The sequence below is a fragment of the Imperialibacter sp. genome (assembly GCF_040222815.1).
Lineage (GTDB): Bacteria > Bacteroidota > Bacteroidia > Cytophagales > Cyclobacteriaceae > Imperialibacter.
The window spans coordinates 517949-575619 of record NZ_JAVKCH010000015.1; the positions used below are offsets into that span (position 1 = coordinate 517949).

49 protein-coding genes and 2 tRNA genes (1 of these 51 cut by a window edge) are annotated in these 57671 nt (G+C 47.7%); 29 read left to right on the plus strand and 22 right to left on the minus strand.

Features of this window, described 5'->3' with window-relative positions:
• Both RIF36_RS06710 and RIF36_RS06715 read left to right on the plus strand, forming a co-directional pair.
• Positions 1 to 1373: the 3' portion of a sodium:solute symporter family protein gene (locus RIF36_RS06710; RefSeq protein ID WP_350126574.1), read on the plus strand. Its footprint begins 145 nt before the window's first position; the window shows 1373 of its 1518 coding nt (coding positions 146–1518); the start codon falls outside the window, past its left edge; the stop codon is at positions 1371 to 1373.
• Between the two features lie 103 nt (positions 1374 to 1476).
• On the plus strand, positions 1477 to 2700 hold the full coding sequence (locus RIF36_RS06715) for a hypothetical protein (protein WP_350126577.1): 1224 nt from the start codon (positions 1477 to 1479) through the stop codon (positions 2698 to 2700).
• Positions 2701 to 2702: 2 nt separating this feature from the next.
• Here the strand turns inward: RIF36_RS06715 and RIF36_RS06720 are convergent, their stop codons facing one another.
• The gene (locus tag RIF36_RS06720; RefSeq protein ID WP_350126580.1) at positions 2703 to 3380 is read right to left on the minus strand and encodes a GIN domain-containing protein; all 678 of its coding nucleotides are present in this window, start codon (positions 3378 to 3380) and stop codon (positions 2703 to 2705) included.
• Between the two features lie 160 nt (positions 3381 to 3540).
• Here RIF36_RS06720 and RIF36_RS06725 point away from each other — a divergent pair, with 160 nt between their 5' ends.
• A complete protein-coding gene (locus RIF36_RS06725) occupies positions 3541 to 5535 on the plus strand; it encodes a monovalent cation:proton antiporter family protein (RefSeq protein ID WP_350086842.1) in 1995 nt (664 codons plus the stop codon).
• Here RIF36_RS06725 and RIF36_RS06730 read toward each other — a convergent pair whose 3' ends face one another.
• The 6 genes from RIF36_RS06730 to RIF36_RS06755 all read right to left on the minus strand — a co-directional run bounded on the left by RIF36_RS06730 (position 5536) and on the right by RIF36_RS06755 (position 12455).
• Positions 5536 to 6501, minus strand: a complete 966-nt coding sequence (locus RIF36_RS06730) for a calcium/sodium antiporter (RefSeq protein ID WP_350078671.1) — start codon at positions 6499 to 6501, stop codon at positions 5536 to 5538.
• 300 nt (positions 6502 to 6801) lie between these two features.
• Complete coding sequence (locus RIF36_RS06735; RefSeq protein WP_350126582.1) at positions 6802 to 9000, minus strand: TonB-dependent receptor; 2199 nt, start codon at positions 8998 to 9000, stop codon at positions 6802 to 6804.
• A gap of 41 nt (positions 9001 to 9041) precedes the next feature.
• Positions 9042 to 10091, minus strand: coding sequence for an ArsO family NAD(P)H-dependent flavin-containing monooxygenase (locus RIF36_RS06740; protein ID WP_350126585.1), 1050 nt, complete (start codon positions 10089 to 10091; stop codon positions 9042 to 9044).
• A gap of 38 nt (positions 10092 to 10129) precedes the next feature.
• Complete coding sequence (locus RIF36_RS06745; RefSeq protein WP_350126588.1) at positions 10130 to 11044, minus strand: sterol desaturase family protein; 915 nt, start codon at positions 11042 to 11044, stop codon at positions 10130 to 10132.
• A 26-nt stretch (positions 11045 to 11070) separates the two neighbouring features.
• Positions 11071 to 11529, minus strand: coding sequence for a rhodanese-like domain-containing protein (locus RIF36_RS06750; protein ID WP_350126592.1), 459 nt, complete (start codon positions 11527 to 11529; stop codon positions 11071 to 11073).
• Between the two features lie 125 nt (positions 11530 to 11654).
• A complete protein-coding gene (locus RIF36_RS06755; protein ID WP_350126595.1) occupies positions 11655 to 12455 on the minus strand; it encodes a sulfite exporter TauE/SafE family protein in 801 nt (266 codons plus the stop codon).
• 215 nt (positions 12456 to 12670) lie between these two features.
• Here RIF36_RS06755 and RIF36_RS06760 point away from each other — a divergent pair, with 215 nt between their 5' ends.
• The 13 genes from RIF36_RS06760 to RIF36_RS06820 all read left to right on the plus strand — a co-directional run bounded on the left by RIF36_RS06760 (position 12671) and on the right by RIF36_RS06820 (position 23959).
• On the plus strand, positions 12671 to 13564 hold the full coding sequence (locus tag RIF36_RS06760; RefSeq protein WP_350126598.1) for a DUF542 domain-containing protein: 894 nt from the start codon (positions 12671 to 12673) through the stop codon (positions 13562 to 13564).
• 65 nt (positions 13565 to 13629) lie between these two features.
• Positions 13630 to 14223, plus strand: coding sequence for a Crp/Fnr family transcriptional regulator (locus tag RIF36_RS06765; protein ID WP_226940632.1), 594 nt, complete (start codon positions 13630 to 13632; stop codon positions 14221 to 14223).
• A 233-nt stretch (positions 14224 to 14456) separates the two neighbouring features.
• Positions 14457 to 14933, plus strand: coding sequence for a c-type cytochrome (locus RIF36_RS06770; protein WP_350086818.1), 477 nt, complete (start codon positions 14457 to 14459; stop codon positions 14931 to 14933).
• 7 nt (positions 14934 to 14940) lie between these two features.
• The gene (locus tag RIF36_RS06775; protein WP_350078685.1) at positions 14941 to 15507 is read left to right on the plus strand and encodes a fasciclin domain-containing protein; all 567 of its coding nucleotides are present in this window, start codon (positions 14941 to 14943) and stop codon (positions 15505 to 15507) included.
• An 18-nt stretch (positions 15508 to 15525) separates the two neighbouring features.
• Positions 15526 to 17481, plus strand: coding sequence for a Sec-dependent nitrous-oxide reductase (nosZ, locus tag RIF36_RS06780; protein WP_350078687.1), 1956 nt, complete (start codon positions 15526 to 15528; stop codon positions 17479 to 17481).
• Between the two features lie 67 nt (positions 17482 to 17548).
• Entirely contained in the window at positions 17549 to 18607 is a 1059-nt protein-coding gene (locus RIF36_RS06785; RefSeq protein WP_350126602.1) for a nitrous oxide reductase accessory protein NosL, read from the plus strand.
• On the plus strand, positions 18604 to 19869 hold the full coding sequence (locus RIF36_RS06790; RefSeq protein ID WP_350126605.1) for a nitrous oxide reductase family maturation protein NosD: 1266 nt from the start codon (positions 18604 to 18606) through the stop codon (positions 19867 to 19869). The genes RIF36_RS06785 and RIF36_RS06790 overlap by 4 nt, the downstream gene beginning before the upstream one ends.
• On the plus strand, positions 19844 to 20569 hold the full coding sequence (locus RIF36_RS06795; RefSeq protein ID WP_350126608.1) for an ABC transporter ATP-binding protein: 726 nt from the start codon (positions 19844 to 19846) through the stop codon (positions 20567 to 20569). The genes RIF36_RS06790 and RIF36_RS06795 overlap by 26 nt, the downstream gene beginning before the upstream one ends.
• A gap of 10 nt (positions 20570 to 20579) precedes the next feature.
• Positions 20580 to 21362 (plus strand): ABC transporter permease, encoded by a 783-nt coding sequence (locus RIF36_RS06800; RefSeq protein WP_350126611.1) that lies wholly within the window; start codon positions 20580 to 20582, stop codon positions 21360 to 21362.
• Between the two features lies 1 nt (position 21363).
• Positions 21364 to 22425, plus strand: coding sequence for a DUF8744 domain-containing protein (locus RIF36_RS06805; protein WP_350126614.1), 1062 nt, complete (start codon positions 21364 to 21366; stop codon positions 22423 to 22425).
• A complete protein-coding gene (locus RIF36_RS06810) occupies positions 22412 to 23623 on the plus strand; it encodes a hypothetical protein (RefSeq protein ID WP_350126617.1) in 1212 nt (403 codons plus the stop codon). The genes RIF36_RS06805 and RIF36_RS06810 overlap by 14 nt, the downstream gene beginning before the upstream one ends.
• A gap of 125 nt (positions 23624 to 23748) precedes the next feature.
• Positions 23749 to 23824 (plus strand) — tRNA-Gly (locus RIF36_RS06815).
• Positions 23825 to 23873: 49 nt separating this feature from the next.
• Positions 23874 to 23959 (plus strand) — tRNA-Leu (locus tag RIF36_RS06820).
• Between the two features lie 72 nt (positions 23960 to 24031).
• Here RIF36_RS06820 and mutS read toward each other — a convergent pair.
• On the minus strand, positions 24032 to 26650 hold the full coding sequence (gene mutS / locus RIF36_RS06825; protein ID WP_350078700.1) for a DNA mismatch repair protein MutS: 2619 nt from the start codon (positions 26648 to 26650) through the stop codon (positions 24032 to 24034).
• Between the two features lie 72 nt (positions 26651 to 26722).
• Between mutS and RIF36_RS06830 the strand changes: the two genes are divergently transcribed.
• On the plus strand, positions 26723 to 27256 hold the full coding sequence (locus tag RIF36_RS06830) for an RNA methyltransferase (protein ID WP_350078702.1): 534 nt from the start codon (positions 26723 to 26725) through the stop codon (positions 27254 to 27256).
• Here RIF36_RS06830 and RIF36_RS06835 read toward each other — a convergent pair.
• The 5 genes from RIF36_RS06835 to RIF36_RS06855 form a co-directional block, all read right to left on the minus strand.
• Positions 27246 to 29690, minus strand: a complete 2445-nt coding sequence (locus RIF36_RS06835; protein WP_350078704.1) for a TonB-dependent receptor domain-containing protein — start codon at positions 29688 to 29690, stop codon at positions 27246 to 27248. The two genes, RIF36_RS06830 and RIF36_RS06835, sit on opposite strands and share 11 nt — an antisense overlap.
• Positions 29687 to 31033 (minus strand): HTTM domain-containing protein, encoded by a 1347-nt coding sequence (locus tag RIF36_RS06840; RefSeq protein ID WP_350078706.1) that lies wholly within the window; start codon positions 31031 to 31033, stop codon positions 29687 to 29689. Before RIF36_RS06840 ends, RIF36_RS06835 begins: the two co-directional genes overlap by 4 nt.
• 3 nt (positions 31034 to 31036) lie before the next feature.
• Positions 31037 to 32173, minus strand: coding sequence for an imelysin family protein (locus tag RIF36_RS06845; protein WP_350078707.1), 1137 nt, complete (start codon positions 32171 to 32173; stop codon positions 31037 to 31039).
• A gap of 6 nt (positions 32174 to 32179) precedes the next feature.
• Positions 32180 to 33337: a DUF4856 domain-containing protein gene (locus tag RIF36_RS06850; protein WP_350078709.1), complete on the minus strand. Its 1158-nt coding sequence runs from the start codon at positions 33335 to 33337 to the stop codon at positions 32180 to 32182.
• A 114-nt stretch (positions 33338 to 33451) separates the two neighbouring features.
• Entirely contained in the window at positions 33452 to 34477 is a 1026-nt protein-coding gene (locus RIF36_RS06855; RefSeq protein ID WP_350126620.1) for an imelysin family protein, read from the minus strand.
• A gap of 300 nt (positions 34478 to 34777) precedes the next feature.
• Between RIF36_RS06855 and fumC the strand changes: the two genes are divergently transcribed.
• From fumC to map, 3 genes are all read left to right on the plus strand, one after another.
• A complete protein-coding gene (gene fumC / locus RIF36_RS06860; protein WP_339785541.1) occupies positions 34778 to 36178 on the plus strand; it encodes a class II fumarate hydratase in 1401 nt (466 codons plus the stop codon).
• Positions 36179 to 36253: 75 nt separating this feature from the next.
• Positions 36254 to 36859: an Ezrin/radixin/moesin family protein gene (locus RIF36_RS06865; RefSeq protein ID WP_152001598.1), complete on the plus strand. Its 606-nt coding sequence runs from the start codon at positions 36254 to 36256 to the stop codon at positions 36857 to 36859.
• Between the two features lie 168 nt (positions 36860 to 37027).
• Complete coding sequence (map, locus tag RIF36_RS06870) at positions 37028 to 37813, plus strand: type I methionyl aminopeptidase (RefSeq protein ID WP_152001597.1); 786 nt, start codon at positions 37028 to 37030, stop codon at positions 37811 to 37813.
• A 5-nt stretch (positions 37814 to 37818) separates the two neighbouring features.
• On the opposite strand, the gene RIF36_RS06875 is transcribed toward map, so the two are convergent.
• Positions 37819 to 38169, minus strand: a complete 351-nt coding sequence (locus RIF36_RS06875) for a VOC family protein (protein WP_350078714.1) — start codon at positions 38167 to 38169, stop codon at positions 37819 to 37821.
• A complete protein-coding gene (locus tag RIF36_RS06880; RefSeq protein ID WP_350078716.1) occupies positions 38162 to 38410 on the minus strand; it encodes a hypothetical protein in 249 nt (82 codons plus the stop codon). Before RIF36_RS06880 ends, RIF36_RS06875 begins: the two co-directional genes overlap by 8 nt.
• A 364-nt stretch (positions 38411 to 38774) precedes the next feature.
• Between RIF36_RS06880 and RIF36_RS06885 the strand changes: the two genes are divergently transcribed.
• The 4 genes from RIF36_RS06885 (at position 38775) to RIF36_RS06900 (ending at position 43473) form a co-directional block, all read left to right on the plus strand.
• Positions 38775 to 40334, plus strand: a complete 1560-nt coding sequence (locus RIF36_RS06885) for a hypothetical protein (RefSeq protein ID WP_152001595.1) — start codon at positions 38775 to 38777, stop codon at positions 40332 to 40334.
• A 49-nt stretch (positions 40335 to 40383) separates the two neighbouring features.
• Positions 40384 to 42165, plus strand: a complete 1782-nt coding sequence (locus RIF36_RS06890) for a chloride channel protein (RefSeq protein WP_350078718.1) — start codon at positions 40384 to 40386, stop codon at positions 42163 to 42165.
• A 201-nt stretch (positions 42166 to 42366) separates the two neighbouring features.
• Positions 42367 to 42849 (plus strand): TlpA disulfide reductase family protein, encoded by a 483-nt coding sequence (locus RIF36_RS06895; RefSeq protein WP_350078720.1) that lies wholly within the window; start codon positions 42367 to 42369, stop codon positions 42847 to 42849.
• 12 nt (positions 42850 to 42861) lie between these two features.
• The gene (locus RIF36_RS06900) at positions 42862 to 43473 is read left to right on the plus strand and encodes a thioredoxin family protein (protein WP_350126626.1); all 612 of its coding nucleotides are present in this window, start codon (positions 42862 to 42864) and stop codon (positions 43471 to 43473) included.
• Positions 43474 to 43516: 43 nt separating this feature from the next.
• On the opposite strand, the gene RIF36_RS06905 is transcribed toward RIF36_RS06900, so the two are convergent.
• The 4 genes from RIF36_RS06905 to RIF36_RS06920 all read right to left on the minus strand — a co-directional run bounded on the left by RIF36_RS06905 (position 43517) and on the right by RIF36_RS06920 (position 46067).
• Entirely contained in the window at positions 43517 to 44179 is a 663-nt protein-coding gene (locus RIF36_RS06905; protein ID WP_350078724.1) for an energy transducer TonB, read from the minus strand.
• Positions 44180 to 44203: 24 nt separating this feature from the next.
• Positions 44204 to 44389 carry a hypothetical protein gene (locus RIF36_RS06910; RefSeq protein WP_152001590.1) on the minus strand — a complete coding sequence of 62 codons (186 nt, stop codon included), beginning with the start codon at positions 44387 to 44389 and terminating at the stop codon, positions 44204 to 44206.
• Complete coding sequence (locus tag RIF36_RS06915; RefSeq protein WP_350126629.1) at positions 44386 to 44946, minus strand: RNA polymerase sigma factor; 561 nt, start codon at positions 44944 to 44946, stop codon at positions 44386 to 44388. The genes RIF36_RS06910 and RIF36_RS06915 overlap by 4 nt, the downstream gene beginning before the upstream one ends.
• A gap of 77 nt (positions 44947 to 45023) precedes the next feature.
• Positions 45024 to 46067, minus strand: a complete 1044-nt coding sequence (locus tag RIF36_RS06920) for an RluA family pseudouridine synthase (RefSeq protein WP_350078728.1) — start codon at positions 46065 to 46067, stop codon at positions 45024 to 45026.
• Between the two features lie 39 nt (positions 46068 to 46106).
• Here RIF36_RS06920 and RIF36_RS06925 point away from each other — a divergent pair, with 39 nt between their 5' ends.
• The 3 genes from RIF36_RS06925 to RIF36_RS06935 all read left to right on the plus strand — a co-directional run bounded on the left by RIF36_RS06925 (position 46107) and on the right by RIF36_RS06935 (position 50211).
• On the plus strand, positions 46107 to 47012 hold the full coding sequence (locus RIF36_RS06925) for a 1-aminocyclopropane-1-carboxylate deaminase/D-cysteine desulfhydrase (protein WP_350126632.1): 906 nt from the start codon (positions 46107 to 46109) through the stop codon (positions 47010 to 47012).
• Between the two features lie 68 nt (positions 47013 to 47080).
• On the plus strand, positions 47081 to 48709 hold the full coding sequence (locus RIF36_RS06930; protein ID WP_350126635.1) for a hypothetical protein: 1629 nt from the start codon (positions 47081 to 47083) through the stop codon (positions 48707 to 48709).
• Positions 48706 to 50211, plus strand: coding sequence for a DUF5723 family protein (locus tag RIF36_RS06935; protein WP_350078734.1), 1506 nt, complete (start codon positions 48706 to 48708; stop codon positions 50209 to 50211). The genes RIF36_RS06930 and RIF36_RS06935 overlap by 4 nt, the downstream gene beginning before the upstream one ends.
• A gap of 1 nt (position 50212) precedes the next feature.
• Here the strand turns inward: RIF36_RS06935 and RIF36_RS06940 are convergent, their stop codons facing one another.
• From RIF36_RS06940 to RIF36_RS06950, 3 genes are read right to left on the minus strand one after another with little or no spacing between them, the layout of a single operon-like run.
• Entirely contained in the window at positions 50213 to 50818 is a 606-nt protein-coding gene (locus RIF36_RS06940) for a DUF2179 domain-containing protein (RefSeq protein ID WP_152001585.1), read from the minus strand.
• Between the two features lie 12 nt (positions 50819 to 50830).
• The gene (gene radA / locus RIF36_RS06945) at positions 50831 to 52204 is read right to left on the minus strand and encodes a DNA repair protein RadA (protein WP_350126637.1); all 1374 of its coding nucleotides are present in this window, start codon (positions 52202 to 52204) and stop codon (positions 50831 to 50833) included.
• 35 nt (positions 52205 to 52239) lie between these two features.
• A complete protein-coding gene (locus RIF36_RS06950) occupies positions 52240 to 52680 on the minus strand; it encodes an SRPBCC family protein (protein ID WP_350126640.1) in 441 nt (146 codons plus the stop codon).
• Between the two features lie 137 nt (positions 52681 to 52817).
• On the opposite strand from RIF36_RS06950, the gene RIF36_RS06955 reads away from it, so the two are divergent.
• Together RIF36_RS06955 and RIF36_RS06960 are read left to right on the plus strand one after the other, a co-directional pair.
• Entirely contained in the window at positions 52818 to 53201 is a 384-nt protein-coding gene (locus RIF36_RS06955; RefSeq protein WP_350078740.1) for a hypothetical protein, read from the plus strand.
• 60 nt (positions 53202 to 53261) lie between these two features.
• On the plus strand, positions 53262 to 57614 hold the full coding sequence (locus tag RIF36_RS06960) for a CusA/CzcA family heavy metal efflux RND transporter (protein ID WP_350126643.1): 4353 nt from the start codon (positions 53262 to 53264) through the stop codon (positions 57612 to 57614).
• Positions 57615 to 57671: the final 57 nt, after the last annotated feature.

Sequence of the window (57671 nt, forward strand, 5' to 3'; positions counted from 1 at the left end):
GGGTAGTGTCCCTGGCTTTTTTCTCTACATTCATTAGCACCAGCACCTACATCGGTCAGGCTGGTGAGTCTTTCAAATATGGTCTTTCCTGGGCCTATGTGGCGCTCTTTTGGGTAGTGTTCTGCATGATCTCATGGCTGGTGATGGGCCCCAGAATGCGCAGTCAATCCATACTGTTAAAATCGGTGACGGTGCCCGACTATTTTCACCTGCGCTACCAAAGCAATCTTTCCAAGAGCATCAGGGTGCTGTCCTCCTTCATTATTCTTTTTGCCACACTCTGGTACATGACCGGCATTGCCAAAGGCGGTGCCAACTTGCTTAATACCGTGCTGGAGGTCGACTATGGCCTAGGTGCGTTTATCCTGATCTTCTTCACCTGTGGCTACACCATGGCGGGCGGCATGTACGGTGTGATGTGGACAGATGCCATACAGGGCATCCTCATGTTCCTTGTGGCCATTATCATGCTCATTATTCCTTTCTACTTTGCAGGAGGCTACTCACCACTAATGGAGAAGCTCGCCAACCTCGAGCACGTAACGCCCGATGGCACCCCAATTGGCGACGGCATGATGACGTTTGGGGGGGTAGCAAGCATGTACTATATTATTGCGATAGGGCTCACGATAGGCATGAAGCAGGTGTCCGACCCCAAGCTGATTATCCGGTTTTACTCCATCAAGGACAAAGCCAGCATGAAGTTCGCCATGACCTGGACGCCTATTTTCTTGGGTATTTCGCTGATTTGCGTGATGTGTGTGGGGGCTTTGGTGCATGTTATGGTGAGTGATGAAGAGGCTGCTTATCTCATCAACAATACGGATGAAGTTGTTGGCGTAATGTTCAACAAGCTCAATAGCCCAACAGTAAGTGGCATTTGCATGATGGGGCTTTTTGCTGCAGGCATGTCCTCGCTAGCCTCTGTCACGTTTATCGCAGGCACTTCTATCGTTAAAGACATCTGGAATATCTGGAAGCCGATGGAGGAGAAGAAAATTGTCGGCCGCACAAAGTGGGCCATGCTGGGCTATTGTTTAGTGGTGTTCCTCTTCACACTTTATCCTCCGGCGGGCGTGGTAGAAATGTCTTCCTTTGCAGGGTCAGTTTTCGCCGCCAGTTTTTTCCCGACCATCTTTGGAGGCCTTTACCTGCGCTGGGGCACCGACATCGGAGCGCTATCCAGCATGGTGGCTGGCATGGCTGTGAATGTGATCTGGCGCTTCGGAATCCGGTTCAATTTTGAAGGCATGGAACAGGTGCATGAGGTCTTTCCGGCGTTTGTAGTTTCTTTTCTGGTGTACGTGGTGGCTAGTAAATTGACTTCTAATAGGGTACCTGACAAAGAACATTTGAAATTAGTTTTCAGCTAGAGTTTGTCGTAAAGGTATTCATTTACCTCTTCAGATATTTAATGATAAGAACTTTCGTTGAATTAGCCTTGTATTTTCTACTTTTGTCTAACATAGATACAGTATGAGAAATAAGGCTTTTTCAATACTAATTTTAGTAACTACGGTTTTCATCATGGCCGGGTGCGGAAATGATATTGAGTCGCCAGCCAAGCCTACCTGGGACAAAACTTTTGGTGGAGCGGGCGATGACTTTGGAATTGATATTAAGACTACTTCAGTTGGAGAAATTATTATACTTGGACAAAGTCAAAACTTAGCTTCGGATTCGTCATTTGCAAGAGTCATCAAACTTTCCGCAGACGGCAACATCCTGTTTGATCGAACGATTAAGACCAGAAAATTCTCTGTTCCAAATGGATTGATGCTTAATGCCACTGATGAAATTATTGTCTTTGGCAAAACCTATGATATCGAAGGCGAGTCAAACTCCTATATTCTCAACCTGTCGTCTTCTGATGGATCAATTAACTGGGAAAAAGTTCACGACCTGGGAATCGGCGACGAAATAACAGGTATGATAGGAAGCGAGAATGGAAAGTACCTGGCTGTTGGAAATTTGAAAAATGAAGACGGCGGCTTTTCCGGGGTCGGCTTGCAAATGAGTGTCGTTATAGAATTCAGTTCTGCGGGAGACTTGCTGGGTTCCGGACATTATATTGGCTTGTACGGTCCAGGAATGATTTCGAAAGGTATAACAATTGATAAAAATGACAACTACCTCGTTCTGGCTGCAACATACCCTAGCGTCGTAGAGTATGAAAACGATGCGTACAGAGGTTTTTCATGCTTCTACATGCCGAAAGACCCTTTTGGACAAATATATTTCGCATATACTCTCGATTTCGAAATTGAAAACATCACAAATAGTACCGGTTCCTATGTCCAGAAAATGGACGGCTCTGATGTAGCTTTTCTGATGGCTTCAGGTACCAGTGCTGGAGGAGCAAAATCTCAGACCATTCTGCATGAGCTAAACTTATCGTCTTCCGATGATCCAATGAATGCTAGTTTTATTGACATATTCGCCAAAGACCTACTTTTAACTGCCGAAGGAAATTTCATATTAGTTGGCGATCAGGCGTCTACACGAGATCTGGTGGTTAAAAAAGTAGGCCCGGGTTTGATTGAAGAATGGTCTAAGGTATTTGGGGGTAAAAACAGGGACACTGGTAGCGGAATTATCCAGATAGGCGACTACTACTATATCTTAGGCAGCACCGAGTCAGAGGGGGCTGGGCTAAATGATATCTGGATACTTAAGATTGACGCATCAGGGAATTTATAGCGCTAAACCCCAAAATTCACATACTCGACTTCCCGCTGCTGCTGCAAAGCTTCCTCCGACATGATCACGCCACCACTACTTGTGCTCTTGGTAACTTTGGACGGAGAGCCGTTGTAAATAACTCTCCCATTGTTGGTTGCTTCTATTTCCAGCGACTCAGTTGCATGTATGACGACCGAGCCCTCATCCCAAATCCTCACTTCTGCGCTTTTTGACTCAAGCCCTGACCCATACAGTCTGCCCTTCTCGGCCATCACATGAAGGTTTTCCACCTTACCTTCAAGCTTTACAGTGCCCTTGAGTAAATCCAGGCTCAAACTCTCTCTGTTCACGTGATGCATATAGATGATCGACTCATGTGTCGACTCGATACGGGCCAGGTTAGGGGAGCCGAGCTTCAAATTAATCGGGCCAGCCAGAGATTTGCCTTCTTTCGCAGAAATAATCAATGTTTCTCCCAGCAGCTCCCACTTGAGGTTCTCAAAATCAGCCTCAGACACCACTAAAGTGCCATGAGAAGGCTGACTGGCATCCACCTCAATATTGGCCTGAACATCGACAACCAGGGAGGTGTAGTGGCCAAAGTCCTTTTCGTGAGCTACATATTCGTTAGACTGCGCCATAGAGGGCATAACACTCAGAAAGAAAAGGCTGATAAAAAAGGCTGAGAGTAGTTTCATGGTGGTGGTGATTTAACTTCAATATGATCATAACAAACAAAGCGAGTGTCACCCTTGCGTTAATTTATGTCAATTTTTGTCACCAATTGAAACTGAACTATTTCACTCATGCCAACTTCCTTGCCCCAGCTTTTAGTAATTTGCACCCAACAAAACCACTATGCAAATACCGATTCTTACCGAAATAGTCATCATCCTTGGCATTTCCGTGGTGATGATTCTCATCTTCAACCGCTTTAAGCTGCCTTCCATTTTGGGTCTTTTGGCTACGGGCATGGTTGCCGGACCACACGGCATGGGGCTCATTCAGGCCTCGCACGAAGTCGAGATGCTGTCGGAGATTGGTGTGATTTTCCTGCTTTTTGTCATTGGTGTGGAGTTTTCTTTCAAACATTTAACATCCATAAGGAAAACAGTATTTGTCGGCGGAACCGTGCAGGTGGCTGGCACGATTTTGGTCACATTTGGCATTGTTTACATGTTTGGGCTGTCGTTCAAGGAGTCGATTTTTGCAGGCTTCCTTGTATCGTTAAGCTCCACCGCCATCGTGCTGAAGCTGCTACAGGAAAAAGGCGAGATCAATACCCCTCACGGCCGCATTGCCTTGGGCATTCTGATTTTTCAGGACATCATTGTCGTTCCGATGATACTTTTTACGCCTATCATTGCCGGTAAAACCGGAAATATTGGCGAAACCATTCTCATTTTACTGCTCAAAGTAGTTGCGGTAGTCGGTCTGGTGCTAATCATGGCTCGCTATATTGTTCCAAAACTGCTGTTCAGGGTGGCCCAGGCAAAAAGTCGTGAGCTCTTTATTCTGACCATAATCGTTATCTGTTTTGCAACGGCCTGGCTAACCTCCTCTATCGGTCTGTCCCTGGCACTGGGTGCATTCTTTGCCGGCCTCATCATTTCTGAATCAGACTACAGCCATCAGGCCACTGCCAATATTCTGCCATTCAGAGAAATATTTATCAGCTTCTTTTTTGTGTCGATCGGCATGCTGCTCGATCTCAAATTCCTTTTTGACCACCTTAGCGTTGTTTTACTTTTAACTTTTCTAACACTTTTTGGAAAGGCGCTGATTGCTGGCTTTGGGGCGGTCCTGCTCAGGTATCCCTTCCGAACAGTCATTCTTTCCGGCCTCATGCTCTGCCAGGTAGGAGAATTTGCCTTCTTGTTGTCGGCAACAGGCATCGAAAACCAAATCCTTAGCCCATTAACCTATCAGTATTTTCTCAGTGTGTCGCTGATCACCATGGGACTTACGCCATTCATTCTCAGTTATGCTTCCAAAATTACCGATGTGGTGCATAGCAAAACGCCGAACCCGCTGGTAAGAAAGATTCAGGCACTGTCGTCTGATGTTGAAACTGAAGAGCCTGACGAGCATGAACTGAAAGATCATCTGGTAATCATTGGGTACGGCATCAATGGTAAAAATGTAGCAAAAGCAGCAAGAAAGGCCGCTATTCCATACGCCATTGTTGAAATGAACCCGGCCACTGTAAAACAGGAAAAAGAGAGAGGTGAGCCGATAATGTATGGAGACGCCAGCGACGATGTGATTTTAAGGCATGTTCAGATTCAGTCAGCCCGTGTGGTGGTCATCGCCATATCCGATCCTTCTTCTACCAAACGAATAGTCGCTAAGATCAGAGAGTTCTCCAACACAGTGCATATCATTGTTCGCACCCGTTATATCAACGAAATTGAAGAATCCAAAAAGCTTGGGGCTGACGAAGTTATTCCGGAGGAATTTGAAACTTCAATCGAAATTTTTACCCGGGTACTTCGGCACTATCTGGTTCCCCTAAATGAGATAGAGACCTTTACGCAGGAGGTTCGCTCAGGCAGTTATGAAATGCTCCGCAGCCCGCTGATGAGAACCGAACAGGCAGCAAAAAACCTCAGCATTCAGGACCTGGAGATGGCATGTGTTGTATTGGAACGGGAGGATAAATCAATCGTCGGAAAAAGCATTGCAGAATCGAGAATAAAAAGCCGCTACAAGCTCTTCATACTGGCCATCCAAAGAGGGCAAGAACTGCTCACCGACATAGACGGAGACACTGAAATCAAGCTTGACGACAGGCTGTATGTGTTTGGCAAACCTGGTAACATCCTGAAGCTCAATCAGAAGGTAAAGGTTTGACTAACCCCTATAAACAAGGTAAACGATGTAGCCTACATAAAGGAGAACAAACACAATTCCGTTCACCCTGTCAATGGCGTTGCGCCTGCCGGTGGTGAGCGACAAAATCATGAGCGCACTGGCTACTATTAACACCAGAATGTCGGCATTATTAACCAGAGAAAACTGTAGAGGTTTAATAAAAGCGCTGATCCCAAGTATCCAAAGAAGATTAAAAATATTTGAGCCTACTACGTTGCCAACTGCAATGTCCGTATTGCCCTTGTAGGCGGCCATCGCCGAGGTAACCAGCTCTGGCAAAGAGGTGCCAATGGCAACGATAGTTAACCCAATAAAAGTTTGCGACATGCCAAAATACTCCGCCATAGCTACGGCTCCGTCTACCACCCACTTACCTCCCAAAAACAAGCCGAGAATGCCAATGCCAATGTAAAGCACCGACTTTGGCAACAGCATAATTTCCACATGCTCCGTATTTTGTATCTCCTGCTCCTTGTTTTCTCCGGCAATTTTGAAAATATATGCCATAAAAAGTGCGAAGAACACCAATAGTATCAGGCCATCCCAACGACTTATACTTAGCGTTCCCGGGTCGCCAAACAAGGCGGCGTTGGCCAGGTAAGCAACCAGTAATGTGGCGGTCAGTGAAAAAGGTATTTCGGAAAGTACAGTGTTTCTCTGAATGGGTAGCGGGCTAATAATCGAAGAGATTCCGAGAATCAGCAAAATATTGGAAATATTGCTGCCGATGATATTGCCGACAGCAATGTCTGCATTGCCGTCGAGGCTGGCAAAAATGTTGACAATCAGCTCCGGCATGGAAGTGCCGAAAGATACAATCGTGAGCCCAATAATAAAGTCCGAAATATTGAATCGCTTCGCAAGCGAAGAGGCACCTTCGACAAGCAAATCAGCCCCTTTAATTAGTGCTGGAAAACCCAGCACAAAAAGTAAGTACGTTAACATAAGTAATCCAGTTGATGGCTCCCCTGCAGCATATTCCCCACAAAAGAATAATTAAACTAATTCCTCTAATAGTACTAAATACTTGCGTGCGTAATAAAAGTAACCTCCTTGTCAGTTTACAAAAAATTGTTGTGAACCATATCAAAAAACCTCAAATGACCGATTTACGGTTGTTATAGTTGAATTTGAGGTAGTTAGTCCTAAAGATATCATATTGCCATCGAAATACTATGATTGAAAAAAAATTCCTTATTCAAAGAAGTAATATCACTTATCGATGTAATAAATGCCGCTGGGTTTTCAAAAGTGATAGATAAAACCTCCATTTGAAACAAATCCGTCGGTAGGAGCCCAAACCTCAGCAAAAGCAGGGTTGTTGTAAGGGGGAGTTACCATGGACTGATACCTCGATTGGCGGGTGTCAGTAAAATTTTCAAAGTTGAGGAACACACTAAACTTCTCCCATTCCTTCATAGCCATTATGCCCATGATCCAGAAGTCCGGTGTAGATGACCTGTCGTATCGGTACTGGCTTCCCGTATAGTAAAGCTCGTAGCCGATACGAAACGACTCATGTTTTTCGTACATCACCACGAAGCCTGCCGCATGCTTTGGTGTTATTGCCTTCTGTCGGTAGCCAGACCCATCATCAACATTTACCTGAGTGAGAGAGTACTGCAAGAATAGTTTCCAATGATCATATCCAAGCTTCAGATTGCTTTCAAAGCCTTTGCTCACGACAGGCTCTTGCCTGTTGGAAAGGTAATAATTAGTAAAGCCAGCCATCTCGGCCTCATCCAGGAATACTGGCTTGTCGAGCTGAGTGACGAAGAAGAGCTGGTTGGCCGACAGTGTCCAGTCGTCTCCGAGAGCAGTTCGGAAATTGACATCAAAATTTGAGCCCCACGACCTTTCCATTTCGGGCTGCTGATTGAGGGCGTTGTAAGGCAGCACCCTGGTGAAGGCCCTTTGCTCCGCCTCCTCAAGGAATATGGTTGGAAGCTTGTAACCTCTTCCTCCTCCCAGGCGCATGGTCAACTGCTTTGATGGTTTGACCATCCAGGAAAGGCGGGGAAGTAAAACAGCGCCATACTCATTGTTAAAATCCGTACGAAGACCCAACTCCAGGGTGTTTTGCTCAGAAACTTCCCATGTGTCTTGTGCAAACACTCCAGCTGTCAAAAAGCCGTATGACCTGTCCACATCACCTAAGCCAGGCATAAAATTGTCGCCCGGATCCGAAAAATGGTCGGACACCACGTTCATACCCGTAACCAGTTCATGCTTCGCTACCTTAAAATTATAAGCCAACTCAGAAAATGAAGCCAACTGCTCACCATAAAAACTATAAATTGGAGAGTCGATATTCCTGGCAAACAGGTTAAAACTGTTTTTGAGAGACCACTGTGAACCGTTCGAAGTCGTATGCACAAAGTTGATCAACGACCCGAGCCTTCCGGTGTAATTCTCTTCACTAAAACTACGGCCGCTTACGCCTTCATTTTCAATCGCTGCTATGTCTCCTCCTTCTCTGGCCTCATATGAGCTGTTCAACCCGATACTCAGCGTAGTGTGTTCGGAAGGGTAGAAAAATATTTTTGGATTGAGGGCAATGCTCCGAACTCTGGGGATATCTGAAAAATCGTCGTTGTTTGGGTCGTATGGCTGCTGGCGATTGGCAGAAGCATAGAGCGTAAAGCCCCTCTTTTCATTTCGGCCCGACAGAAAAGTATTGAGCGTGGTACCGCCTGCCGTAGTTTGGTTGAGCATAATGCTCCGCTCCGGCTCGCTACCCGGTGTTTTTGAGACCAGGTTTACCAAACCAGCAATAGCACCTCCGCCATAAAGGGTAGAGGCGCTGCCTTTGATGACCTCCACCTGCCGAAGATCGAGAGGGGGAATTTGCATGATGCTCAAGCCGCTGGAAAAGCCACCATACAAAGGGAGTCCGTCCCTGAGAAGCTGCGTGTAACGGCCATCCAGCCCCTGTATTCGAAGGGTTTGGTTGGCTGAGTTGGTAGAAGTCTGCTGCATTTGAATGCCTGAACTTTCTCTCAACAGCATAGCAATGTTTGTGGAGTTCATGGCGGCCTTTTCATCCAGCTCTTCCCCGGAGATTACCTCCATCCTGATGGGGATGTCCTCAATGGTTCTGCTGCTACGGGTAGCTGTAACGATTACCTCCTCAAGCTCTTCTTCTGGTTCCAAATTGAAAACCAATTCGGTCATACCTGCTACTACCTTTTTTCTTTGGGAAGAATAGCCTACAAAGGATGCCAGTAAACTTACTGGCTCGGTACCGGAAATGGTAATTTGGCCCTCTCCATTTAAGTCGGTTATCGTTCCCTGGGTGGTTCCTGCTATTTGGATTGTAGCCCCGACAAGTGGTTCTTGTGTATCGGCATCCAGCACACTGACTTTAAGAATGGACTGTGCGGAAAGTTCAGCGGCGAAAAACAAGACCCCAAAGAAAAAAGCATAAAAGAAAGACAGTTTCATCCGGCAAAGGTAGGTAGGCAGTATTTGCAACAAAACAGTATTTACACGTATTCTTTGATTTCTTCTACGGTAGTTTTAGCCGACCTCCCCACGCCGATAAGCGTAGCCGAGGCGAAGCCTGTCCATTGTCCGTAACCCACCAACCAAAGGCCTCGCACCTCTGCCGACCGGGTACCAACCGTTGCCACTTTCCCCATACTAACATTGAGAACCAAGCCCTTGAGGTGGTTCAACGCAGGCCGAAACCCCGTGCAGAAAATCACACTGTCGACGAGCAGCTCCTGGCCATTCACCAACATAATTCCCAGATCCGTGAAATGATCGATTGGCGGATAAGCCTGCTCCAATACTCCTCTTTTCCTGGCTTCTTTTACCGGGGGAACCATCACCACATCCCCCAGCGACGGCGGAGTGAATTCCCTCCCTGCCTTTTTGGCCTCATACATTTGAGTGGCTGCATCGAAAAGGTAACGTCCGTCTACCTCATCAGGAAGGAACTTCGGCGGCTTTGACGTGGCCCAAAAAGTTTGCGCCACCTTGCTCACTTCAGCAAGTATCTGGGCACCAGAATTGCCCTCGCCTACAATGGCTACCTGTTGGCTTTTGAATGGGTCCGGCCTTTTGTAAGCAGAGGAATGGAAAACCTTCCCTTTGAATCTGTCTCTTCCGGGCAACTCCGGCATCCAGGGATTGGCAAATGACCCGGTGGCGGACACGACCGCCTTCGACTGGTAGGTTCCTTTGCTGGTAACAATATCAAAAAACCTGCCCGCCTTTTTTACATCTTTTACCGTCACTCCTCTTTGTATAGCGAACTTATATTTCTCCTCGTACTTTCTCAGGTAATCAATCGTTTCGTTGCGGGTGGGATAATAGTCGGGGCCGCCCGTCATGAGTACGCCGGGTAGTGAACTCCATTGGGCAGGAGAAAATAATCGGAGTGAATACCAGTAGTGTTGCCAGCTTCCGCCGACGTTGTCGCTGGCGTCAAGAACAACGTAATTTAAGCCGGCCCTATTCAGATAATAAGCCACAGCAAGGCCACTTTGCCCTCCGCCAATCACAATGACGTCGTACACAGTTGGAGTCATCCTGCAAAGAAAGGAATTTGTAAGGAAAAGGAGCGCAGTTACTTCGTGGGCTCTTTGTCAGCACTCACTTTCTCCTTCTTGTGCTCCGGCACTATTCCATGGAGGTTCTGCCCCACAAAGTCGTGCGGAAATTGCTCCACGCCGGGGAAACCCAGTTTAATGTCCCGACCGTCGTAAGGAATATAATCCGTTTTGAACAGATAGTCCCAAATACTCAGCGTAATCCCAAAATTAACCCCATAGCCCCTCTCCCTGGGAAGGTCGTATGAATGATGCCAGATGTGCATCTGAGGATTGTTGAAAAAGTACTTGAAAGGCCCCAACGGCACTTTGATATTGGAGTGGTTGAAATGGCCGACAGCCAGGGTGAAAATATGGATGATAAAGAAGTCTCTCAACCCAATGCCAATCAGTGCCAACGGAATGTACTCAATAGTGCGGTACACCACGTTTTCCATCCAATGGTAGCGAAGGTGTGCGGCAAAGCCCATTTGTTCCACGGAATGATGAACCTTATGAAACTCCCAAAGCCATGGTGACCGGTGCAGCAACCGGTGCACCCACCATTGCACAAAGTCCCGCACCACAAACCCAATCAGCAGGTGCGACCACGTGGGCCACTTCATTACCTCAAAAGCCAAAAGGTTATTTATGCCAATCGCAGCAAGGGCATCATTAAATAGATTGACGACCGAGTTCGATACAGCATTGTAAATGATGAGCGAAAAGAGGAAGAAGTTAAAGAACATGTAAAAGAAATCCAGCCAGAAGTCCTTTCTGAAGCTGGGCTGATCCTTGCGCCAGGGCTTCACCCATTCGAGGATGAAGAAAAAGGCGGATACCAGCAGCAGCCAGTAAAAATAATTGTGCCAGCTGGGGTGTAAAATCTCGTCGACCAGATAGTTCCAGTAACCGGTATACGAGCCAACAATGATGTTCCAATACTTTTCCACGTTCTCTTAGCTGATTTAACTAACTACTACTGCTTTTCGGTGGCAAGCCCGCTGGCGTTCCAGGAGATTATTCCCCCCTCCAACTCATAAATTTGTTTGAAACCCAAGTCTTGAAATACTTTGACGGCCCTTGCGCTTCTGCCTCCAACCTTGCAATAAACTGCCACAGGCTTATTGGGATCAAGTTTGGCAGCCATTTCTTCAAAATTGGTGGTGTTGTAATCGATGTTTATCGCATTGGGTATTTTACCACCAGCCACTTCTCCAGCTGTTCTTACATCAACCAACTGAACTTCTACTTCCTTCACTTTCTCGGCAAAGTCTGGCGCATTAAGCTGAACAATCTTTGCGGGTGTCTGAACTGCTGGCTTGGTAACCACTTCCGAGGCAGCCTCCTTCTCTGTGGAAGACGAGCTGCATGCTGTGCCTATGGCTGAAACAAAAAGAAAAGCTAGCGATGCAACGATGTTTGTACTGGTTTTCATATCTCTTGTTTAAAATTGATCTGTTTTATTGGTAACACATGTAAATGTAACAAAGTTGAGATTTTCGAAGAGGCTTCTACCGAAGTTAGCAGCAGTAGCTTCTCCAGTCTCGCCAGGGTGTATCTTCAGAATACAAGTTCTTTGGTAAGGATAAAAACAGCCATAACGAGCACGAAATAGCCAAAACCCTTTTTTAAAGCTGCCCCTGATATGAACCGGGAAAGGTACTCTCCCACAAACAGCCCCCCGATAGATAAGCTCGTAAATATGAGCATAAATTGCCAGTCGATTGGCTGTGTTCCCAGGTCACCAGTGAATCCGATCAGCGATTTGGCGGCAATGATCAGCAACGAAGTGCCGACTGCCAACTTCATTGGGATATGGGCCAGCAGCACCAGTGCCGGAATGATAAGAAAGCCGCCGCCTGCCCCTACCAGGCCTGTTAACGCCCCCACCACCAGGCCTTCCACAGCAATCATCGGGTAAATGAAGGATAGCTCCTCTTCTGTCGTCTTGTTTTCCTTTTTGTCTCTGATCATCGACCAGGCCGCCACCAGCATAATGACGGCAAACAGCACCATTATTGCCAAGTCCTTTGTTACCGGAAATTCCCCCAAAGAGAAAACCGGATCCGGTATGGCGGGAATGACGAATTTTCTGGTGACAAAGACAGAAATGAAAGAAGGAACGGCGAATATGACAGCCGTTTTAAGACTTACCAACCCTTTCCTAAGAAAGTTGACCGACCCTACCAGGGCAGTGCTGCCGACCACAAACAAAGAATAGGCTGTCGCCAACACCGGGTCGATGTGAATCATGTACACCAGCACCGGCACGGTTAAAATGGAGCCCCCTCCTCCAATTAGCCCCAGGCTAACCCCTATAAGTATTGATGCTGCAAACCCTAAAATTTCGATAACCGGCATACTGTGTGACTCTTACTGTGACATTGTCTGAACACAAAAGTCCGAATATCAAAGGCCGCTATCAGTGACTTTGATCACTCAGTCAGAAATTATGATGCACCAGGCAAATCACATCAAAAAAAAGTGACAATCTTACTCCCGTATGACTCAAGTCATAAAATAGTAGCCTTTGATGTCACCACATTTGACCATCAATAGTCAAAATCCAAAAACTTATGGAATCTCCCATACGCATCGATGTTTCCCTTTTGCCCCCTGCAACCCGCCACGATACCATTTTCAAAGCCTATGAAAGCCTTGATGAAGGGCAGTCGCTGGTGCTTGCCGTCGACCACGATCCTCAGCCACTTTTTTACGAATTCAGCCACAAGTATCCTAAAAGCTTTGGCTGGGACTATCTTGACAAAGGGCCTGAAAAATGGCGGGTACTCATAACCCGCCAGCAGTCGATCACCGACAGAATAGTGGCTGACCTGGTCATGGAAGACCTCAGCCTGGGCAAAGTCTTCGACACCTATGGCATAGATTTTTGTTGTCACGGCGATATTTCTCTCGAAGAGGCCTGTCGTCGGCAAAAATTAGATATCAACGAAGTACTTGTGGCCATGAAAAAAAAGAGCGGCCCAGGTGCTTTTTGGCAGCCACATTTTGAGGAATGGTCGGTGTCTTTACTCATTCAGTACATCCTTGAAAATCACCATAGCTGGGAAAGGCATACACTTTCCGACATCGAAGACCTCGCTATCAAAGTGGCGGATCACCATGGAGCGGACTTTCCGAATCTAAAAAAGGTGAAAGAGATGGTAGACCACCTTAAATACGCCGTCATCGATCACTTCTTTGAGGAAGAGAATGAGCTCTTTCCAATGATTTTAAAGGGCTCAAAAAGTGTTGAGTTGCTCAAAGAAATCGAGAAGATGAAGGTGGAGCACGCCGAAGTGGGTGCCATACTCACGGATCTCACCCTGTTTACCAACAATTTCCAGCCTCCCCAGCAAGCATGTGGTTCATTTCGGCTGCTCTACTCAAAGCTGGGAGAGTTCAAACAGGATATTCTCCAGCATATTCATTTGGAAAACACGCTGCTCGTCGCCAAAGCTGTAGCATGACTATAATTCATAGCTGGTAAGGTTGTGTTTAAAATACAAAGCACAAATCTTACTAAATTGGCGCCATGTCAATGATTCCTGAAGAGTTGCTTACGACGTTTGGTGCGAGAAAAATTAAGCTCAACAAAGACGAGTTTCTGTTTGCAAAAGACACCGAGGCACATTTTTATTATCAGGTCTCGATGGGCACAGTCAAAATGGTTAACTACAACTACGATGGCCAGGAGTTTATTCTGGGCATGTTTAAGGCTGGGCAAAGCTTTGGTGAACCTCCCCTTTTCGGTCACTTTCCGTACCCGGCCAATGCTGTGGCTGTGGAAGATTGTGAAATATGCAAGCTGCCCAGGGACAACTTCTTCAGGCTTTTGGAAGCCAATTTTGATATCCATCGCAAATTCAACTACGAGCTTTCCAACAGGCTGCGCTACAAGGGAATGATTTTATCAGAGGTGTCTTCCTACCCGCCGGAGCATCGCATTCTTACGCTCGTCAACTATTTGAAGGCGATGATGCCCAATCAGGACCTTTTCACTGTGCCGTACACAAGGCAGCAGCTGGCCGACATGACAGGGCTGCGGGTAGAAACGGTGATCCGCACCATCAAAAAAATGGAGCAGGAGGGCAAGATTAAGCTCAAAAGCCACAAAATAGTTGTCTAATACCATTTGCACTGAAAGCCTCTGCTACAGTAGGTTCAGCCAGCTACATTTACATTTCTCAATGGCCAATATCTCTCGCTTTTTCAGCCTTACCCTTCAATGAAACCCCACCTAACTATCAATTTTTCAGGTAGTTAAAATTTTATCGAAAATCATACTGCTATATGATTTAGATCATAAAACCGGTGGGCAGGCTCAGTCTACCTTTACACTATCAAACAAAATAGTGTATCATGAAAAAGTATTTTTTGAAAGCGTTCATATTCGCATTGCCCCTATCGATCATCCTCGTTAGCTGCGGAGAAACCAAAAAGAAAGACATCTCAGATTTCCAGGCAAAGCCAACAGAACAAGAAACCGCCAAAGCCTCAAATCCTCTGGAGAATAAAGGAATAGGGCCGGTAAAAAGCATCACGTTGGGAGAAGTTGACCAGGCACTTGCCGATGCAGGCAAGGCCATTTTCGACGCCAACTGTACTGCCTGCCACAAGGTCGACAAAAAATTCATTGGCCCATCCCCAAAAGACATCCTTAGCCGAAGATCTCCCGAATGGGTAATGAACATGATTCTCAACCCTGAGGTGATGATTCAGGAGGATCCGATTGGTAAGCAATTGCTGGCAGAAGCCAACGGAGCACCTATGGCCAACCAAAACCTCACAGAGGAACAAGCCAGGCAGGTACTTGAGTACTTCCGAACCCTTAAATAATCATTATATGAAAACACCCTTGAAATTTCTAGCCTTTGGCCTGATCACGCTCGCCGTGGCGAGCTGTTCGACGCCAACCAATAAGACCGAAGAGGCCGGTGCAGTGGTGGACGCAACGCCAAAAGGACAAGCTTCGGTGGTCGACGATGAATCTGCCAAGAACATCCTGCAAATAGCCGCTTCATCGCCCGACCACACCACACTTGTGGCGGCTGTCACCGCTGCTCAAATAGAGCATGTGCTGGTTAACGCAGGCCCACTTACCGTTTTTGCCCCCAATAATGCTGCCTTTGAAAAATTGCCAGCCGGCACTGTCGAAAATCTGCTAAAACCAGAGAACAAAGCCCAGTTGGCTACCATTTTGACGAGGCATGCAGCGCCAGGTTCCTACGATGTGGAAGCTCTGAAAAAAATGGTGGCTAAAGGCCGCACACTGTACATGGCCACCGGAGATTATCTGGAAGTAACCGTGGACGGAGGCGACGTGCTGATCAACGGGTGTAAAATCATTGGAACAATAAATACGTCAAACGGAATAATCAATGTGGTGGATCAGGTGATCCTGCCAAAATAACCTATGAATGTAAAAACTATGAAAAAGCAACATTTTATAAATAAGCTGTTTGCTCTGGTCGTTTTGGCCGGGGTTGTTACTTCGTGTGGCAGCAGCGAGAATTCCAAAGGAGCGCTGGGCAGCGACGTTGCCTCTCAGGCATATGTTACACCAGGCGAACACGATGACTTTTACGCCTTTATGTCAGGCGGATTCAGTGGACAAATATCTGTTTACGGGTTGCCTTCGGGCCGTTTGTTCAGGGTGATTCCTGTGTTTTCGCAGGATCCTGAAAAAGGATATGGCTACAACGAGGAAACCAAGCCTATGCTCGAAACTTCGTTTGGCTTTGTGCCCTGGGACGATGCCCACCACCCCGAACTATCTCAAACAAACGGTGTTCCCGATGGTCGGTGGATCTTTATCAACGGCAACAACACACCACGTATCGCACGAATCGATCTTAAAACATTCGAAACCGCTGAGATCATAGAAATACCAAACAGCGGTGGCAACCACAGTTCTCCATTCACAACAGAGAACTCAGAATATATTGTGGCCGGCACCCGATTCAGTGTGCCTTTTCCACAAAAAGACGTAGCCATCGACACTTACAAAGAAAACTTCAAAGGCACCCTCAGCTTTATCAGCGTTGCCGAAGATGGTGACATGGACGTGGCCTTTCAAGTGCTGCTGCCAGGCTATGACTACGACCTTGCTCATGCGGGCAAAGGCAAATCGCACGGCTGGATGTTCTTTACTTCTTACAACACGGAAGAGGAGCATACACTTTTGGAAGTCAACGCTTCACAAAGAGACAAAGATTACATAGCCGCTATCAACTGGAAGAAAGCTGAAGAGTATATGGCTCAGGGCAAATTTAAAGAAATGCCTGCCAGCTATGTGGATAACCACTATGACGAAAGCAAGCAAATGGCCTTCTCAGAAACAAGGAACACTGTAAAAGTGCTGATCCCTTCAGAGTGCCCTGGTCTGGTGTATTTTCTTCCCACGCCAAAATCACCTCACGGCGTAGACGTTGACCCCACCGGAGAATTCATTGTAGGCAATGGCAAGCTTTCCAGCGACATGAGTATTCACTCCTTTGATAAAATGATCAAGGCGATTGAAGGTGAGAAATTCGAAACTACTATCGACGGCATTCCTGTGCTTCAATACGAAGAAGTGTTGAGCGGCATTGTGGCTCAACCAGGTCTCGGCCCACTGCACACCGAGTTCGACGGTAAAGGCAACGCCTATACATCGTTTTTCATCTCATCGGAAATTGTAAAGTGGAACCTGGAAACAAAGGAAGTGCTTGACAGAGTGCCAGCCTACTACTCTATCGGTCACTTGATGATCCCCGGTGGCGACTCCAAAAAACCCTGGGGTAAGTATGTGGTGGCTCTTAACAAGATCACAAAAGACCGGTTTCTGCCAACTGGCCCTGAGTTGACACAATCAGCTCAACTTTACGATATCTCGGGCGAAAAGATGAAACTGATTCTTGATTTCCCGACGATAGGTGAGCCGCACTATGCGCAGGGCATTGCCGCCGAGCTCATTGCACCCAATTCGCTTAAGTACTATAAGCTGGAAGACAATAACCACCCGCAAGCTATCAAGTCGCCCAACGACTCGAGGATTGAGAGAGATGGTAATATTGTCAGGGTTTATATGGGAGCCATCAGAAGCCACTTCACTGTCGACAACCTGGAGGGTATCAAAGTAGGTGATAAGGTGTATTTTCATATCACCAACCTGGAGCAAGACTGGGACGTGCCTCACGGCTTTAGCGTGATGGGTGCCAATAACGCAGAATTGTTGATCATGCCAGGCCAAACCGAAACACTGCTCTGGGAACCACAACGGGAAGGGGTTTATCCTTTCTACTGCACCGACTTCTGCTCCGCACTTCACCAGGAGATGCAGGGCTATGCCCGGGTGTCGGCTAAAGGCGCCACCACCGAGCTCAAGTGGAGCTTAGACGAATAAATTCATGCCTTTTTGGCTGCTCTTCCCGATTCACGGGAAGAGCGGCTGCGAGGGCTAACCTCTTTCAATGATGAAAGCTCAATACAATTACCTTTTCTTGCTGGCCATACTTTTGCCACTTGCACTGTTTGCTTTTCCTTTATGGAAAATCACGCTGGAAGCGCCGCAATACCCTGACGGTATTTCTATGTATATCTGGATCAATCAGATAACAGGGGACTCGCCCAGCACATTGCAAAATATCAACATCCTTAATCACTACGTGGGCATGCAATTCATAGTGCCCGACTCAATTCCTGAGCTGAAATATTTCCCCTGGATTGTAGGTGGCATGTCGCTTTTGGGGCTGCTGTTCTTCCTGGTAAAAAATAAATCACTCTACCTCACCTGGGCCATGATTATGATTGTCCTTGGAGGCCTCGGTGTTTACGACTTCTACCTCTGGGAATACGACTACGGCCACAACCTCGACCCCAAAGCACCCATCAAAGTACCCGGCATGGCTTATCAGCCACCAGTAATTGGCTCAAAAATGCTGCTCAATTTTAAGGCAGACTCCTGGCCATCAACAGGTGGCTACTTCCTTGGAGCAGGCATAGCACTTGCGCTGCTGGCATTTTGGCTGGAAAAGAAGAAAACCCGCAAAACAGCAGTGCTGGAAAAGGCTATGGCAATGGTCGCTTTGATCACGGTCTTTGGCCTCTCCTCTTGCTCGATAACGCCCCGGCCGCTTGCTCTGGGCAGCGACCATTGTCACCACTGCAAAATGAAGATCGTGCAGCCGCAATATGGAGCTGAGCTAGTCTCCAGCACCGGCAAGATTTATACCTTCGACGCTGTGGAGTGCTTCGTGCAGTATAAAGATGAAAATAATATAAGCGCTGATAAAATAGCGTTTGAAATGGTGGTGCCCTACGACCAGCCAGGCACACTTATGGATGCGACCAAATGCGTTTTCATCAGAAGCGCCAAGCTACCAAGCCCAATGGGCATGTATATCACAGCCCTGAGCTCCGAGTCCAAAATTGAGCCCATTGTTGACGGTTACGATGGAGAAATATATACTTGGGAGAACCTTCAATCGGGCATAGACAACCTGCCTGGCCTTACCGCTCAGCTCCCATGAGGATTCGTATTCGCTTCATCATCCCATTTTTTGTTGTCGCCACCTTTCAGGTCTTAGGTGCAGTACCTGACACCCTGGAGGTGGGAAAAAAATACGCTTCAATCAAGCAGGCGCTGGCCACAGCAGCATCAGGAGACGTAATAAAGGTGCTTCCCGGTGTGTACTTTGAAAACGAGGTGATCATTGACAAGCCATGCACCCTGCTGGGTGTGGGCTACCCCGTTCTCGATGCCGGTCTTAAGAACGATGCGATCATTATCAGGGCGGATTCCGTCAGTATCATAGGCTTGCATATCCGAAACGTGGCCACCAACTATGTGAGAGACCTGGCAGCCGTTCACGTGGAAGAGTCCCGGCACTTCAACATTCAGGACAACAAACTTGAAAACACCTTCTTTGGCATTTACCTGCAAAAGAGCCGGGACGGAAGAGTCGCCGGAAACTCCATCATCGGGCAGGCAGTGGTTGAAGCCAGCTCAGGCAATGCCATCCACCTTTGGTATTGCAAAAATGTAGAGGTAAGCAACAACGAAGCCCGCCACCACAGGGATGGTATCTATCTGGAGTTTTCCGACAGCATCCGCATAGTGCGCAATGTGAGCCAGGACAATCTGCGATATGGCCTCCACTTTATGTTCTCCAACTACAACGACTACCTCGAAAACACCTTTCAGTCCAACGGTGCCGGAGTAGCGGTTATGTTTTCCTCTCAGATTGTGATGAAGCGAAACAGGTTTATCGACAACTGGGGTAGTGCTTCTTATGGCATACTGCTCAAGGAAATTAAAGACGGGCTAATCAGCAACAACCTTTTTCAGGGCAACACCATCGGTATCTATGGAGAAAGCTCAGATAGAATGACCATCAGCCAAAACGATTTTACTGAGAACGGATATGCGCTACGAATACTCGGGAGCTGCAGAGACAACATTATTACCGAGAACAATTTTATAGACAATACCTTTGACGTAGGCACCAACGCCACGAGACAGTACAACCAATACACAAGAAACTACTGGTCGGAGTACACTGGTTACGACCACGACAAAAATGGCCTGGGCGACGTGCCCTACCGGCCTGTGAAGCTTTTCTCGTTTGTAGTAGAAAAGGTGCCACAAGCCATTGTGCTCCTCCGAAGTCTTTTTGTTGATCTGATGAACTTCACTGAAAAAGTAACGCCGGTGTTCACGCCGCAAGACCTGTTCGACGATCAGCCACTTATGAAACCTCATCCCCATGATCAATATTCAACATCTTCATAAGTCCTTCGGCAAACTGGAAGTGCTGATGGACGTCCAACTGGAAATTCTTCCCGGAAAGGTAACGGCTGTTTTAGGGCCCAATGGCTCCGGAAAAACCACACTCATGAAAAGCATTCTGGGTATGACCCTACCTGATAAAGGAACTATCGAGGTAAGAGGTGAATCTACCCGCCATGCATGGAACTACAGGAAACACTTGAGCTATGTGCCACAAATTGCACAGTTTCCCTCCAACCTCACAGTGCAGGAGCTGCTACAGATGATCAAAGAAGTGCGGCAGGAGCCCGCCAACGAGGATCCGTTGGTCGACCGGCTTTCTCTTCAGCCGTTTCTCGACAAAAAGCTCGGGACGCTCAGTGGTGGCACCCGGCAAAAAGTGAACCTGGTACTTGCCCTCATGTTCGATGCGCCCATCGTGCTGATGGACGAGCCCACCGCCGGGCTTGACCCCGTGGCCTTGCTCGAACTGAAGAGGCTGATCCAGGAAATGCGCAAGGCAGGAAAGTGCATCGTGGTCACCACGCATATCATGCCCCTCGTGGAGGAACTGGCCGACGAAATCGTGTTCCTGCTAGATGGCAAGGTATACTTCCAGGGAACCCTGAGCGAGTTATTTTCACTTACTGAAAAAAACACACTGGAAGAAGCCATCGCTCATTTTCTCATTCAACGGAAGGACAGAACGTCCGTCAACGCCTAACAAAAACGCCATGTGGAAAATATTCAAATACAGCTTTTTTGACCTCCTCCGCAGCCGGTGGACCTACTTCTATTTCCTGTTTTTCATGATTGTTACAGCCGGTCTCCTGCATTTGAGCGGACAGGTGGCAGCAGCCATCACGAGCTTGCTCAATATTGTGGTGGTGCTTATTCCACTCATCAGCACGCTTTACGGCATTGTGTACTTCTACAACTCCTCAGAGTTTACGGAGCTGCTACTGGCCCAACCTGTGAGGCGGCGCTCGATTTTCCTGGGACAATACCTGGGCCTCTTCACGTCGCTCGCCGCCAGCTTCCTGCTTGGTATATTGATTCCAGCTATATTTTTGGGCCACTTTGAGGTCAGGCTCTGGATTGATTTGATCTACCTGCTTGGCATCGGCACGCTGCTCACAGCCATATTTACGGCCATCGCCTTTCTCATTGCCCTCAGGCAAACCAACCGCATGAAAGGTTTTGCCTTAGCCATCCTTACCTGGTTATTCCTGGCCGTGCTGTACGACGGCTTGTTTATCATCTTTCTGCTCTTTTTTGAAGACTACCCACTGGAAAAATTCTCCCTGATCGCTACCGTGCTCAATCCTATCGATCTGTCACGCACATCCCTGCTGCTGAAATTGGATATGGCAGCGCTGATGGGGTACACCGGAGCAGTATTCAATAAATTTTTCGGCACGTCCATGGGTATGCTGGTATCCATCTCAGCTTTGGTTCTATGGGTGGTAGGGCCCTTGCTCAGTTTTCTGAGAGTGGCTGCCCGCAAAGATTTTTAACATGAAATCAAAGCTCCCCTTCTTTGCGTTGGCGCTTGTCGGCCTGCTGTCGGGAATTTGGGCTGGCCTGATCAGAATTGGTTTCGACCTGCCTCCTGTTGACCTGGCCACACTACATGGCCCGCTAATGGTGGGTGGTTTTGTGGGAACCTTAATTGGGGTGGAAAGAAGCATACTTTCGGGCAATGGTAAATGGTGGCTCATTCCAGCACTGTCAGGTGCGGCCATCATCGCCTGGATCGCAGGTTTCCATCAGGTGGCTCCCTACTTTCTGATTGCCGCCTCAGCTCTGCTGGTTTTACTGCAAGCCATTCTCCTCCTGTCGTCCAGCCCCACATGGGTCACTTTTGTCCAGTTCTGCGGTGCCATGTGTTTTGCCGGCGGCAACATTCGCCTGTTGTTCAATCCGCTTATGCCGGCCATTGTCCCCTTCTGGATGGGCTTTGTACTTTGCTTTATTTTAGCAACCCGGCTCTCAGAAAACCCCGCCAAAAACGTCCTCATGGGGAGCCTGATAAAGGTGGGGCTGGTCGTTTTTCTTGTCAGCCTGATCGTTCCATTTCATCTGGGTGGCTACTACCTCACAGGCGGCGGCCTGGTGGCCATAGCGCTTGGCATGATTTACATAGAGGTGCAAACCGATCAGGGAATGGGCTGGAGCTACAAAAGGTACTCGTTCGCCGCCATCATGCTCGGCTGGTTTTGGCTGCTTGTGTCAGGCATTGGCATTATGCTGTGGAAAGAGCACATTTACGGCTACGATGCCACCACACATTCGTTCTTCGTCGGCTTCCTTTTCTCCATGGTGTTCATTCACGCTTTAGCCAAGGCTTCCTACCTTGCAGGCCTGAGCAGCCCTCCTTTCCACCCTGTGCTTTTTGTCTGGCTTATCCTCCTGTCTGCCTCCCTGTTGCTAAGGGTCTTCGCAGCGGACATTTTGCACATCACAGCGTTAAAAAAGTGGAGCGGCCTCCTCAATGGCGTCAGCATACTGGGTTTTCTGTTGACCCTTATTAGTCTTACATTGATCAGCAAACATCGTTCTAATCATGAGTCGGTTTGATCCAGGCAAGTGGGCCCGTTTGCCTTTGTTGTATCTTGTGATCCTCTCTGCCCTGGGGCTGCTACTTCGCTGGCAAATGGTAAGTCCATTGCCCATCACCTATAGGTATTTGGTACATGCCCACTCCCACACTGCCTTCATGGGGTGGGTATACAATGCACTGTTCCTTCTCGTTCTCCAACATTTTGTGGGCAAAGAAAATAATGGCAAGCTATTCCGGGGCTACTTTATCGCCCTGCAAATTGGCGTGGTAGGCATGCTTTTCAGCTTTCCATTCCAAGGCTATGGGGCGTTGGCTATAGCCTTCAGCACGCTGCACATGGCGGTGACCATCGCCACTGCCGTATCAATATTCAAACTCATCAAGGACGACAGCACTTTAGCGGCCACCTTCTTACGGTGGGCCCTGGTTTATCAACTCATTTCTGGTGTCGGGCCGCTGATGCTGGGCCCGCTTTCGGCCATGGGGTTAAAAGACAGCCCGTTCTATTCCCTGGCCATCTACTTTTTTATGCACTTCCAGTTCAATGGCTGGTTTGTGCTCGCCTGCCTGGCCATTCTCTTCAGGCTGCTGGAAAGAAGCGGCTGGAGCCTCGCTGACACTGAGAGGAAATGGCTGAAATACACCTTGCTGTACACTGTTGGGCCAGCCTATGTCATGAGCGCCTTGTGGACTGATGTGGGCGACTGGAAATATCTGCTGGCGATAGTCACAGGCACCTTACAGCTGGGGGGAGCCCTGCTATTGTTTAGGTGTGTCTGGAAAAGCGTTAAAATAAAATTGCGGGTTCCGTGGGCCAGGCAGTGCCTTCAGTTCGGCATTACACTACTGACCGTGAAATACTTTCTGCAATTGGCAGGCAGCATTCCCGGTATCGATAGCTGGGTGATGGCAAACAATGGGATCATCATTGCCTTCATCCATTTGATTTTTATTGGCGTGGTTAGCTTTATACTGCTGGGTTTCTACATTTTAGGGGGCTGGATGCGCCTCACTGCCACGTCAAAAACCGGAATATTGGTCTTCTTTGCCGGTTTTGCCATCACCGAAATAGCACTTGTTGCACTACCCTCTTTTTCTTTGGTGGGGCTTTCTGCTCAATTTCCCTATTTTGAAACACTGGTAGTGGCAGCCGCCATTCTGTTAATTGGCAGTGTGTTAATGGCATTGGAAGTCAAGCGGTTACAGGATCAGTAGGCAATATTTTAAAAGTTGTCTGATAGCAGCTGAATAAAATGTGTGAAAAATTTCACTCAGAATATTGCAGAATCATTCCCGCTCATTATTTTTGCAATCCGTTTCCGAAAGGAGCCGGGTTAAAAGCGAAAGTAGCTCAGTTGGTAGAGCACGACCTTGCCAAGGTCGGGGTCGCGGGTTCGAATCCCGTCTTTCGCTCCAAGTCTAAAGAGTGTGAGTGTCAACATAACGCTCACACTTTTTTGTTTACGCCGGGATGGTGGAACTGGTAGACACGCAGGACTTAAAATCCTGTGACCCTTAAAGGTCGTGCGGGTTCGATCCCCGCTCCTGGTACTTGATCATCAAGCAATTACGCCGAGTTTTATAGCTCGGCGTTTTTTTTGTGTTTTAGGCAATCTGAGAACTCTACTTCCCTTTCAACGTCGTTATCACCTCATTCAGCTTGAGCAAAGCCTCCACCGGCGAAATAGTGTTAATGTCAATTTTGCCTAGCAGCTCCCGCACTTTCTCAAACTTAGGGTCGGCCTCGAACAGCGCCAGCTGAAAGTTGGACTTCGGCATCGACTCCAATATGTCGGCCGTTTCATCTCTGATCTTGTCTTTCTCCAGGTTGTGCATGATCTCGTTGGAGCGGATCACTACAGTGTTAGGCATGCCGGCCATTTGCGCCACATGGATACCAAAGCTGTGGTGGCTGCCGCCCTCCTGTAGCTTTCTCAGGAAGATCACCCGGTTGTCCAGCTCTTTTACCGACACATTGAAGTTCTTCACCCTGGGCAAGTCGTTGGCCAGCTGGTTGAGCTCGTGGTAGTGGGTAGCAAACAACGTTTTCGCTTTGAACTTTGGGTGGTTGTGCAAATACTCTACAATCGACCAGGCAATGGAAATACCGTCGTAGGTGCTGGTACCCCGGCCAATTTCGTCCATCAGTATCAGGCTGTCACCACTCAGGTTGTTCAGAATGCTGGCTGTTTCGGTCATCTCCACCATAAAGGTCGATTCGCCCCGGCTCAGGTTGTCAGAAGCACCCACCCTTGTGAAAACTTTATCCACCAAGCCCACATGGGCGTAAGTTGCCGGCACAAAGCAGCCCATCTGTGCCATGAGCACCACCAGCGCTGTTTGCCTGAGCAGGGCCGACTTACCAGCCATGTTCGGCCCGGTAATCACCATCACCTGCTGTGACTGGTCGTCAAGGTACACGTCGTTGGGTACATAAATCTCTCCAACGGGCAGCTGGCTCTCAATCACCGGGTGTCGGCCCTCTTTGATGTCGATAATCCGGTCGTCGCTGATGACCGGTTTGGCGTAGCGGTTCTTTTTTGAAATGGTGGCGAATGATGCCAGGCAGTCGATGCGGGCCAGCACCCGGGCATTCTGCTGAATGGCCTCCACATAGTCGCAGGCAAACTGCACCAGCTCCAGGTACAGCCGCTGCTCTATTACCGACATTTTTTCCTCGGCCGTCAGAATTTTGTCTTCGTATTCTTTGAGCTCCGGTGTGATGTAGCGTTCTGCATTCACCAGTGTCTGTTTGCGGATCCACTCGGTAGGCACCTTGTCTTTGTGCGCATGTGTCACCTCCAGGTAGTAACCGAACACCTTGTTAAAGGCTATTTTCAGGGAGCTGATTCCGGTGTTTTCAATTTCCCGTTGCTGGATCTTAAGCAACACATCCTTCCCGTGAAAGGCAATGTTTCGCAGCTCGTCCAGTTCCTCGTGTACACCTTCTTTTATCACGTGCCCCTGAGTGATGGAAAGTGGCGGCTCGTCTTTTAACTCCTTTTCTATTTTCTCAAGCAAAAGTTCGCAAGGGTTAAGCACGTCGCCCAACCTTTTGAGTGAAGGCGACTCCGATTCCAGCAACAGTTCCTTTAGCGGTGCAATATGATTCAGCGCTCTCTTGAGCTGCATAAACTCCCGTGGGTTCACCCGGCCGACGGCCACCTTGGAAATCAGCCTTTCCAGATCGCCGATGTTCTTCAGTATGTCCCTTGTCTTCTGCTGTAGCTCCTCGTTTTCATACAACTCCTCTACCACCTGGAGCCTTGCTTCTATTTCGCTCTTGTCTTTCAAAGGCAGCACCAACCACTTTCGCAAAAGCCTGGCTCCCATGGGCGTCAGCGTTTGATCCATTACATGAAACAGCGCCACACCATCGGGCTGCTGTGGGTTGATCAGCTCCAGGTTGCGAATGGTGAACTTGTCGAGCCACACAAACTTCTCATCTTCAATCCTACTGATAGAGGAAATATGACTGACTTCTCTGTGCTCGGTGTCCTCCAGGTATTGCAGCACTGCTCCCGCAGCGGAAACAGCCAGCGCCAGGCCATCGATACCAAAGCCTTTCAGGTTTTTGGTTTTAAGGTGTTTGGTGAGCTTCTCGAAAGAATAGTCAGGGCCATACACCCATTCGTCCAGCGCAAACGTGGTATTGTAATCTCTGTACTTTTCTTTGAAAATCGCTTTTTGGTTTTTGGGGTAAATCACCTCAGAGGGGTCGAAGCCCTGCATCAACTTTTCTACCTGCAAGTGTGTACCTTCCGAGGCCATAAATTCGCCGGTGGAGAGGTCAAGAAACGCTACTCCCGCTTTCTCTTTATCAAAGTACAATGAAGCCAGAAAGTTATTGCTCCGGCGGTCAAGCACGTTGTCGTTAAACGAAAGCCCGGGTGTTACCAGCTCGGTCACGCCCCGCTTCACGATGCCCTTCACCATTTTCGGGTCTTCCAGCTGGTCACAAATGGCCACTCTGTGTCCAGCTCTTACCAGCTTGGGCAAATAGTTATCGAGGGAATGGTGAGGGAACCCGGCGAGCTCAATATGAGAGGCCGAGCCATTGGCCCGTTTGGTAAGCACAATGTCGAGGATTTGGCTGGCTGTTACGGCGTCTTCACGAAAGGTCTCGTAGAAATCGCCTACTCTGAAAAGTAAAAGTGCACCGGGGTATTTCGCTTTGATGGCATTGTATTGCTTCATCAGCGGAGTTTCCGCTACCTCATTTGTACTCGCTTTTTTGGCCATGCGCTCTTTCCTGAAAAAGTTTACTTTTGCCGATACGCCGGGGACATCTTTTCCCTGAAAAAATATTTCTTCATGAGAAAAATCAGTAACGACGAACTCAATCGGCTGTCAGTAGATGACTTCAAAACTACTAAAAAATTTCCGATAGCTGTGGTGCTCGACAACGTTAGAAGCATGCACAATGTAGGTGCTGCTTTCAGAACGGGAGATGCTTTCGCAGTGGAAAAAATACTGCTTTGTGGCATTACGGCAACACCCCCTCACAGAGAGATTCATAAGACGGCCCTGGGGTCGACTGATACCGTTGAATGGAAGTATTTCCCAACAACAACCGAAGCTATCCAATCGCTGAAAAAAGAGAAATATAAAGTTTTTGTGGTCGAGCAAACTGACGAAAAAATCTTTCTGCACGACTTCCAACCAGCCACTAACGAAAAATATGCCTTCGTTTTCGGGCACGAGGTGTTCGGAGTGTCAGACGAGGCAGTGGCTTTGGCGGATGCCGCTATTGAAATTCCTCAATTCGGCACCAAACACTCGCTCAATATCACGGTTAGCCTCGGCGTAGTTATTTGGGATGTGGTGAGCAAAATGCTCAAAGCTTAATGCCCACAGAAAAGTAAAAACTGCGACCATCGGAGGGGATAATCCCGGGACCCGGATACCCGGCGGCTCTGCGGGTAAAGTACATATTGTTAGTCAGGTTATTTATTCCTGATTCAAAGTAGATTTTGCTGAGGGCATATCTGGCTGAAAAATCGGCGACAAAGTAGGCTGGAATGATGCCTTCGACCGCCGTGGGCACAGGGGGGGTACTGTCGGCATTGGAAGCGTCGGAAAACTGCTGGGAAAGGTAGGTGTACTGCACCGACAACTGCAGGGGCCCTCCTCTGTAGGTAACCCCAGTACGGTAGCTCACTCTGGGAACCAGCTCCACCTGGTTGCCTTCAATTCCAGGCTCTCCACTTTGCAGGTACTCCGAGCGGATAATCGCCAGATTATTAAAGAAAGCAAGCTGCCATTTGTCCTGCGCCGGAGCTATTAGTTTGTGGATATTCAGCTCAACCAGTGACTCAAGCCCGACAATACCAGCATCTGCAATGTTGGTTCGGTACCGAAAGGTTCTGTTAATCAGGTTATTGAATCGAGGGTCGGGCTCTGTGCGTAGCACAGTACCTATTCTATTATTATAGCCCAGGTAAAAGCCACTTATGTCGTAGCTCATCAGCTGCCCCCACACCCCTCTGGCTCCGATATCTACGTTGTAGCCCGTTTCATCCGTCAGGTCTTCGTCGACCGAGAGCGAGGGATTATTGACCCTGATATCATTGAAGTTAATTGCCCGGTAGTTTTGAGAAAAGTTGCCATAAAGCTCAAGTTGTGGCGAAGGCTTAAGGCTCAGGCCAATCCCGCCAAAGAGGAAAGTTCTTTCGTTGGTCTTATCTTCATACACGGTCGAATCATAAATCACATTGCCTGCAAGATCTGTTCTTGTGTCCCTGTAATAACCGTTTGCACCTGTCCGGATGTGTTCGAGCCGTAAGCCCGGAGTGACGCTGAATTTATCCGTGAGGGTAAAAATATTTTCTGCAAATGCAGCGGTGTTGAAGCTGGGCAGGTCAAAATCTGATCCCTCCAGTTGCTCGGGGTTCAGGTAGGTGAAATCTGCTTCTTTTCCCGACGGCCCCCAACCCTGCTGCCTAACTGTAAATCCATTGTATATTCTTCCCCCCACGAGTAGCGCCGAGTACTGTCTGCCTACTTTATAATTCCAGATCAGGCGGGTTTCGTTGCCGAAATTTCGAAAAGCATCGCTTAAAAAGTCCCTGTTTTGTGTCTCATCGTCTGGTCGGTCGATCCGGCCCAGGTTACCCAGGGCCTCCCTGCCTGCCACAAGTCCGAAAAACCTGGAGTTGAGCCGCAGGGTCGAGGTAAATGAATGATTGAGCTGTGCAGACATGAGGTTCCAGTTCACCTTGAACCAGTTGCGCTCTCTCTTCGATTGTCTGGGGTCGGCATAAAATTCATTGTCGGTGAGGCCACCCGGCTGTTGGGCAAGGTAGTACAAATGCGTGTAGTCCGCTTCCAGCGAGGTGCTGGCCGACAGCTGGTAGGTCATCCTTCCGTAGGTGGTAGTAGAATTGAAAGCAGAATTGCAGCGCCAGCATTGACCCGAGGCGGTTCGGTTATAGGCATAGTAATTAAGCTTGCCAACCTGCCCGCCAGCCGACAAAAAGCTGTTGTAAAAGCCCAGGCTGTTGTATGTCTGTTCCGTTTCGACGGCAAGCTTGCGATCCGTTGGCCCTTTTTTCATCACGAAATTGACCAGTCCACCGAATTGGGTTCCATATTGCAGCGACGCTGCGCCTCTCACAATCTCTATACGATCCACAGCCTGAATAGCTGGCGAATAGTAGCTTTCGGGGTAGCCGAGCGCATCTGCCGCTATGTCGTATCCATTCTGTCGGGTATTAAAATTCGAGTTCCGGTTTGGGCTAAGGCCCCTCGTGGCTACGCCTATTTGCAACCCGGCACAATCGCTTTCCCACACATTTGCCCCGGGGATTCGGCTAAATATCTGCCGGGCATTGTTAGCCGCTTTATTTGCCACTATCTCTCCCAGCTGGATAACCTCTGTTTTCTTGGCTTCGTAGATGCTGGTCCCTTCCACACCCCTCAGCGTTTTCATGCTGAAGATTTCATCTGATGATCCATCGATCACCAACTCATTCAGTTCCTTCTCGAGCTCATTCAGCCGCAGCAAAATGGGCGACACCACCGGTTCTTTTAATCTGTACCTCAGCGTTTCATAGCCATAGAGGTAGGCAGTCAGCTCCCGGGTTCCAGACGGCACCCCTGACAACGAAAAATACCCATTGATGTCGGAAAGGGTAAAAAGTGGTGAACCCTCCACAAAAACCCTGACACCAGGCAGCGACGAACCTGCTATGTCCTCTACCCGGCCTTGCACGGTCTGCTGCGCCACAACGCTTGCCGTCGGGAGCAATGCTATCAACAAAATGATGAGGCTATTTTTCATTCGGCGGGAAGTATCCAGGTTTTTGGAAGAAACGATTCTTGTTGATGCACCAGGTTAACAGTTGGGTCAACAAATGGACGGCTGCGTCGCCCGTTGAGTGTCACCCACGACTCAGCCCGGATTTCGGGGTCGGTCAGGCCCTGGTTCTTCAGCTCAACGGCCAGGAAATGGGCAAATTGCAGGATCATATCCGGCTGAGTGGCCACCATTTTTTCCTGCTGCGGGGTCAGGTAGTCGTGGTTGGCTATCTGACCCATGCGACCAGTGGCGGGGTCATTAACGTGAAAGGAGACATACCCCGCCTTTTCCATCAGCATCACCCGCCAGCTGAAGCGATAGCCCTCTTCTCTCCAAAAGAGCGGTGCAGGGTACAACAAATACCTCCAGGGCATAAGAAGTTGCCAGCAAACAAAGGTTACCATAAACCACTTGTAAACTGGCGCCAAACGGTAATTGTCCTGCCTTTCACTTCCTTCAGAGGGCCATTTTATGCGGAATATCCGGGAAATCTTGTTCAGCACGTTTTCATGAAATGCAGGTGGAAAGAAGATCAGTGTGCTCAGAATCATAATAAACGGAAACATGCCAATGGCCGGAAACAGCAGGGCCGTAAGGGCATGGAAAAAGATCACAAAAAAATAGGCAACAGGCCGGGTGCGTGAGTTAAGCAGAAAAAAAACGATGAAAAGGTCGTAAGCCGCACCGCCCCAGCTCATGGCATAGGCCACCCATTCTTCTTCGAGCAAGGGGCCAATCAGAGGAAGGTGCGATTTGGCTGGCAGCCATATCTTCAATGGCATGGCCTGCAAAAGCCAGTCGCCGTTGAGTTTGGCAATGCCTGCAAACACATATACTACTGCCAGCTGGAATTTCAGCAGGTTAACAGACCATACCGGAACAATTAGCTTTGTTGATGAAGGCTTGCGCCAGGCATCAACAGAGAAGTGCCGGCCCGCCGGCATAAAAATCATGAGAAAGCTGACAAGGCTGACAAAGTAGTAGTGATTCAGGTAGTTGGTTTTGTCGATCAGCTCTATGTAGGTAAACGACAGAAAAAAAAGCGCCGCTGCCAACCGGTAACGCCAGCCCACCATCACCATCAGGGAAGTAACAAGCACAAGTCCGAAGACGAAGTACATGCCAATACCCGAAAGTGGTTTTACCCACTCAAATCCATAAAAGGGGAAAAAGACCCTGGGTTGGATATACAATTCGGCCACCCACCCCTTTAGCATAAACCTTATGGTGCTGATGGCCATCATCCCGCCAAACACTATTCGGAAAACCACCAAGGGGGCTATCGGCACTTTGCCTGAAAATATATTGCCAACCCAGGGTTTCATATGTCAGTCTCCATCGTTGTCCTGATAGGAAATCACCACGCCAAGGGCCGACGCCATGTCTGTCTTGAGAAGTACGGCTAGCTGCTGCATCTGTGCAAAAACCTGCTGCACACGACTGTTATCCGTTCTAATCTGCTCATCCAGCGGATTTTCAATCTGATCTATGAACCCAAGCACCGCATCAAACTGCGCATTGATGGCTTCGTCGAGTGGCAGCTCCGATCCCGAGGTTGTCGCCGCCTTTCTTGCCTTCAGGTAATCGTCGAAACCCAGCCCCTTCACGCCCTCTCTTGTTTGCCCCAGGAACAACTTTTTGTAAGCGTCCACATTTGCGAGGGCCAGCTCCAGCGAATAGCCGGCATAATATGCTTCAGTTGCTTCGGGAATGGTAATACCCAGCGACCTAATACCAGCCGGAATGCCAATCTTGGCATCTCTCGTATTTCTCTCAAAACTCAAATTGAGCGCATTCACCAGCTTGCCCAGTGAACTGCCCGCATCGGCACCCAGGGCACCGTCGCTGGTAAACTCCCCCAGGTAATTACCACCGTCAGGTGACCAGGCAGTATACACTTCGGCGGCGGTAGCAATAATCAGCTCAGCTACGTTCTGCAGGTAGGTTGCCCGTTGTGGTTGATCTGCAAAGCCCTGAATCACTTCCCCGGACGTGACGTCCTTCCCATAAAGCAAATACTCCAATGCAGCAAAGCCCTTGGCATCGTTATTAGCCAAAGTGCCAAGGTTGTAGCTGCCGTTTTCTATGTTCCGCTCAATTTTTGACCTATCCGCCGGAAAAATATTCAGGTTTGAAACCAGCCCACTCTCCTCGGCAGGCCCAAATTGATAAGGGCTACAATATTGCCAGGCTATTCTCGCTTCAAACAATGCTGTTTTAGCCTCCTCAAGTGTGCTGCTTTCAGGCGATGCGATGAAGGACGAGATCTTGTCACGAAGTATACCGCTCTTCTGCTCCAACTCCTGGTAGGCAGGCACTATTAAGGAGCTTCCCACATGCTCCAGGAACCCTTTCTGGTCAAAATTATCTCCGGCATTCGGGCCGTTGTCATCTTCTCCGCAGGATGTAACCATCATGCCTGCCAGCATCAGAACAACAGGTGCCCATTTTTTATATTCTCCCAATCTCACTTAGAGTTGATCCTTTACAGGTTCGAGTTCTTGATAAGTAGTGACCAGCGTATTCCTGGCTTCGTTCAGCCCTGCCACTGTGGCCTTCCAGAAATCCCCTCCTTCACCCAAGTTGGATGTGAGTATGTCGTTGATCTGTGCCTGTGTTAGCTTCTTTTTTGGACTGTACTGGATCGCCTTTACAAACTGGTATGCTTCAGAAAGATGATGGAAGGCGTTGCCGATGTCTCCATCATTGAAATTTCCAATAGCTTGGTTGATGTAGTGAACTGTAACGGCGGCAGTTACCAGCTCATGACCAGCATAAATAATTTCACGTTGTTGATCCCTTGTAACATAATCTTTGTTTACAATAGCGGTTCGTCCCTTCAGGTAGGCATTCATCAGCAAAGCGTTAGTGCCCAGCAGCGCATCCATATTGTTGGTGTAATGGCCCCAAAATCTCCTTTCACTGGCTTCCAGAACAGGTTCACCTGCAGGAAAGTCGACGGGCACGCCGAAATAACCAAAGGCTTCGTCCCAATGGTGCTCCATAGCAGTGTAGTTTTTCCCATCTACCAGCGCCTCATTGTCAACACCATCGCCCACTTTGGCATCGGTGAGGTAAGCGTTAAATATCTGGTTATAAAAAGTAGAACCCATAAGTCCCTTTTCTACAAACTGAGTGAATTCCCACCCCAGCTCATTTACTAGAATATAGCTGTCTGTTGTGCCTCTTTGCAGTCTGCCAGCAACTCCCTCGCCGGCCACTGTGCCGTTGGCTGCCACATCGGAGCTTGCCACTTCTGTCGCTTCAAAAAGCTCTTTTATATTTTGCACCTCCGAAACAAATGTTTTGTCCTCCAGCTTCTTGGATGACGCATTCAGCTCAGCTGACAGGAAAGGTGAATTTGTGTTAGCAAACATATCATTCAGTACGCTTGCTTCAACCGCCTCACCCTTGTCGCCTTTTGAAATATATGCCTTTATCTCAGCCACCATGTTCAACCTGTCGGTCTGCCCGCTATAATCTACCGTGCTGAGCCCGTTCCGCTCAAATGTATATGCTGTCGGCACCTCAGCGATTTGTGCCTCCGCATCATCGTCGTTTCCGCATCCACTCAGCAATCCAAATGACCCCAGCAGCAACAGTACCCTGAATCTTTCGTGCAATCTCATTGTTTTGAATTATTTAGATTAATTATAAACAATGGCAAAATTATCTTTATTTAGATTTAATACAAATAAAGAAATAGGAAAATATACAGAAAAACTGCTGTCTTTGGATGGCGGTCAGTAAGTAATCTCCACTCTTAAAGCAGGAGCCATTTCTTTCTTGATCAGATAAGACAATCCGATCAACTGATTGTTGAGTTGTTGCACAGTCGGCAGGTTGCTCTCTATTTGATTTGAGAGTGGGTCAGTCATTGACTGTAGAGTGGAAGAAACAGAGCCAAGGCCTGAAGCCACAGCCTCGGACAGCGGCTGGTCGGAGGCAGAAAGCTTAGCCCCTTTGATGTTGAGGTATTCATCAAAGCCCAATCCATCTACTCCATTTCTCGAAGTCCCGGTAAAAATCAATCGATATGCCTCGATGTTTGCTTTGAGCAGCTCAAGAGAATAGCCCCCGTAGTAGGCCTCTGTTGCTTCAGGGGCAGCCAAGCCACCGCTATAGTCGCCCATTGGAATACCTACTTTGGCTTTGGTCACTGTCAGCTCAAGGCTTTTAGCAAGACCGTTGACGAGATCGGAAACAGAACTTCCTTCTTTCACTCCCAGGGCGTCGTCGTCAGCAAAAAAGACGTAGTAAACACCCCCTATGGCCGGATCCCAGGAGCGATAAACTAAATTTGATGCCAGCGAAATCTGACCGGCAACACCAAGCAGATAGCCGTTTAAAGTCGTTTTGCTTGCAATCGTTGAAAGCAATTTTTCATCTGTAACGAACTTGTTATTGAGCAGGTAGTCAAGGGCAGGAAATCCCTTGGCATGGCTGTTTTCCGGAAGATTTAAGTCGATATTCGAGCTATCCAGGTTAGCTTCAATTTGGGAAATATCAGCGGGAAATGAGTTTATATCTGCCCCCAGGTCACGCAGTTCTGAAGGGCCAAACTCAAACGGCAGGCAATACTGCCACGATAGCCACGCTTCTTTGAGGCTTTGCCTTGCCATAAGCAAGTTGTTCTTGGTGGGCTGTTTGATCAAGCGATCCAGGGCCGTGTCGAGGGCCATGCTCTTTTCAGTCAGGTCCTTGTAAGACGGAATGATCAAATTCTTCCCAATGTTTTCAACAAACCCCTTCTGGTCAAAAAATCTCACCAGTGTTGGGTCAGGGCCCTTTTCAAAGCACGAAACACAGGAGATTAAAAAAAACACTCCCAAAAAACAGTTCCTCATTTTACTCTTCATTGCCTGCTCATTATATGCTGTTGACCCTATTCCGGGAGAGAACGTTGCAAGTTATTTTACTCTTGCCAAAAATCTATTCACAAAGCGTAAAAACCTGAAAGCGATTCTCTTTGCATCTCCTGCCACATATAATAGCGTAGCTATAAGAAAATAGGTGTCAATTCGGCTTGGTTTTTACTAATTTAGCCCTCAGAATTAACTAACAGTACAATGAGTATAAGAATAGAGAAAGATACAATGGGCCCGGTGGAGGTGCCTGCTGAAAAATATTGGGGCGCTCAGACACAACGATCAAGAGACAATTTCAAAATCGGCGGAGACAGTGCCCGTATGCCTATTGAAATAATCAGGGCGTTTGCCGTACTCAAAAAAGCTGCTGCTCAGGCCAACAATGAACTTGGCGTATTGCCAAAAGACAAGCTCGACCTCATTTCCAAGGCTTGTGACGAGGTGCTGGAAGGGAAATTAGATGATCAGTTTCCGCTGGTGATCTGGCAAACCGGCTCAGGCACCCAGTCGAACATGAATGTGAATGAAGTGGTGGCCAACAGGGCGCACGTTATTAACGGTGGCAAGCTGCTCGACGAAAAGAAAATCATCCACCCCAACGACGACGTCAATAAGTCGCAGTCGTCCAACGACACCTTCCCCACCGCCATGCACATTGCCGGCTACAAAATGGTGGTTGAGGTCACGATTCCCAAAGTTCAGAAACTGCGGGATACACTCGCTGCCAAGGCAGCCACCTTTAAAGATGTGGTAAAAATTGGCCGGACGCATTTTATGGACGCTACCCCGCTTACGCTTGGTCAGGAGTTTTCTGGTTATGTGTCGCAGCTGGATCATGCACTCAAGGCACTGAAAAACACCCTTCCTCATTTATCGGAGCTGGCTCTTGGTGGCACTGCGGTGGGCACAGGCCTCAATACCCCAAAAGGATACGACGTGCTGGTGGCGAAAAAAATCGCTGCTATATCAGGCCATCCTTTTGTTACAGCCGAAAACAAGTTTGAGTCACTGGCTGCTCACGATGCCATCGTTGAATCGTCGGGCGCACTCAAGCAGCTCGCTGTGAGTCTGATGAAAATTGCCAACGACATCCGGATGCTTTCCTCAGGCCCCCGCAGTGGTATCGGGGAAATTCTCATCCCTGAAAACGAACCCGGCTCGTCCATCATGCCTGGCAAAGTGAATCCTACTCAGTGTGAAGCACTGACGATGGTATGCGCTCAAGCCATTGGTAATGACGCAGCCATTACCGTAGGAGGCATGAACGGCCATTTTGAACTGAATGTATTCAAGCCGGTTATGATTGCGAATTTTCTTCAATCAGCCCGCCTTTTAGGCGATGCCTGCGAGTCTTTCAACGACCATTGCGCCATTGGCATCGAGCCTAATCATCCTGAAATAAAAGACAAGCTGGAAAAGTCATTAATGCTCGTAACAGCGCTGAATACGCATATTGGGTATGAAAATGCAGCTAAAATCGCCAAGAAGGCGCACAAGGAAGGAACCACCCTCCGGCAGGCCGCTATTGAGCTAGGACTTCTTACCAATGAACAATTCGATGAGTGGGTAGTGCCTAAAAATATGGTTGGCAGCTTGAAATAGTGCAAATTGAAATTTGACATTATCAAACATATTTTTGTACATTGCTAACGAGTTATATTAAAATTTCAATTTAAGATGAAAAAACTCTTCAAATTTTTACCAATTATCTTTGGTCTTGCTGTAGCCCTGCCTACTCAGGCACAGATGTCGAAGAAAGAAAAAAAGGAATGGAAGAAAAGGACTAAGTCCCTGGAGCCAGAACAATATAAAACGCTATTAGAGGAAAACCAGTCGCTGAAGAGCCAGGTAAGTACATTAAAGAATCAAACAGCTGACTTTGACAGCAAACTGGCCGACAAAGATTCTCAGATTAGCGAGTATCAGGAAACCATCAGCTCTCTTCGCTCCGACTTGTCAGCAACGAGAAAACAACTTCAGGATGCCAATGCTGCACCTGCGACGCCTGCCGGTATCAACGCCAATGTTGGTGTTGTGTTCAAAGTGCAGGTGGGCGCCTTCAAAAACAAGGATCTCACCAAGTTTGCCAAAGACAATGAGAACTTCAGTGCGGAAACAGATGGTGACGTGAACAAGTACACACTGGGCGTTTTCAAAGACTACTATGAAGCCGATGCATTCAAAAAGTATTTGAGAGAAATGGGCGTGAAGGATGCCTGGATTGTGTCTTTCAAAGATGGACAAAGAGTGCCTATCAAAGATGTGCTGGAAGGCATCATATAAAAAATTCTATTTAATTGAAAAGGCGGCCACAAGGTCGCCTTTTTTGTTTTGCCCCGGCACAACGAGTTGAGCTACCTTTTGAGGATTATTTAGCTTATCTTTGTGGTCTTTTTGAAAGGCGGGGCCTATATCCGGCACCATATTGATTACTGAGAGATTCTGATTTATATGATTCAATACAAGACCGCAGAGGAAATTGAGCTAATGAGGATAAGTGCCCAGCTAGTTTCACGCACACTGGGTATGCTGGCAAAAGAAGTACAACCGGGTGTCACACCTCTGCATCTCGACAAGCTTGCAGAAGAATTTATCAGGGATCACGGAGCTATTCCGGGGTTTCTTGGGCTTTACGATTTTCCTAACTCCTTGTGCATGTCGCTCAACGAGCAGGTTGTGCATGGCATTCCATCAGGCAAGCCACTAGCGGAAGGCGATATCATCTCGATTGACTGCGGGGTACTAAAAAATGGCTACTACGGGGATCAGGCCTATACTTTTATGGTGGGAGAGGTGTCAGACGAAATCAAAAAGCTTCTTAGGGTGACCAAAGAATGCCTCACATTGGGCATTGAGCAGGCCACGGCCTCCAACAGAATTGGTGACATTAGTTTTGCTATTCAAGCGCATGCCGAAGCCAATGGTTATGGCGTGGTGAGGGAGCTTGTAGGGCATGGCCTGGGCAAGAAAATGCATGAGTCTCCCGAAGTGCCCAATTACGGAAGAAGAGGCAGTGGACCAAAAATCAAAGAAGGTCTCGTAATAGCCATCGAACCCATGATCAACATGGGAACAAGAAGGGTAAAGCAGCTGAGAGACGGCTGGACAATTATTACTGCCGACAACAGACCCTCGGCCCATTACGAGCATGATGTAGCCATTGTTGATGGCAAGCCAGATGTTCTTACCACCTTTGATTTCGTAGAAGAAGCGCTGGGCGTGCTCCAGAGCAACTAGTGTCCCTACCAAAGCCCTGGGGGCACAATCTCTATCACATGCCCGTCGGGGTCTTCAAAGTAGAAAGAGTAAATCCCTTCTTTCCACTTCTGCTCGTGCGTTATTTCGACACCCTTTTTTAGCAGTGCAGCCTTCCATCCGTCATAGGTCGGCGCTGGCACTTCAAATGCAATGTGTTGCTTGCCCTCCGCATAATGTGGCGGCAACACCTTTTCATTGCGTGTGGCCGATGCATCGAAACAAAGCAACACTGTGTCGCCCACCTCAAAAAAAACATGACGGCCGGGCACCATTGCGATGACCGGCAGGCTCAGACATTCGTGATAGAACTTCCGGGTAGCCTCTAGGTCAGACACATAAAGACATGTTTCTTTTATCCTTGTTATCTTCATTTACATCTATCTCTTGAAAAAACTCACTAAAGAGTTTACGTTCAATAAGTTTGGTCTGTTCACCGTTTCCCCATTTCACGGAAATTTCGTACATTCCATTATACTTTCTTCCCTGGTAAACCGAGCCCTGCTCATATCCGTTTAAACCAACAAATGGTTTTGGCGCCTTAACGCACTCAAATCTAATTTTAAATTTATCAGTCAACACCGTGCTATTTATTTGGGGGGCAAATATAGCCTTATCTCAAGTTTTGCTGTTACATTTCTGACAATAATTGTTAACATTTATTTTTTGTACTTTTCCAATATGCTGTTTCTCTATTCCATGTGTTCAGGTCATCCGATAGTTGGCAGAAAACCATGTTGGGATATCCATTCTCCCATTTACCAAACCCCCTGTAAATTAATTCTTAGCATAAAACCCTTGAATCCGTTATAATTTATTTAATTTAATCTCTAGAAGGGTTTGTCCTATGGCTATTTAGCTGCTTTGGGGTAAAATTCGACACTTGAATCAGTATACTCTATTGTTTTCACAAATTGTACTCTTTACGTATTAGCACATTATAATGGAAGAACTAGTTAAGCTCATTGAAATTGCAAAAAAGAAAGGTCAGCGAAGCATACAGCTCGTTAACCAGAATTTTCGAAAGAAGGAAATCTCAAAAGACAATCAACTTTATGAGGGGATTATAACAGGAGAGTTTCTCAACGATGATGATGCAGCCACCAAAATGTTTGACACTGATCCTGGCAACAGAAATTACAGAAACGCCAAGACAAAGTTAAAACAGCGGCTTCTCAATCATCTTTACTTTCTCGACTACGACAAGGACATCTACACGTTGCACAACAAGATGTCCTACGAATGTCTTCATACGCTGCATCAAACGAAGATTCTTTTCATGGAGGGATCTTCAGAAATTGGCATTCGGCTTATCCCTCAATTAGTAAGGGCCACTACCGAGTTTGAATTCCACGAGATAAAAATCGAAGCGCTCATTATTCTGAGGAACGAATATGCGCACATGGGAAAGCTTACGCCCTACCTTGAAACTCAGGCCGAAATTGATGTGGTTACCAACACACTCAAAATAACCCGGCAGTGCGAGGAGCTTTACTTTAGTACGCTGGTTAACATCAATAAGTCGGTAAGTGCCCAGCAGCGGGTTATTGATGCTATTCCGAAGACTATCAAGCAAATAGAAGAGGCTGCCAAGCAGCTTAAAAGCAATCGACTTGACGTGCTGTCGTACAAGCTAAAGTTGCTGTACAACCAGCTTACCTGGAAGTTCAAAGAGAACCTCACCATTTGTACCGAAATAGAGAAAAAGTACCTCAACAAGCACAACCATGAGGTGGAGGTTGATTTGAGCAAAAATCAAATTTCTCTGATAAAAATCTATTGCTTCTACAACACGGGGGATGTTGAGAACGGAAAGGCGTATGCCACCAAGGCACTCAGCCTCTTCAAAAACGGCAGCCCTGAGTGGTTTGATTTCATGGAGTACTACTTCCTGCTACTAATGAAAGGGGAGATGTACAAAGACGCCGGAAAAGCTTTCAGAGCCATCAGAACCAACAAGAACTACGTGCATCTTGACGAGGTGGACAAAAATCGCTGGCTGATCTACAGAGCCTTCCTTGTTTTCGTCAACGACGAAAAGCTACTCAAATGGGGCTTTGACCTCGAGGAGTTCCTTAACAAAGTGCCTGACTACTCCAAAGACATGAATAACTACGCCGTCGGCACATTGGTTATTCAATTCTTATATCTGTTGAGAGATGCGGAAGTAATCAAGCTCAAGGCCGTGCTTCAAGAGCTTGAGAAATACAACTCCGAGCATTTGGACAAGAGAACAAACTACAGGAACAGCATCTTCATCAGGTTGATTTCTATGGTAACTGAAAATGAGTTTAGTCACGATGCCATCAAAGACAGAGGCAAGGTATACTTCTCGAAACTGAAGAGGACAAAAATCCCTTGTGAGATCAAGGTTGACCTGGAAGTGATTCCTTATGAAATCCTATGGAGTTATATCCTGAAGATTTTGTCGAGCAATAAGTTTTATGTTCACTATCGTTTCTACGACATTCACTTCAAGCAGATGGCGGAACAAGCGAAGTAAGTGATATCGAAGGTCAACATCTCTTATATTTTGTAGTACATTTGACGATATGAGAGGAAATGATGTGCTTCTGAAATTTCTCATTTGGAGGCTCAGAAACATCAGCGATAAGAACTTCATTCTGATCCTGGCGGGGATTGTCGGGGCCATTGCAGGGATTGCTGCGGTGGTGTTGAAGAGCAGCGTTCATTTCATTCAACGACTGCTTGAGAGAAATTTTTATCTGTATGATATCAATTTCTCTTATCTGGTGTATCCGTTGATTGGAATTGTTATCACGCTGGTCATTTCCAAATACGTCCTCAAAGAGAAGCTCGGCCACGGTATTACCCACGTCCTCTACTCGATATCCAAAAATTCGAGTATCATCAAAAGGTCGAAAATGTACTCCCGCATGATCACCAGTGCCATTACTGTTGGCTTTGGTGGTTCTGTGGGGCTGGAGGCTCCTATAGTGGTCACAGGCTCGGCCATCGGCTCCAATATTGCCCAGCTTGTTCATCTCAACTACAAAAAGAGGACGCTTTTAATAGGGTGCGGAACAGCTGGTGCCATCTCGGCTATATTCAACTCGCCTGTTGCTGGCGTTATATTCGCCATCGAAGTAATCCTGGCCGACGTCACCATTTCGTTGTTCATTCCGATTTTGATTGCCTCGGTAACCGGCTCTCTCGTGTCAAAAACGCTGTTGGGAAACGACATTCTTTTCTCATTTCAGTTAAAAGACTCCTTTACGGCGGCCGATACCCCCTACTACATTTTGCTTGGTGTCGCATGCGGTTTAGTCTCCTTATACTTTACCCGACTCACCTATTTTGTTGAGGGCAAGTTGTCCGGCATTAACAATGACTTTAACAGGGCGCTTATGGGTGGTGCCGCCCTTGCGCTTATCATTCTGATTCTTCCTCCAATATATGGTGAGGGCTATGAAACTATTAAGTCGCTTCTCAATGGAAACGAAGATGAAGTGCTCCAGAGGAGCTTATTTTATGGCCTCAGAGAGAACGGGCTTATCATCATCTTCTTCTTGTTTGCGGTCATGCTCCTCAAGCCAATCGCCTCGGCCACCACTATTGGCGCTGGCGGCAGCGGTGGTATCTTCGCTCCTTCCCTCTTCCTGGGTGGGGTTACTGGCTACTTTTACGCCCGCACCATTACGCAGGTATTTCCATTTACCAACCTCAGCCTGAGCAATTTTACACTAGTGGGCATGTGCGGCGTTATGAGCGGCGTGTTACATGCGCCCCTTACTGCCATCTTCCTTATCGCCGAAATCACAAGCGGGTATACATTGTTCGTTCCATTGATGCTGGTCTCCGCTATATCATACAGCACTATTTCCTACTTCGAAAAGTATTCCATTTACACCAAGCACCTTGTGGAGAAGGGCGACCTGATACCCAACGACAAGGACAGGCTGGTACTTAGCCAGATACTGCTTGAGAAAATAGTAGAAACCGATCTTTTAACCATTCACCCAAATGCCACGCTGGATGACCTCGTGAAGTTAGTCAGGAAGTCGAGACGCAATATTTTCCCTGTGGTAAATGATCTTGGTGAGCTTGAGGGAATCATCACTTTGGACGATGTGAGAGAGATCATGTTCAACGAAGAAGCCCGAAAAAGCATCATTGTAAGAACCTGGATGACGCCACCACCGGCGTTTGTGTCTTCCAATGAAAAAATGCAAAGCGTGATGAACAAGTTTGAGATTTCGCAGGCATGGAATCTTCCTGTGATCGATGACGGAAAGTACATCGGCTTCGTCTCTAAATCCAGCATTTTCAGCGCCTACCGCAGCAAGCTCATCCGCCAAAACCAGGAGGAGTAACCACATTTGTGGAAAACGGGCGGACTTATCCACGGGGTTTCCATTTGGAGTTCTTTTATATTCCATTGATAATCAAACTCTTGCGACAAAGGCAGTAGGCGGGTGTGGATAACTCTTGCTAAATGTGGATATCTGTGGGATTTACACCCTAATCGCCTCGTTGACAAAAACATTACTGACATATAATTCGTAAATTGGGGTATGCGACGCACAGTAGTTTTGTTATTTTTTCTATTCGGTGCCGGTGCAACCATTGCTCAAGAAGTAGAGGTAATCAAGTATCCGCAGTTGGACGCCATTATAAATGCGAAAGAGGATGGAGTCAAAGTCATTAACTTTTGGGCTACCTGGTGTAAACCTTGTGTAGAAGAAATAGGCTATTTTGAAGCTGCTAACACCCAATTCAGAGACAAAGGAGTTTCCGTTACTCTGGTCAGCTTTGACTTTGGCAAGGATGTTGAAAAGAAGGTGCAAAAGTTCATTGATAAAAATGACCTTCGCTCAAGAGTGCTAGTGCTGGACGAAACCGACTATAATTCGTTTATAGATAAGGTCTCTCCTTCGTGGTCGGGGGCCATTCCGGCGACACTCATTGTGAACTCAAAAACCGGCAAAAAGCAGTTCTATGAAAAGACGTTTAAGGAAGGGGAACTGTCTGAGGTTATTGAAGCTTTTATAAACTAAACCCTACTTACAATGAAAAAGACAATCAGTTTGATAGTGTTGCTGGCCATTGTTCAGGTCAGTGCCGCACCTTTTGATGGGGGATACGAGGTAGGAGATATAGCCAGGGACTTTCAGCTTAAAAATGTGGATGGTGCCTCAGTAAGCCTGTCAGACTACAAAGAGGCTAAAGGCTTTATTGTGGTTTTTACTTGCAATACTTGCCCCTATGCCAAGTTGTATGAGCAAAGGATCATTGCTCTTGACAAAAAATACAAGGGGGCTGGCTATCCTGTCATTGCCATTCAACCCAACGACGGCTCGCTGTCACCCGGCGATTCGTTTGAAGCGATGCAGGCCAATAGCAAAAAGAAAGGTTTCAGCTTCCCTTACCTGCTTGATGAAACCCAGGAAATTGCCCGTGCTTACGGTGCTGCCCGAACACCACATGTTTTCCTACTGAACAAGGAAAGTGGCAAGTTGAGGGTCGCTTATATCGGTGCCATTGACAACAACCACCAAGATTCGAATAAGGCGGATAAAAAGTATGTAGAAGATGCCGTAGATGCGCTGATAGCCAGCAGAAAAGTCCCTGTAACCTTCACCAAGGCCATTGGCTGTACGATTAAATGGAGCGGCACTTGACCGTAATAAGAAAGGCTGGGGTTTCCAGCCTTTCTTATGTTCTTTAATGAAGCTTGTAAATAATTGGCAGCACCATCCTTACTTTGACGGGACGGCCACCTTGCCTGCCGGGCTTCCACGCAGGCGCTTTGGAAAGCACCCTCAGCGACTCGCTATCGAAGTCTTCGTTGATGCCCTTAATCACCTTTAAGTCCGTCAGGTTGCCCTGCTCATCTACAATGAACTGAACATAGACCTTCCCCTGAATATCGTTTCTGATGCCGCTTTTTGGGTACCTGATATTCTTGCCAAGGAATGCCATGAAGTCAGCCATGCCCCCTACCGGATCGGGCATTACCTCGGCATAGTCTACAAACTCTGGGGCAACCTCATCGATCGGCTCCGGCATTAGTTCAGAGAGGTCGATCTCTTCCACTTCAACCGGGTCAATAATCAGCTCAACTTCCGGAACATCAATTTCATTATCAACTTCTTTGATCTCAGGCATAACAACCTTTGGCTTAGGTGGATCCGGAACTTTTGTCAGAGGCACATCCACAACCTCAATCACCTGTGCGGCAATTTCTGCGACAGTAATCGGCGGCTCATACGCCGTGCGCCACTCAAAAGCCGTGACTACCAGCGCCAGGGCCACCATAAATCCAATGGACAGGTGCAGGCCGTAACGGCGCTGTACATCTGCCCGGGGGTTTTTCTTTGCTTCCATTTTTGTAGTGTTTAAAGTTTACGGTTATCGAAATAGAAAAAAGAGTGCTACGCTTACTGCTACCAGAAAAAGCAAATAGAATAATCTGGTCATCACCTGTTTGATCCGTTCCTTCTTGTACCGACGGCTCAGCTGGTCGAAGTTTTTGTACCTCGACGTCCGCTTTTCGTGAAAAGCCCCCCTCCGTATCCGTATATCGTACTTCTTCATCGCCCCGACACTTTTTCTTTTAACTTTTGCAATGCCCTGTAATACCTCATCTTCACTGTACTCTCATTCTTTTCGAGGATGAAAGCGATCTCATAAAATGCCTTCCCTTCAAAGAACTTGAGCTCCAGAATGGCCACTTCGTCCTCATCGAGCAGGTCGATAAGGCTGATCACTTTTTCAGCCTCCATTTTCACCTCCACCTCGCTCTCCAGAATCTCCCTCAGGTTCGTCTCGTCAATGCTGATCACCATCCGCTTCTTTGTTCGGTGATAGTGGGCCAGCACCTCGTTTCTGGCTATTTTCATCAAGTAGGCCTGATAGGGCACACCGTTGTACTGAAACTTTTTTATCGCCAGCATGGCCTTGAGAAACACTTCCGAAACAAGGTCGGCTGCCAATTCATCGTCGTCCGTTTTGCGCAAAACAAACCGGAAAATCGAGTCGTATTGTTGGTTATAAATCTTGCCGAAATGGTCAATATTTTTCTTCGAAAGAAGGAGGAGCTCTTCTTCGTTGTAGTCCGACTGTGCATTTTCTATGTGAGTCTCCTCTTTCAAAAGAACCAACTTTCCTATTAAAATCAGGAGATCAGCAGAAAAGTCACAATAGAAGCAGAAAAAGTTTTTGTGAGCTGCTAATTATACTGCAGGTAGTGCTCCCATTTGTCGATTACAGAAGTGAAATCTTCCGGAAGTTCGGACTCAAATTGCACAAACTCTTTGGTGGCGGGATGAATAAACCCAAGCGACTTGGCATGCAGGGCCTGCCTGGGTATCAACTTGAAACAATTGTCGACAAATTGTTTGTACTTGGTGAAAATTGTGCCTTTTACTACCCTGTCGCCGCCATAAGTAGCGTCGTTGAAAATCGGATGCCCGATGTACTTCATGTGTGCCCTGATCTGGTGAGTGCGGCCCGTTTCCAGGTTGCACTTGATCAAAGCTACATACCTCAAATCCTTCAGCATTTCATAATGCGTAACAGCATTTCTGCCGAAGTCGCCATCAGGAAAAGCTGTTGTAACCCGGCGGTCCTTCAGGCTTCTTCCGAGAAAGACATCAACAGTACCTTTTTCCTGCTCAGGCACACCCCACACCAGGGCATAGTAGGTTCGCTCAATGGAGTGGTCGAAAAACTGCCTGGCCAGAGAGTTCATGGCCAACTCCGTCTTTGCTATTACCAGCAGGCCACTGGTGTCTTTATCGATCCTGTGCACTAAACCAGGCCTGCCTTCATTGCCTTTCATTTCCGGCAGCTGCTGAAAATGGTAGGTAAGGGCATTGACCAGTGTGCCCGACCAATTATTAAATGCCGGATGAACCACCATGCCAGCGGGCTTATTCACCACAAGCAGGTGCTCATCTTCGTAGACAATATTAAGCGGAATGTTTTCGGGCACCACCTCAGTGTCTCTGGGCGGCTCAGGCAATGAAACCGTGATCACGTCGTCCGGATGAATCTTATAGTTCGGCTTTACAGCCTTGTCATTAACCTGAACAAACTCATCCCTGATCGCATCTTGTACCCTGTTGCGGGTGGTATTGGGAAGCCTGTCGGTTAAGAACTTATCTATTCGCACAGGGCTCTGCTTTTTATCCACCACAATCCGGTGGTGTTCAAAAAGCGCCCCTTCTTCTTCGTCCAAAAAATCTTCTCCCAAATCAATTTCTTCGCTCATGGTGCAAAAATACACAGAAGTTCTGCCAATTTTGAATCAATGATTTATCCCGCAGCGCAGCCTGTTCCAGAGATTGAAGTGAAGGCTCCTTTTATTGAAAAGGCTGGCGTGAAACTTATTGTACGAAGAGAAGATTTAAACCATCCTCACATTTCGGGAAATAAGTACTGGAAACTAAAATATAACCTCCTGGAAGCCGACAAACTCGGCCATCACACGGTGCTGACCTTCGGTGGAGCGTTCTCTAACCACATTGCCGCCACTGCTGCCGCTTGCAAGGCCGTTGGGCTGAAGTCGATTGGCATCATTCGAGGTGAGGATGCCGACCTGAGCAACCCCACCCTGGCGCAAGCGCTCAAAAACGGAATGGTCTTGCACCGGATATCAAGAACCAAATACAGAGAGAAGGAATTGCCTTCATTTGCTGATGAAATGAGGACGCTATTCGGTGATTTTTTTCTCATTCCCGAGGGTGGCACCAACCACCTGGCCATTCAAGGAGCCTCAGAGATGGTCAATCGAATAGACACTCCGTATGACTATCTGGCTTTACCGGTGGGAACCGGTGGCACGATGGCTGGCTGCATAGACTGCCTGAAGGGAAAGAGGCAAATAATCGGCTTCTCAGCCTTAAAAGGCAACTTTCTTACTGAAGAAATAATAGCGCTTCAAAGGCAACACAGCCTAAGCGCTTTTGGCAATTGGGACATGATAAACAATTACCATTTTGGTGGATATGGAAAGGTTAAAGATGATTTGATTGTATTTGTAAAGGCCTTCGAAGATGAATTTGCCATTCCTTTGGAGCCTGTCTACACAGGGAAAATGATGTTTGGCCTGCTTGAGATGATTAAAAATGCTTACTTTCGTAAAGGCTCGGTCATTTATACAATACATACCGGAGGGCTACAAGGCAGGGCCGGCTTTAGGAGAATACTTGCATAACGGAACAAATCGGTGTTTCTGTGTGACGACTTCTCCAGACTATTATTTTTTTTATACTATCGACCTTAATGACTTTTTTGGAGAAAAGTCCATTGTCCTGGTTAATAAAAGGAGCATTGGCCATTCTTATTTCTGGCTGCGGGATAAATGACCTGGAATTTGGCAATCTGGACATCCCCGACTACGAGCCGACGCTTGCCGTTCCGTTGGGAGTGTCGAGGTACACCATGCGGGAGCTGGTAGGCGACCTTCAGGACAATGCTTTGACCATTGAAGAGGGTGAGGATCTGTTCATGACCATCGTGTATATGGACACCTCCTACAACGACGAACGGGAAGCTTTTCTCTATTTTCCACCCATCAATAAAAGTGATATAGTATTTCCTTTTGTGTCTTCGGCTCCTGGCGGACAGACCGAGGTGATCGAATTTGAAAAGGTGATCACCTTCTCTTTCGATGCCTTTTTTGGCGAAAAGGTCGATTCCATTTTCTTTAACAGCGGAAATCTGGCGCTGGAAATCAACTCCCGCTTCCGGAGTGACGTCATGCTGGAATTCGGCTTTCCTTCTATGTTTGAGACAGCCAACAATTCACCGGTTAGCATTTCGGATACTTTAAGCTTTGGCACAACAGTGCCGGTAACATCGATCACAAGAATGCCGCTGGGAGGCAAAAAGTTTCTTTTCCGAAGAAGGGAAGAGGCCAACGATTTTGACGTTATCATCAAAGGAAAAGTAGTCGTGAAGCCAGGTCAATCGGTCGATTTTTCAGACTTCTTTCGCTTTTCAATTGACTTCTCAGAAGCAACTTACTCTCATGTGCATGGCTACTTCGACCAAAAAGAGGGCCTCTTGCAGGACAGAACGATAGAGCTTAAGTTTTTTGAAACGTTTGGAGATTATGGGCTCGACTTTAAAGATCCCAAAATTATTCTCAAAGTTGATAACTCATTTGGGTTTCCGTCGGGCCTGTTGATGAACAACCTTTCCGCAAGTAACAATGACAGCACTTCCATTGCGCTGACCGGGTCAATAACCGAGTCGCTGCAATTTGTAAATTACCCAAAGCTCGATTCTATAGGAAAAACCAGCCACTCAGAGTTCGTCATCAACGCCCAAAACTCGAACATCAGGGAGCTTTTTGGCATCACGCCGGTCAAATTCAACTTGCCTTTAACAGTCATCTCCAACCCCGATGTTTTTGAAAAGGACTACCTGAATTTCATGACAGACAGCAGCAGGTTCAGGACCATCACTGTGGTGGAGCTGCCCTTCGAAGTGAGGATGCAGGAGTTCACCACCAACCTTAAATTTGGCACAGACGAAATCGATCTGAAAAATCTTCAGGAAGCAGTTTTGAGGTTTTACACCGAAAACGAAATGCCGTTTGAGGGGCGGCTTGCCGTCAATTTTGCCGACAAAAATGACACTATCCTTTTCACCGTGCCTGAAGAGCTGGTACTGACGGCGCCGCAAGTTGACGCATCGGGGCGCACCTTGGAGTCAAAAAAGCTGCTGTCAGAAATTGACCTGGGAATAGAGGGCACCGAGGCACTAAAGAACGCCGACCATCTCAATGTGGCCATTATCATCAATACGTTTAATGCTGCTGAAGAGGAGTACGTCAGGCTGTATGCCGACTATGCACTTGATATCAATATCTCCGTTTTGGGCCGCTTGAAAATAAAAATCCAATGAGGTGCTGGCTAGCAACCATATCAATCATTATTTGCTGTTGCGCAACTGTGAGGGCGCAAAATGGATTGGGGCTATACACACTGGGTGATGCTGTGCCCCAAAATAGCCGGTTGAATCCTGCCAATGAAATAAAAGGCAAGCTGGTGTTGGGCCTGCCGGTCATTTCTGAAATGGGACTGCATGTTAACAACAGCTTCGGTTATAATCAGGCACTCACCAAACTGGAAAATGACTCTGTGAAACTGGACGTTGACAAGGTCATCTCTCACCTAAAAAAGAAGAATGCCCTGCTATTTGAAACAAGTATCCCCCTGCTCTATGTGGGCATCAAGCCGGAAAAGTCTTCTTTTGGCTATAGCTTGTTTGTCAACGAACGAATTAATGTGCGGGGCCAGTACACCAAAAATTTGGTGAGGACAGCCTGGGAAGGCACCAACTCACTTGTAGGCCAGCCGCTCGATATAGGCAAGTCGGCGTTCAGCGCTTCATACTTCAGAGAGTATGGAGTTGGAGTGAATACTTTCCTGATGAATGATGACTTGAAAATTGGCGCCAGAATAAAGCTGATCCAGGGGATATACAACGTGAAAACACTTTGGGGAATGGATGCCAGAGTGGATCTTGAGCCGGAAACCTACAGCTACGGTTTTCTATTTAAAAGGGCTGGACTAAATGCCGCTGGAGTAAATGAAGATCCCTCCGTTGGCTACCTGCTTTCAAACCCAAACAAAGGAGCGGCCATTGACCTCGGTGCCACGTGGAATCATCAAAACCTGTATAGTGTGTCGGCATCCATCGCCGACCTCGGTTATGTGCACTGGAAGGAGTTTAGCCAGAATTTCATTCTCAGCGATACTTCATTTGCTTTTCAGGGTGTCAATTTCACGGCTGATGGCGATATTGAAAGCACCATTGACTCACTAAAGAATGCCTTCACACCAAAGGAAACGGCCAATCCATATTCGGCGATGTTAAGTGCCAAATCAATAGTAAGCGGATCGCTGCTGCTTGGCCCTGTTGACAGAGTTACTGTTACAATGATGAATCAACTTCTTGTGGGCAAAGTAAAATCGGCCTTCGCTGTGTCTTATGTGAAGCAGTTAACGCCAGGTATTATAGCTTCTGGCAGCGTGGTGAAACTGCCGCAGCAATGGCCCAGGCCAGGGCTCGCTTTGTCGATGGCCGGGGGCCCTGTTCAGTATTATATCGCCTCCGACAATCTGATTGGGTTTGCCAATGTAGGTAACATGAACACACTGGACTTTAAAATGGGGGTTAACCTTATCATCGGAAGTGGCAAAGCGAAGAATGAAACTGATTTACCGCCAGCGTATCGATCCAAGCCAAAGTTCTCAAGCAACGATGAGGGGGTGGACTACCCCACCGACCCAAGACTGAAACCGCCTACGGTGATTCGCAAAAAGGATATCTATACCATCATTACCAAAAAGAAGCAGCCAAAAAGCTGGAAGAACTGGTTCAAGAAGAAGTCGGATAACTAACCTAGCTCCTGTTGATCCCTCTGAGCCGCCCCAGCACTCCCTGGTAGGCAGCAGGCTGATCGAACACGTCATCGTCGCTTACTTTTTTTACACTCTCCACAGTGTAGTAAGCCTGGGGATTGTATTTTTTGATGATGTTGATATAGGTTGGCAGCTCGTCCCTTTTCACAACGGTAAAAAGCACATTGACCTTGCCATCATTGCTTTCCGCATCGAGGTTAGAGTAGCGGTAGCCCTTCTCCTTTAAAAAGGCTGTGAGCTGCTCAGCCGGATTTTGGGTAATTACCCTTACTACTACCCTGCCAAGGGCAAGCTTTTCTTCGATGACCATGCCCAGGAAGGTTCCCGTGGCAAAACCTCCTGCATAGGCAAAATAAGAATAGAAGGCGTCGATATTGGTGATGATTTGCCGGATGGCAAGCAACCAGATAAAGGCTTCAAAAAAACCAAGAAGTGGTGCAAGCAACTTCTTACCATGCATGACAAAGATAATCCGCACTGTGTTAATGGACACATCGCACACTCTGGCGAGAAATATCAGCGCAGGGATAACTACGTAGGTGAACACCGACTCACTGATCCCCAAACCTTCGAAAAACTCTTTCATTGCCTGTTTTAGTTAGCCAAACAAATCGGAAATCACTTCGTGGATTCTTCCAAACTGCCTGACGGCTATTTTAAACTTTTTTCCTTCTATTGCCCGCTGAGCAAACTTAGAAACATAAATGGCCTCAAAGCCCAGTTTTTCGGCCTCCATGATCCTCCCATCAATCCTGTTCACTGCTCTGATCTCACCCCCCAATCCCACTTCCGCAGCAAAGCAAACTTTTGAGGACACAGGAATTTCCTCCAGAGATGAGATCATGGCCATGCAGATGGCAAGGTCGGCGGCAGGATCATCCAGTTTCAAACCTCCGGCTACATTCAGGAAAACGTCTTGCGTTCCAAGCCGAAAGCCTCCTCTTTTTTCGAGCACCGCCAGCAGCATGCTTAACCTCTTATTGTCGAAGCCGGTAGACGTTCTTTGCGGATTGCCGTAGGTGGCCGGGCTTACCAAACTCTGAATCTCGATGAGCAAAGGGCGGTTGCCTTCCAGGGTAGCGGCAATGGCCACGCCACTCACGTCGCCGTCCTTTTGCGAAATAAGAATTTCGGATGGGTTTTTCACTTCTCTGAGGCCTTCTCCCTGCATTTCGTAAATGCCGAGCTCCGAAGCAGCACCGAAGCGGTTTTTTGTTGTGCGCAAAATGCGATATACCAAATGGCGGTCGCCTTCGAACTGCAATACCGTGTCAACCATGTGCTCCAGGACTTTTGGGCCGGCAATAGCGCCCTCTTTGTTGATGTGACCAATGAGAAAAACAGGCGTGTTGGTTTCCTTGGCGAACTTCATCAGTTCTGCTGTGCATTCCCTTATCTGAGAAATACTGCCGGCAGCTGATTCTACCTTATCGGAGTAGAGTGTTTGGATGGAGTCGATGATCAAAAGCTGAGGCTCCAGCTCTTCGATTTGCCGGAACACATTGGCAATGCCTACCTCAGACAGCACAAAGCAGTTGTTGTTTTTGATGCCTATTCTCTCCGCCCGCATTTTGATCTGCTGCTCACTTTCTTCTCCCGATACGTAGAGCACCTTGAGGTTGGGTAACTGTAGCGCTATTTGCAGCAACAGTGTCGACTTGCCGATGCCTGGCTCTCCGCCAATCAGCACCAGACTGCCGGGAACAATACCGCCCCCAAGCACCCTGTTGAGCTCTTCGTCGGCTGTTTTGATCCGCTGCATGGCCACAGACTCCACCTGGTCAATCGCCTGAGGCTTAAACGCACGGGCAGGGCCACTGGCTTTTTTCCATGAAGGAGACGAAGCGTGCTCCTTTTCTATTACTTCTTCAACGTAGGTGTTCCATTCCCCGCAAGAGGGGCATTTACCAGTCCACTTCGGTGATTGTGCACCACAATTCTGACAAAAAAAAGCTGATTTTACTTTGGCCACGATGGCCCAAAATTAGAATAAAAATAAGAGAAGACTTACTTACTGAATACTTTTCGGTAAATGGGTTTCCGGTAGAGGAATTGAAGATAGAGAATCGGGTAAAGTAGCCAATTGGTGAGCAACGCAGGTGTGGTGAATTCGATGTCGTCGGTGATGCTTGTGCCTCCTTCGGCATTGGCTTCATTGAGGTGGTGGTGCTTCCAGCTTTTCAGAAAAAAAGGCAGCCGAACACCTTCGTCAACAAAGGAAAACACAGCACCATTTGAGAGATCATGTGTAATGAGGCTTTCCCAGATCTGCGTAAAAAAGATAAAGTTTAGCTCAAGCCCCACTTTATCTCCCTTTTTGCAACCATCGAAGCGCAGGAGCTTCACAGGCGGAAAAGGCGGATTTAACTTTAAAAAAAGCTTGTCGGTAAATCCTTCTCTTACTGTCTGCAAATCAGCTTTTACCCGGGTTCTGATTTTTATTTTCATTTCTATTAATAAAACTACCTGTTTAGTAAATCAAAAAGAGAGGTATTTGTTTTAGAATAGTGGAAACCAACTCTTTAGATACATTCCAAATTGATGAATGGCCATTGTAAGAGTTCATCAAATTGTACATTTGAATTGTGAAAAGTCTGCTTTCATTGGTTTTTGTGGGGTACTTCATCGTTGGAAGTGTTTTGCCCCGATCCAATTTCAAAGAATTGGAGAAGGTGCCCTCTATGATTGCACACTATGAGCACCACAAAAATGCTTTCGACAAAGATCTTACCTTTCCTGAGTTCCTGGTGCTTCACTTTAGTTTGAGTTCCGACCACAGCGAGCCTTCACACGAAACAGAGTTGCCTCTACACAATGGGGTGGTGGCGTCTTTTCTCTTCACTATCCCCCAAGCACCAGATTTGCAAGCTTCAGTGCAGGAGTATGCGGTAAAACACTTCAAGCCTTTTTCTATCAATTACCAGTTTCAATACACCTCCAACTGGTTTCAGCCTCCCCAAAGCGCCTGATAATCTTATTGGTTATCTGATTTCTCATGCCCCCACAGGGCGCTTTAAATCTATTTATAAATGGTCGATTCAATCATTCGATTCAGCATACGCAATAAGCTGATCGTTGTGCTGTTTTCATTAGCCATTATAGGCGTTGGCCTGTTTTCGCTAAGTCAAATTCCCCTCGGGGCCGTGCCTGACATCACCAACAATCAGGTGCAGGTGATAACAGTGTCACGAAACCTCGCCACCCAGGACGTGGAGCAATTCATTACGTACCCGGTAGAGCTGGAAATGGCCAACCTGCCGGGTGTGCAGGAAATCCGCTCGATTTCCAAGTTTGGGCTTTCCGTCGTCACCATTGTGTTCGACGAAGACCTGGGCACTTATTTGCCTCGTCAGCTTATTGCAGAAAAAATCAAGAAGGCCCAGGAGTCCATCCCAGCGGGTTTCGGCACTCCGGAAATGGGCCCCATTACTACCGGCCTTGGCGAAATTTACCAATATGTCCTGGATGTGAAGCCCGGTTATGAGGGCAAATATTCCACCACAGAACTTCGCACAATTCAGGACTGGATCGTCAAACGCTATTTGTCGGGGATACCGGGCGTGGTAGAAGTAAATACCTGGGGTGGCTTTCTTAAACAATACGAAGTCGCCGTGGATCCTACGTTGCTGAATGCAACGGGCGTTACGATCACAGAAGTATTTGACGCACTTGAAGCAAGCAACGACGTGACTGGAGGTGCCTATATAGAAAAGGCCTCCCAGAGTTACTTCATTAGAGGAGAGGGTCAGATCAAGTCTCTGGAGGAGCTTGGCAGTGTGGTGATTGGCAACAGAGATGGCATTCCCATCCTCATCAGGCAAGTTGGGGAAGTCAGGTTTGGTACCGCCGTTCGCTTTGGTGCCATTACCGCCAACGGCCAGGGAGAAAAAGTAATGGGCCAGGTGATGATGCTCAAGGGTGCCAACAGCAACCAGGTGATCAGCGCCGTGAAAGAAAGGGTGCACGAAGTCCAGGATTTGCTTCCAGAGGGCGTCTATATCAACCCATTTCTGGAACGAACGGAGCTGATTGACAAAACGACTGCGACCGTTGCCGAAAACCTCATCCTCGGAGCGCTGATTGTCATTTTTGTACTTGTTCTTTTGCTGGGCAACTTCCGCTCCGGAATGATCGTGGCGTCTGTTATTCCACTGAGCCTTTTGTTCGGTATCACACTTATGAACTACTTCGGTGTGTCGGCCAACCTCATGAGCCTCGGCGCCATCGACTTCGGTATCATTATCGACGGCGCAGTGATTATTGTGGAATACACTGTGCTTCAAATAACTTCCCGCTCAACCAGCCTCCTTGCGCTCACCGACGCAGAAAAAACTGCCGAAACAAATGAAATCACTGCTAACAGCGCTTCTACGATGATGAGGTCCGCCATTTTCGGGCAAATTATTATTCTCATCGTTTTCATCCCTATTCTTTCTCTTTCAGGCATTGAAGGAAAAATGTTCAAACCTATGGCATTGTCGTTCAGCTTTGCTCTCATAGGTGCCATGATCCTCTGTTTAACCTATGTGCCTGCCATGTCGGCCTTCTTCCTGAAGCCAAAAAAGCCGAAAGTCAAAGAAGGAGGCATTTCCAGTAGCATCATCAACGCCTTGCAGCGTGTGTACACGCCAACAATATCATTCGCCTTGCGCTTCAAGGCTTTGGTTATTGGGATAGCCGCAGCCATGCTGATTGTCAGCATAGTTTTGTTTATGAGGCTGGGTGGCGAATTCATCCCCACGCTGGATGAAGGCGACTACGTGGTGCAGCCCATCCTTAAGCCGGGTACGTCTCTGTCCGAAACTGTCGACATCAGCACCAAGCTGGAAAGAATCCTGCTGCAGAACTTCCCGGAAGTCAGCCAGGTGATTACCAGAATAGGTGCCGCCGAAGTCCCTACAGACCCTATGTCGATGGAAATGACGGATGTAGTTATCAGGTTGAAGCCCAAGTCAGAATGGGTTTCCGCAGCATCGAAAGATGAGCTTGCAGACAAAATGAAGGCTGCAATGCTGGTGCTGCCGGGTATCGGTTTTGAATTCACTCAGCCCATCGAAATGCGGTTCAATGAGCTGATTACAGGTGTAAGGGCTGATGTGGCCATTAAAATCTTTGGCGAGAACCTGGATACGCTCTTCAACCTGGGAAACGGGATAAAGAACCTGGTTCAAAATGTGGAAGGTGCTGCTGACGTGAGCGTGGAGCAAATTGCCGGACTGCCGCAAATGTCGGTACGGTACGACCGAAACAAGCTGGCCTCTTATGGACTCATGGTAAAAGACGTGAACAGGGTGATCAGGATGGCCTTTGCCGGGGAGGCCGCCGGGGTTGTTTTCGAAGGAGAGAAGCGCTTCGACCTGGTGGTGAGAACGGGCGTGAAGAACAGAAAAGACATGCAGGATTTAAGCAACCTGTTTGTGTCGTTGCCAGGGGGAGGACAGGTTCCTCTGCGGGAAGTGGCCAGCATCACCTACGAAGCAGGCCCAGCGCAGATTTCGAGGGATGATACCCGCAGAAGGATTGTCGTCAGCATCAACGTGAGAAACAGAGACATGGAATCACTAGTCGAAGAAATGCAGCTCATCATTAGCCAGGGTTTGGACTTACCTGCCGGGTATCATATTACCTACGGTGGTCAGTTTGAGAACTTGCAAAATGCCAAGGAAAGGCTGACGGTGGCTGTTCCGGTGGCCCTGCTCCTTATATTCATTATGCTCTATTTTACCTTTGGGGCGGTCAGCGAAGCTTTACTTGTCTTTTCGGCCATTCCGCTGGCAGCCATTGGGGGCGTCATTGCCTTAGCCGTTCGGGACATGCCCTTCAGCATCTCCGCTGGGGTTGGGTTCATTGCCTTGTTTGGCATCGCCGTATTGAATGGTATCGTCCTCATTGAGTTTTTTAATGAACTGAAACACAAAGGCGTTGATGATATCCGGGAGCGAGTGATGACGGGCACGAAAATGAGGCTGCGACCTGTTTTACTCACCGCCTCTGCAGCAGCCCTTGGTTTCTTTCCCATGGCGTTCTCTGGTTCGGCCGGAGCAGAGGTGCAGCGGCCGCTGGCTACGGTCGTTATCGGTGGGCTTGTATCCGCAACCTTATTGACCTTGGTGGTGCTTCCGGTGCTTTACACACTGTTGGAAACTGGCTTTTTCAAATGGCAAGGTAAAAAAGCAGCCATGCTACTGCTGTTGTTGAGCAGTAGCCTTGCGATCAGCGCTCAAAACGCTCCATCCACCTTGACGCTTGACAAAGCCATTGAGATGGCCCTGGAAAACAACCAGGGCATTAATGCGGCACAAACAACCTTGCAAGGTGTGGAGAAGCTGGAGAAGACTGCTTTCGACCCCGGCCCCACTCATATCTATTATGGCTATGACCAAAACAATATAGCGCCCAACGGCTTTCCGTTGAGGGTGCTCGGCGTGCAGCAGCAAATCGCCTGGCCGGGCCTCTACACTGCGTCCAAAAAAGCACTTGTTAACCAAACCGACATTGCTGCTTCCCAGCTTGATATTGCCAAAAGGCAGCTCAGCAAAGACGTCGCTATTCTCTATCTCGGCATGGCCCGATCAAAAGAGAAGTTGGAGCATTGGCAGGTGCTGGATAGCTTGTACGCTGCCATGAACCAGGTTGTGGTACGGCGAGCAGAGGTGGGTGACGCCACCAAACTCGAGCTGATACAGTCCAAATCGAAAGCCAGCGAAGTGCACGCAGCGCTGACACAGTCGCAATTGGAAATGGCACACTACCGGGAACGGCTCAAAGGCATCCTGCAAAGTGAAGACGCAATCGTACTCCCCGCCAGTGCTCTCAGCCGCACCGATATTCTGGCAAAAAACGCTAGCCTTGAGGCTTCCCAGAACGATCCGAAGTATCAGGAGCTGGTAAAAAAAGAAGCCAGCAGCCAGTCACTTAAAAAAGTAGAAGAATCAAGGCTGGCACCTACCTTTCAGGCACAGTATTTCAAAGGCTTTGGGCAGGGGGAAAACGCTGCCAATTTTGATGGCTACCAATTTGGGATTGGCATTCCATTGCTGGGGCTGTCACAAGTGAGGCGAGTGCAGGCCAGTAAGCTGTATGCGGAGGCCGCAGGCGAGCAGCTAGACAACTACGAGCGGCGAAGAGAGGCCGAATGGGCGGGATTGCAGGCCAACCGGCTAAAGTTTGAGGAAATGGTTGCCTATTACCAAACTGAGGGGCTGAAAATGGCCGAAGAGCTTATATCAGTGGCCAACAGGTCATACACCGCAGGGGAAATAGACTTATACCAATTGCTGTTGAATTTCGAAACTGCCAGGCAAATCAGGCTAAGCTACATCGACCAACTGCATCAGCTAAAGCTGGCAGAAGTCAACGTTGCTTTCTTTTTAATCGATTAATCTAAAAACATGAAATAGCCACAAGGAGCCCCATACCCATCGGAATGAAGAAGTCGG

Bases quoted from the DNA above. Each gene is read 5' to 3' on its own strand.
- mutS (WP_350078700.1), bottom strand. From the start codon at position 26,650: ATGGCCAAAAAAGCGAGTACAAATGAGGTAGCGGAAACTCCGCTGATG.
- RIF36_RS06750 (WP_350126592.1), bottom strand. From the start codon at position 11,529: ATGAAAACCAGTACAAACATCGTTGCATCGCTAGCTTTTCTTTTTGTT.
- RIF36_RS06840 (WP_350078706.1), bottom strand. From the start codon at position 31,033: ATGAAACCCTGGGTTGGCAATATATTTTCAGGCAAAGTGCCGATAGCC.
- RIF36_RS06785 (WP_350126602.1), top strand. From the start codon at position 17,549: ATGATGAAAGCTCAATACAATTACCTTTTCTTGCTGGCCATACTTTTG.
- RIF36_RS06715 (WP_350126577.1), top strand. From the start codon at position 1,477: ATGAGAAATAAGGCTTTTTCAATACTAATTTTAGTAACTACGGTTTTC.
- RIF36_RS06835 (WP_350078704.1), bottom strand. From the start codon at position 29,690: ATGAAAAATAGCCTCATCATTTTGTTGATAGCATTGCTCCCGACGGCA.
- RIF36_RS06760 (WP_350126598.1), top strand. From the start codon at position 12,671: ATGGAATCTCCCATACGCATCGATGTTTCCCTTTTGCCCCCTGCAACC.
- RIF36_RS06775 (WP_350078685.1), top strand. From the start codon at position 14,941: ATGAAAACACCCTTGAAATTTCTAGCCTTTGGCCTGATCACGCTCGCC.
- RIF36_RS06885 (WP_152001595.1), top strand. From the start codon at position 38,775: ATGGAAGAACTAGTTAAGCTCATTGAAATTGCAAAAAAGAAAGGTCAG.
- RIF36_RS06935 (WP_350078734.1), top strand. From the start codon at position 48,706: ATGAGGTGCTGGCTAGCAACCATATCAATCATTATTTGCTGTTGCGCA.
- RIF36_RS06770 (WP_350086818.1), top strand. From the start codon at position 14,457: ATGAAAAAGTATTTTTTGAAAGCGTTCATATTCGCATTGCCCCTATCG.
- RIF36_RS06850 (WP_350078709.1), bottom strand. From the start codon at position 33,337: ATGAGATTGCACGAAAGATTCAGGGTACTGTTGCTGCTGGGGTCATTT.
- RIF36_RS06865 (WP_152001598.1), top strand. From the start codon at position 36,254: ATGAAAAAACTCTTCAAATTTTTACCAATTATCTTTGGTCTTGCTGTA.
- RIF36_RS06960 (WP_350126643.1), top strand. From the start codon at position 53,262: ATGGTCGATTCAATCATTCGATTCAGCATACGCAATAAGCTGATCGTT.
- RIF36_RS06895 (WP_350078720.1), top strand. From the start codon at position 42,367: ATGCGACGCACAGTAGTTTTGTTATTTTTTCTATTCGGTGCCGGTGCA.
- nosZ (WP_350078687.1), top strand. From the start codon at position 15,526: ATGAAAAAGCAACATTTTATAAATAAGCTGTTTGCTCTGGTCGTTTTG.
- RIF36_RS06890 (WP_350078718.1), top strand. From the start codon at position 40,384: ATGAGAGGAAATGATGTGCTTCTGAAATTTCTCATTTGGAGGCTCAGA.
- RIF36_RS06810 (WP_350126617.1), top strand. From the start codon at position 22,412: ATGAGTCGGTTTGATCCAGGCAAGTGGGCCCGTTTGCCTTTGTTGTAT.
- RIF36_RS06790 (WP_350126605.1), top strand. From the start codon at position 18,604: ATGAGGATTCGTATTCGCTTCATCATCCCATTTTTTGTTGTCGCCACC.
- RIF36_RS06740 (WP_350126585.1), bottom strand. From the start codon at position 10,091: ATGACTCCAACTGTGTACGACGTCATTGTGATTGGCGGAGGGCAAAGT.
- RIF36_RS06725 (WP_350086842.1), top strand. From the start codon at position 3,541: ATGCAAATACCGATTCTTACCGAAATAGTCATCATCCTTGGCATTTCC.
- RIF36_RS06800 (WP_350126611.1), top strand. From the start codon at position 20,580: ATGTGGAAAATATTCAAATACAGCTTTTTTGACCTCCTCCGCAGCCGG.
- RIF36_RS06905 (WP_350078724.1), bottom strand. From the start codon at position 44,179: ATGGAAGCAAAGAAAAACCCCCGGGCAGATGTACAGCGCCGTTACGGC.
- RIF36_RS06925 (WP_350126632.1), top strand. From the start codon at position 46,107: ATGATTTATCCCGCAGCGCAGCCTGTTCCAGAGATTGAAGTGAAGGCT.
- fumC (WP_339785541.1), top strand. From the start codon at position 34,778: ATGAGTATAAGAATAGAGAAAGATACAATGGGCCCGGTGGAGGTGCCT.
- RIF36_RS06900 (WP_350126626.1), top strand. From the start codon at position 42,862: ATGAAAAAGACAATCAGTTTGATAGTGTTGCTGGCCATTGTTCAGGTC.
- RIF36_RS06720 (WP_350126580.1), bottom strand. From the start codon at position 3,380: ATGAAACTACTCTCAGCCTTTTTTATCAGCCTTTTCTTTCTGAGTGTT.
- RIF36_RS06805 (WP_350126614.1), top strand. From the start codon at position 21,364: ATGAAATCAAAGCTCCCCTTCTTTGCGTTGGCGCTTGTCGGCCTGCTG.
- RIF36_RS06830 (WP_350078702.1), top strand. From the start codon at position 26,723: ATGAGAAAAATCAGTAACGACGAACTCAATCGGCTGTCAGTAGATGAC.
- RIF36_RS06765 (WP_226940632.1), top strand. From the start codon at position 13,630: ATGTCAATGATTCCTGAAGAGTTGCTTACGACGTTTGGTGCGAGAAAA.
- RIF36_RS06950 (WP_350126640.1), bottom strand. From the start codon at position 52,680: ATGAAAATAAAAATCAGAACCCGGGTAAAAGCTGATTTGCAGACAGTA.
- RIF36_RS06735 (WP_350126582.1), bottom strand. From the start codon at position 9,000: ATGAAACTGTCTTTCTTTTATGCTTTTTTCTTTGGGGTCTTGTTTTTC.
- map (WP_152001597.1), top strand. From the start codon at position 37,028: ATGATTCAATACAAGACCGCAGAGGAAATTGAGCTAATGAGGATAAGT.
- RIF36_RS06755 (WP_350126595.1), bottom strand. From the start codon at position 12,455: ATGCCGGTTATCGAAATTTTAGGGTTTGCAGCATCAATACTTATAGGG.
- RIF36_RS06920 (WP_350078728.1), bottom strand. From the start codon at position 46,067: ATGAGCGAAGAAATTGATTTGGGAGAAGATTTTTTGGACGAAGAAGAA.
- RIF36_RS06910 (WP_152001590.1), bottom strand. From the start codon at position 44,389: ATGAAGAAGTACGATATACGGATACGGAGGGGGGCTTTTCACGAAAAG.
- RIF36_RS06730 (WP_350078671.1), bottom strand. From the start codon at position 6,501: ATGTTAACGTACTTACTTTTTGTGCTGGGTTTTCCAGCACTAATTAAA.
- RIF36_RS06930 (WP_350126635.1), top strand. From the start codon at position 47,081: ATGACTTTTTTGGAGAAAAGTCCATTGTCCTGGTTAATAAAAGGAGCA.
- RIF36_RS06940 (WP_152001585.1), bottom strand. From the start codon at position 50,818: ATGAAAGAGTTTTTCGAAGGTTTGGGGATCAGTGAGTCGGTGTTCACC.
- RIF36_RS06795 (WP_350126608.1), top strand. From the start codon at position 19,844: ATGATCAATATTCAACATCTTCATAAGTCCTTCGGCAAACTGGAAGTG.